Source organism: Nostoc sp. (assembly GCF_036917415.1).
Classification (GTDB): Bacteria; Cyanobacteriota; Cyanobacteriia; order Cyanobacteriales; family Nostocaceae; genus Nostoc.
The window spans coordinates 1-57,459 of the sequence record NZ_JBALDJ010000128.1 but is presented as its reverse complement, the minus strand read 5'-3'; the positions used below and the strand labels follow the sequence as shown (position 1 = coordinate 57,459).

Genomic DNA, 57,459 nt, shown 5'->3' with positions numbered 1-57,459 from the left:
AACTCAAGCGGCAAAAGCAACGTTTGGATCGTGAACTAACGGTGCTTGATTATCGCATCCACAAAGGTTATACGAAACTGAGTACTTGGCAAAGAACTGTAATTCAGTTTTGTGTGTTTACAATTCTAGGTTTGACTCTAGCAGCAACAGTAAATGGGAGAATTTCTCTCGGTCACTTTGTCATGACTTTAACTCTTTCTAGCATGGCTTATGCCGAATTAGAACCTATTAGTAGCTTGGCAGAAGTTTTTGCCCGTCGTTATTCTTCTATGCTGCGGTTTCATGAATTTCTGCAAGAGCCAACTGCATCTGATTCAGCTAGTCTTTTAGAAGAGAACACCCAGACAGAATCACCTTATAAATTTACCGGAAAAGTTGAGTTGTCACACGTCAGTTTTGGATATGATGCCAACCGTCAAGTTTTGCAAGATATCAGCTTGTTGATTGAGCCATATCAAACAGTCGCATTAGTGGGGCGTTCTGGTTCTGGTAAGTCTACTTTAGTAAAATTACTGCTGCGATATTTTGAACCTCAAGCAGGTCAAATTCTGATTGATGGTCAAGATATTCGCACTTTGAATGTAGGTAAGTATAGACGAAGGCTAGCGATCGTTCACCAAGAAGTAGACGTTTTCAACGGTACTATATTGGATAACCTGACTTATGGTAGAACGAATGCCAGTTTGGAGCAGGTTCAGGAAGCCTGTAGAATTGCCAGAGTCGATGAAGTAGTGCAGCACTTACCCCAAGGTTATTACACCGTGGTGGGGGAACGAGGTGTCAGGCTATCTGGAGGACAAAGACAACGTTTGGGAATTGCGAGGGCGTTGTTAGTGGAACCAGACGTCCTGGTTTTTGACGAAGCCACCTCTAGCTTAGATTATGAGTCTGAGCGTTCAATTCAGCTAGCGATGCGATCGATTCAGGGCACTTGCACCACCATCGTTATTGCCCACCGTTTAAGCACAGTAAGGGAAGCTGATAAAATTGTCGTTCTAGAGCAAGGAAAGATTGTAGAAGTGGGTAGCCACAATGAACTCTTGCGTCACGAGGGTATTTACCGCCGCTTGCACTCCCTGCAAGAAACAGGAGAACTCCTGAGTTAGGGGATATAGACCTTTTAGATTTTAAATTTTAGATTGACCACAGGATGAATCCGCTTGATTCAATCGACTTTATTCACAATAAGGTCGATTTTTTTATAGACATATCCACAAATTAAATATGTGTTATCTAAAACCCTTTCGCGCCTATTCGGTAGTACAACTAATATTATCAAGTGGGGAATTTGCTCCTATTCCCCAAGAAAAACCTTAGCTATTAAAATTCGTTTTATGCGCTTGGATCAAGCGTGATAAGTAAAGTAAATAATCCATTGCCTACTGCTGGAATACTAATCACTAATCGAAATCTTCCAATCAGAAAAAACTAAGATTTGCTCTTATCGGCTTCTTTCTGTGCCGCCTCACTGTATTTTTTATAAAGTTGAGTACGAATCTTAGCTTCTTGATAACGGCTGTGGGTTTGTGGTACAGTACTCATTAAATCTGAGGCCCGTTGCCACTTAGCAGCGATCTCTAACCACTGAGTTGAGGTTGTGGCTGTTTTACCAGATGCAGAAGCTTGGTTGGCAATTCGCACAGATATTTGAAATGGATCGTCAGATGGCTCAGAAAAGCTATTGTTAGGAGAGCGAGATGGTGTTTGGGCTTTGCTGTGGTTAGTATTTTCTGTAGTTAAAGATTTGGAAGTTTCTGGTTGTATTAGATTTTTCAGTTTATTACCTAGCTGGGCATAAACAACCCAACTAAGCAACAACAGCGAGCATAAACCAGCTGCTGCTAATATCTTTGTTTGAGGTTTATTTTTGTATTTTTCTTTGTTAATGAGTACTAAAGGACGAGAGACTTGAGTTTTAGGATAATTTGGTTTTCCTAGTTCAGCTTGAGCTTCTGTGAAATCTTTAATTAATTGCTTTACAATATTGGGCTGAATTAATGCAATTTCCTGCGACCAAAGCAATTGATTCTCGCGATCGCTATCTATTTCTTTTAACCACAGCAATTGTTGTTCTCGAACAATCCGACTGTTGATCTTGACGCGGCGAATGTGACGCGGGGCGATAGACTCAAGAATTTGCTGGATTTGTTCTACTAGGGGAGATTGCTCTAGTTGTTCTACTCTAGCTGCCTCGCACAGAATTTGTAAGACACCATCAGAAAAAATGGCTCTAGTTCTGACACAAGACTGGGCTAGCTTTTCGTTCAATAGCTGAATAATCGCTGCAACGCTGCCTTGGTGAGCTTGCCAAGCGATATCGTTTATCCGGTCTACCACCTGAAATTTAGTGATAGCTCTTCCACCCTGACTGATTAACGTATTCATTAATTTAGGGACTCTTTTTTACTGACCTCGATCTTGTCTTCGATTTTACGAGTAAAAAGATGAGTTGCCAAATAATATCATAAATATGGAAATATGAAGCCTCCTTTTTGGTTTGGTAAAGACACTCGCTGACGCTCAGGTAATTTGTGCGCTTCCACGCCTTAAAAACGCGAAATTCTTGGGCTGAAACTGCGCTTTCAAGGTAACGCCCATGCTGACGGACGAGTTAGCTGTTTGACATAGTACACGATCGCGTCTTTTGGCGATCGCCTTTAGTCAGATTCAGGTAGGTGAATGCACTCTGTTCCCGATGTGAAGCATCGACGATGTGCGATCGCAACTTCATAAACTAAACAAAATAGTCGTATCGGCATACTTTGTGCGATCGCAACTTCATAAACTAAACAAAATAGTCGTATCGGCATACTTTTGTGAGGAATTATCGTTTTTTTTACCTTTTTGCCACAATGGCAATACTAAATAGCACAGCGATCGTTACATTAGAAGATATATAAATAAAAATCAACAATGATTTTTTTTCGTTCGCAGTTCACACAAAACCATGAGTGCAAGTACCATTATTTCCGATAATCCCTTACTCCAAGGCACTGGTTTACCTCCCTTTGGAGAGATTAAACCAGAACGAGTAGTACCAGCCTTCAATCAGTTGCTAGCAGAACTCGATCGGCAACTTGCCACCTTAGAGACTAGCGTACAGCCGACTTGGAGTGGTTTAGTAGAACCCTTAGAAAAGCTGACAGAACGGCTTACCTGGAGTTGGGGAGCGGTAAATCATTTAATGGGTGTTAAAAATAGCCCGGAACTGCGCGAAGCTCATGAAATCGTACAGCCACTAGTTGTACAATTTATCAACAAACTCGGTCAAAGCCAACCCATCTACAACGCTTTTAAGGCACTCCGTAGCAGTGATAGTTGGGCAACTTTAGAATTAGCCCAACAGCGCATTGTAGAAGCCGCCATTCGAGATGCAGAACTTTCTGGTGTTGGCTTAAAAGGTGAGACAAGAGAGCGTTTCAACGCCATTCAGATGGAGTTGGCAGAACTTTCTACTAAATTCTCTAACCATGTACTTGATGCCACGAAAACCTTTAGCTTAACCCTAACAACAAAAGCCGAAATTGACGGTTTACCACCAAGTTTGGTGAGTTTAGCCGCCCAAGCTGCACGGGCGGCTGGAGAAGAGAACGCCACACCAGAAAATGGACCTTGGCGCATTACTTTAGACTTCCCCAGTTACGGCCCTTTTATGCAGCACAGCACCCGTCGAGATTTGCGTGAAAAGCTCTACAAAGCTCATATCACCCGTGCTTCTAGTGGCGATTTAGATAATAACCCGTTAATTGTGCGTATTTTGGAGTTACGGCAAGAACTCGCAGATATACTTGGCTTTAAAAGTTTTGCCGAGTTGAGCCTTGCAAGTAAGATGGCTCCTAATGTTGAGGCAGTCGAAGCACTATTAGAAGAACTACGCCAGGCCAGTTATGATGCTGCTGTCAAAGACTTAAAAGAACTCCAAGCTTTTGCTGCATCTTATGGAGAAGAATATCAAGATTTAAAACATTGGGACATCAGTTTTTGGGCAGAACGCCAACGAGAAGCAAAATTTGCCTTTACCGCTGAAGAATTACGTCCCTACTTTCCCCTTCCCCAAGTGCTAGATGGCTTGTTTGGGCTTGTTAAACGGCTATTTGGTGTTACTGTTACTCCTGCCGATGGTCAATCCCCAGTATGGCATGAGGATGTCCGTTATTTCCAAATAGCTGATGAAACTGGTTCTCCCATCGCTTACTTCTACTTAGACCCCTATAGCCGTCCAGCAGAAAAACGCGGTGGTGCTTGGATGGATGTATGCATCAATCGTGGCAAAACTGAAAATGGTGCAACTGCCATCCGGTTGCCTGTGGCCTATTTGATATGTAACCAAACTCCTCCAGTAGATGGCAAGCCGAGTTTGATGACTTTCTATGAAGTAGAGACTTTGTTCCACGAGTTTGGTCATGGATTGCACCACATGCTCACCAAGGTTGACTATGCTGGAGCCGCAGGCATCAATAATGTGGAATGGGATGCAGTGGAACTACCCAGTCAGTTTATGGAAAACTGGTGTTATGAGCGACCCACTTTGTTTGGCATGGCTAAACATTACGAAACTGGAGAAGCCCTACCAGAGCATTATTATCAAAAGCTGCTAGCGGCGCGTAATTATATGAGTGGTACTGGTATGTTACGGCAAATTCACCTTAGCAGTATTGATTTAGAACTACACTACCGCTATCGTTCCGGTAGCAATGAAACTCCAGCAGATGTGCGTCATCGCATAGCCAAGACTACTACTGTTTTACCACCACTTCCAGAAGATTCAATTCTATGTTCTTTTGGGCACATTTTTGAGGGTGGTTATGCAGCAGGTTACTACAGTTATAAATGGGCTGAAGTGCTTAGTGCTGATGCTTTTGCCGCTTTTGAAGAAGCTGGGCTTGAAAATGAGGAAGCTATAAAAGCTACAGGTAAGCGTTATCGGGATACGGTGCTAGCACTCGGTGGTAGCAAGCATCCAATGGAGGTGTTTAAAACTTTCCGGGGTCGCGAACCAAGTACGATCGCTTTGCTCAGGCACAATGGTTTAGTAAGTGTTGCTGCAAACTAAACAACACCTATGTAGAGATGTTGTATTGCAACCTCTCTACATCAAAATTTTTGCTTAACTAAACCAGGACTTACGCACAGGTCACGGAAAATCAAACCACAGAGAACGCAGAGAACACAGAGGAATAAGAGTTAGAGAGATTTTTTGCGTAAGTCCTATAAACATTATTTTCCTAGTTTAAGGTGTTCCTGGAAGAATGGGTTCTTCGGCAACATCATCTAAGCGGATGCTGCTTAACAAATTTCGCCACTCTGCTTTCAGTGTTGGATCTTGAGGATTTTTTTCGCGCAGTTCAGCCAACGTCGTCAGTGCCTCGTACCATATCCCATTTTGGGCATAGATGGCGTAGCGCTTTAGAGGTTCTGCCGTTTCTATTTCTTTGAGTGTTGGTTGACTCAGATTAACTCGTTTTATTACCCCTTCAACAAAACTTGGAGGCGAGTTCTTTTGCTTGTCACAGTTAATGGTGAAAAACCAACGGTATTGTTTATCTACTGCCAAACCGGGAGTAGTGCTAGGCAAAGAAACACGGATGACTCCTGGCTTATCCGATAAAGCGATCGCTTTTTTGTATACCTCGTTAGCGTCTGGATCTTGCAGCACAAATTCAACTGTATATGGTGAATCTTTAGTATATGGCACATAGAAAAACCAACTTGGATGTTCTACTGTTGTTTGTCCCCAGACATTAATCACTGAGTTAGCTTCCTGAGTAAAGGGCACTAAAGCAGTCAAGTCAATTTTAGGTGTAGGACATGCAGGTTCCCCACGCTTCGCTCCACCACGAACGCGACCTCCAGGAGGTGAGCCAGCTGGAATTGGAGGTTGATTAAAGGCTCGTTTACCTCCGCCACGAAGGCGAATTTTAGGAGGGGAGCCAGATGGAATTGGAGGTTGATTAAAGGTTTTGGCTTGAGCAAGGATCGTTTTAGCATCAAAGCGATTAGGGGTTGGTTTCGCCAGTACTGGAGTCAGACTAGCTAATAAACTTGTACAGCTAAAAGCTACTACTAAAAACAGTTTTATCGCTTGTGAATTTGAATTCATAGAAACCTGACCTCATAGGATTTTAGATTTTAGATTTTAAGTAAGTTGGTGCAATAAAACCAAACTGTGTAAATAAAAGTAAATAAGGCTTAAACTCTTTCTCCCCCTGCTCCCTGCTCCCTGCTCCCTGCTCCCTGCTCCCTGCTCCCTGCCCCCTGCCCCCTGCCTTATCCCAACAATAATTATTTACGCCGACCTATTTAGATTGGGCATTGAAAAGAGGTACAGGGGCGGGGTGCAAAGGGGAGAGGGGAAAAACTTACTGCAACTTCTCCCCTGCTCCCCTGCGCCCTGCTCCCTGCACCCTTGCTTCCTCCCGATTCCCCACCCGCACTTTTATTTTTGAATTATTATAAATTGACATCAAACTCGCCATCGCTACTAGTGATAAAGCCGACGGTACGAAAGGCACCCAAGCACCCGAAATTAACAGACCAAAGCAAACTATATACAAAACGCTAGAAGTAACACCGATTACCAATGCCAACCAGGGTAAGGAAAGCCTGCGCCAAGCCAGGACTCCTCCAATTAAAGACCAGCCCCAAATCCAGGCGACCTCCGCCCACCATGACCAAGCCCGCAGCAACGGCCGCCCATCCTGAACTGCACCAAGGATCTGGCTGACCATGTGAGCTTGTACCAGTACTCCTGGCATTTGCTCATCTAAAGGAATTCCATAAGGTGTCGGCCAGGTGTCTGGAGAATCCCCCTTTGCAGTCACACCAATGAGAACAATCCGGTCTTTGATGGCGCTGGGGTTAACCGGACTAGATAAAAATTGCGTTAGCTTTACCTGTTCGGCTATTTCTTTTGAAGAACGATAGTTAAGTAAAATTTGACCGCCATTAGCATCAATATTTTGATAGCCGCCAGTGCGAGATTTCAGATTCGGAAAAATAGTTTTACCCAGCTGCAAATTTCCTTCAGGGGTGAACTTTGTTTGAATTCCTGAAGAGCGCAGATAGAGGGATGCTAGTTGTAAACTAAAGGAATATGAAGCAGAACACAATGATGTCGTCTCCTGCTTCATGAACAAAAGATGCCGACGAATAACTCCATCGCGATCGTGAATAAAGTCACTGAATCCCAGATTTCCTGGAGGGATTTCTGGTGGCGGCTTAATACCTTTGATATTTTCTGTGCTATCACTCCCCTTGCATACGCCAACCAAGTTCTGAGTTTGCTGGAGACGAGTAATTAAATCTGGCTCTTTAGCCTTAAAATCACGGTAGATATCTAAGCCGATCGCGCTGGGTTGGTACTGATTCAGTTTTGCTAAGAGTTTATTGAGAGATTTTTCAGAAATGGAAGCTCCGATCAAGGACTCGCCATTTTGTCTTTGAATTGCCAGATCGTCATCGTCAATTGTGACGATCAACACTCGGGGGTCGAGTCCTTCTGCGGGGCGCGATCGCATCATTAGGTCAAAGGCTTGAATCTCTGGATTTTCTAGCAATCCCACCAATCTCACGCCAAAAACTAAAGCTGTAACTGCCAAGCTGGATAACACAGTTCTCTTAAATCTGCGTCTGTTAGACAAAGGTAAATTTGCTTTATCTTCTTCAGATTTTGTAGACCTTAATTCATCCCAAGTCGGTGGTATCTGTGCCGGATTTTGGCAAATCACTGGTAGCCAAGTTGCACAAGGAAATCTATCCTCAAGTCCTTGCAAGCGTTCTCGCGCTTGGCGTACCGCTTGATATAAAGACTCGCCACCGGCAAAGCCTTGGAGAAAATACTTTAAAAACTCCTTCGCAACCTGATCTGGGACAGGTTCGCGCATGACAATCATTTGAGGAATTTGCAAATCAGCTAATTCTCGCGCCAATCCCAATCCATCACAGGAGTTAAATATAGCTAATTGTAAACCGTTTTCAATGGCTTTTTTGAGAGCGTACTTTAACTCGCCAATGGTAAGACTATCGGTTCTATTCAGGTAAATTCGTCCGCTTTCTCCATTTCCTTGACTGGAACTGTGTCCGGCAAAGAAGAGAATATCCCAGTTTTTTCCCCAGAGATGCTCAGTCAATTCCTTACGTTGTGGTTCTACCAAAAAGCTCACCTCTGCATTACTACACTGTTGCAGTAAAGCCCGATCGGCTTGGGTGTCAATCCCTTTACTATTGCCCACAATTGCCAAAATATTGACTAATTGATTGAGAGTGTATGGCTTGTGAATGCGATCGTAGGATGGTGAAGAAAGGCCAATTTCAGCTTTGGGATAGCGTTCTAATAAGTCCCACAGATGCCAGGGTAATAGCTGCAATTGGCTATTTTCTGTTTGCAGAATCACCCTTACTTCGTCGCTGGACGATAATCTTTCTAACCATTTTTCCCTCAAAGGGCGAAACTCCTCTGCTCGCAGCCAGGTATTAAAGCGTGCCCGCAAAATATGAGAAGCGTTTTCGCAGTCTTGAACCATCGATACATTCGTCACCTGCATTTGGTCAGCATGGAGACGATAACGATTGCCTATCTGCCGATAACTAGACTGCCAATGACTATAATATAGCGGCATTTCCGGGAATGAAGGTAGCCTCCCGCTGATTTCTGTGGCAGCACGCTCGTGTTCTTCACCAATTTGGAGGGTGACAGCAAACCCCTGCTCAAAACTACCCTCTCCGAATTTGATCGCCACTAATTTACTCATAACCGTCGCTATCTCCCTGTACAAGATCGTGCCCTGTTCTAATGTCCGATCGCAAGTCCCACATGCGTCTACAGATTTTTTTCAAAATCCCTAAAAGCTGGCTTGGATTTTTAATTTTTAATTTTTAGTTAATGAGTTATCACTTAATAAATTACCGACAAAGAGGGAAGATAGCTACATATTTCAAATTCGGAAATATTCGGTGATACTGGTATTATCCAAGGCTACCCTAACACTAAATTGCTCTGTGGGTTCACCACGAAACTGCAACTGAATGTAGTTGTCTGATTTTCTAGATTGAGCATCGAGAAATATTGCTCCTGAACTATCTATAACAGTGAGATGAACTCCTGGTGGCAAGTAGATTTGATTTCCAGTGGCGTGCAATTGGAGGTGAATACTAGTTTGTCGATCCTTTTCGGGACTAATTTCCACAATCAACATCACAGGTTGGTTGTGGATTTGGATACCTAAATCAATTACTTTTGCCCGTTTAGTAATTGATTCTGGTTGTTTGAGGGCATCTAATTCCAAAGTTTCAATACCACGAAAGGCATAAGTTGCCCTGAGTTCCGGTACGTTCCACAGCGATTCAATAGTCTGCCAGCCAGTCTCAAATATACCAGCAAACCACTGATTCAAATTCACTAATGAATTAACTGGGGATTGGCGCAGTTGCCAGATGTGGTCAATAAACGCTTCCAATGGTTGCAGTTGCCCTAAAGGAACTGTTTCAGTTGCCACACTAGGGATAAAACCAAGCAGCCTTGCTTCTTCGAGCGATTCATCAAATTGAACTATTAAATAACCCACCCGTTCTTCCCAAGTTTCTGGAGGAATAGAACATATCTGCTGATGCAAATGCACGGGGCGACACTCCAGACGGCCAATTGAGGGCACTTCTAAATCAGCTACATCCCCACAAAGGCGCACGATCGGGTTCCAACTGTCACTAGCTTGAAGATCGGTAGGAATATCCATCATCTGCAAGTAGTCATTCACCACCCATACAGCTAAAGTATTCAGCCGAACTTGCTCTGCTTTTTCAGGATTTGGCTGCTGGTTAGCAAATTGCTGGGCAGTTATGCGAGCTGTTTGGGAAATCGGCAATGTTAAAGCGAAATCGTCTAGCTGATAGGTGGAGTTATTCATAAGTCAATTTCTAGGGTTCAATGCTGCTATGTATATATCACCCGAATGCAATAAATTTATGCCACAAAATTGAATACTGTAAAAAGAAAATTGGGACTGGCGATTAGGTAAAAATATCCCCTAAAATTAAAAGATTGTATATTAAGATGATATAGGAAATAAAGGTTTTGAGTATTTATTCTTTTATCAAAATAGCTTCAAGCTGCTAAAAGCGGCTTATCAACTAGCAGATAGGTTGCAAAATTTTGAGCGTACAATTTGAGCGATCGATTACGAAGATTAGCTCCTCAAATCACAACCAATTACCAATCAATACATAGGCAGACCAAAAGCTTGGTGCTCTGTAGTTGGGATGTTTCAGCAGCTGTAGCTGGGCACGATGGACTGCTTCGGCTTTGGTAATTTTGCCACTTTTGAGTTCTCGATAGAAGGCACTAACAAACATCGCTGTTGATTCATCATCAATCTGCCACAGGGAAGCTATAGTACTACGTGCCCCAGCTCGGACAGCTGCTCCTGCTAGACCGAGTGCTGCACGGTTGTCTCCTGTTGCTGTCTGGCAAGCACTCAAAACTAATAATTCTACTACGGTTTTACCCTGACTGCGGAAGAGAGTATCAAAATCTTTGACATTGATCTGACCATCGAAATCTAAAATAAAAGTTTCTTCAATGCGGGAACTAAACTGACCGTGGGTTGCCAAATGCACTATGTTGAATGAAGCAGCACCAATTTCACTTTCCAAATTCTTTTTCTTAAAATCTCCATCAAGTAGGCTGGTTGTCGAAACTCCTGCTTTAGCAATACCGTCAAATTCAGATTTGATCGCCAGCAATGGTGCAAACTTGGGAAATCCTGGCGGCGGCTGAGTCAGTCCTGCGGTTAGCGCTCTAAGCTGCTGTTTTACCAGCGGTTTCGGGTCGAGGAGTTGTAGACCGACGCTCAGGGCGATCGCATATTTCTCTACCAAGTATTGTTTACCATCGTAGAGAGCTGCCATTGGTAAATTGCGTAATGGGACATCTAGGACGAAGACTAAGGTATCGACGCCACTTTTTTGCAGTTGTAATTCAATGGGTTTAAGCAGCCAGTTGTAAACTTCTTGCGATTGGGTTTGGACGATCTTAGTAGCAGTTGGATCGACAAGATTTCTTCGCAGTTCTATTAAGAGTTTCTCTACTTCTTTTTGGGAAATCTTGGTACTGTAGCTTTGCAGAGGTTGTTTAGGAATTTTGACAATTACCTGGAGTTCGTCACGAAGAATAATTGGATAAAGGATGGCAGCCTTGGAATTATCTTTGTCTACTACTCGATCTAGGGCTACTTTCTGACCTTGCAGACAAGCTTCCTGAAAGAAGTCGTCTAATTCTGCTAGTTGGAGTGCTTCAATCCGCTGGCGTGCTTTCTCCAATATTTTTTCATTTGGTTTTCCTTTTTGAGATTGCAGCAGTAACTCTACTGACTGGCGGTAGACGGGTTCTACACTGTCGCGAAAGTCAAATTGTACATCTTGGTTGACTACATCTTTATTGACTACTAAATCTTTGCGGAGAGACTCAAGAGTGTCTACAGCAGCATCATAAGCGGCGATCGCACCATTAATATCTTTTTTTGCCCAGAGCAATCTACCTAACTGCCATTCCAAGCTATAGGTAATTTCTGGTGCATTGCTACTCTGTGCCAAAGCTAATCCTTGCCTGGTCAGGTTTTGCGCTTCTGACCACTGTCTGGTTTCTTCGTACAAGCCGCCTAAACTCTTGAGAGCATAAGCCTCTGCCCGCTTGTCTTCTAAACTGCGGGATTGCTGGATGGCACTAGCGAGTAATTTTGCTGAGTCTTTTGTACTTAATTTTGAGTCAAAACTCTGATTGGATGCTTGCAATATCCCACTCTTGACTTTTACCAAACTTTCTGAAAAGTTAACCTGAGCGTAAATACTCGCACGGCTGAGGGGGAGTTGGTTGAGTTGAGACTCAATTGATGGCAAAAAAGTTTGAACCTTTGCCCATTCTTTATCTTTAATCAGTAGTCCCAGGTGATTGAGTTGTGCTTGAACTTTTGTTAGAGGTGAGGGAGATACTGCGACTGTTTGTTGATAATAGGCGATCGCCTGTTCCTTTTGGTTTTGTTTACGGGCATTATTCCCCAAGCTGAACAGACTAGCCCCAATATCAGCCCTTGATTCTAGATTTTGAGCAATTATCAGACTTTCTTCTAATGCTTGGCGTGACTTTTTCAAATCGCCCAATACCAAAAGAGTATCACCAAGCGATCGCAAACTCACTGTCTTTTCTATAGAATCGGGTTGAGATTTTAGCGTCTGACTTATTCGATCGAGTGTTTTGATCGCCCGTGGGTAAAATCCTTGGGTGCGCCACGCTTGTGCTTGATTGATTAGCGATCGCACCACGCCACTTTGATTATCTGCTTGTTTGTAAATTTCTTCTGTCCGCTGCCAAGTTGTCAAAGCCGCCTCAGAGTGTCCCATTGCCAATTGCAGACGACCTTGAATATCTAGTGATTGGGCAAATATTTGCAGATTTTGGTTTTTACCTTGTCCTTGGAGTAAATTTAAGCTTTCTGTAATTGCCTGCTGCGCCTGACTCCATGCACCGAGTTGCTGGTAAGCTAGGGAAAGATTACTCAGTGTCACTGCTAGTGTCAAGTTCTCCCCTTGCTGCTTATATATTTGGACAGCCTGTTGTAACACTTCTACAGCTTTGGCAAAGTTGCCATTACTGTATAAAATTTTGCCCTGCTGTAGGAGTGAGGCGGCATCAGTGGGCACAGCGAGCGATGTCAGACTGTTTATTGGCAGTTGGGATAAAGAATTGATTGAGCTAGGAACTTTTGCTAGCACTGGTGAACCGACAATGCATAGCAAAGCGACCAAGAAGTACAAAGGCAAACGTAAAAAGCGAGCTAGTGGGGTGAGAGAGCGCGTCCTTGCCGTTTCCCGACCCCTGTTTTTAAACTTTAGAGAATTCGCACCAAAAATCCTAGTTGTTTTAGCCATAAGCATGACGAGAGGAAGGTGATAACCAGAAACACATAGGATTAACTATTAGGCTAACAGGGTAATGTTACCATTCCCATCCCTCACCAATGTTTGAGTTTCCACAATCTTCTTATTTGTTGCGATCGCAGTGAAACTTGATTAGCAAAGTATAGTTAAAAGGTGATCGTAAACCTTAAACAAAAACCCACCGAAATAGTGCTGAGTAAAAAGTAAAATTAACTAGGCTTAGGCATAAAATTAATTCCGAGGAATGAATACCTTGGCTGAAAGTGAGAAGATTCATCAGTACTACTTCTGACTCAGTATTGGCTCAACCCTAACTATCCCCTTAGCTCGACTTTATCCATTTTTCCCTACGGGTCATCACAAATGTAGGCGATCGCTAAAAGATATGGGTTTTGCTGCACTTGAACTTTTGGCAGCAGTTAGCCAAGCTGTTATGCCAGTACATATATAGGACTTACGCACAAGTTACGGAATAACGAACCGCAGAGGCACAGAGAAGCCAGTGCGTTGGGCGGGTTCCCCGACTTGTAGCAACTGGCGCGGCACGGAGAAATCAGAGTTTGAGAGATATTTTGCGTAAGTCCTAATATAATTACTCGGTTGCGTTTGGACGCAGCTTTATATGAACCTGCACCGGAAAGAACCTCTCATATTAAGTCCGGTTAATCACTTATGATTACCGCATCTGTGCAAAAATCCCAAAAGCCTCTTTCCCCCTGCCCCCTGCCCCCTGCTCCCTGCTCCCTGCCCCCTGCCCCCTGCCCCCTGCGCTCTTAATGATAAGTCTTTCACCGGACACGATATTATTTGAATCCCTTCGATTTACGAAACTCCTGGACAACATCTTTAACATCACGTAATTCTCCCTCAACTAAATAGTTTAAATGTCGCATTTCATCTGCTGAAATCTTTCCAGCAAGTGATGCGATCGCTGTTCTTACTTCAGGATATTTTTTTAAAATTTCTTGCCGAACAATTGGCGCAGCCTCGTAAGGAGGAAAATATTTTTTATCATCCTTTAGTACCACTACATCCAAGCGGTAAATCTGCCCATCTGTGGAACTACCCGCCACCATATCTACTTGTTTTTGAATCAGAGCACGATACACTAAACCCAAGTCCATAATTTGGGGAGGTTTGGCAAAAAGCAACCCGTAGGTTTTAGCTAATCCAGGAAAACCATCTTCCCTTTCCAAAAATTCATAGCCAAAACCGCCGCGCCACTGAGGTGTATATTGAGAAGCTTGGGAGAGAGTTTGAATATTGTTACGTTTGGCATCTTCACCCCGAATAATCATTGCAAAAGTGTTTTCAAAACCCAAGCTTGGCATCACTTCCAAATTAAATTGCTGGGCATAAAGTTGTTTTAACTTCTGATAAACTTCTTTAGGATCGTTAATTGCTTTTTGCTTTAAAATCCCAGTAAAAGATGTGCCTGTGTACTCAATATATGCATCAATTTTCCCAGAAGTAATAGCACTATGACAAACAAAAGAACCACCCAAACGGAAACGGCGATCCACTTTTAAATTAGTTGTTGCCTCAATTTGCTGTGCTAATAGTTCACCTAAAATATCTTGTTCAGTAAAATCTTTGGAAGCAATAATAATATTACCACCGCTACTACTATTTAAATTTGGCGTGCAGCCAATGATTACCAATAACAAGGCAAAACTTAAAAAGCAAAGTCTGAAAAATCTTTTCATTAATTTTTAATTTTTAATTTATTTTCCATCCAGCCAATTGCAAAGTCAGCCAGTAATGCAATTACCGCCGCCGGAACTGCACCAGCCAAAATTAACTGATCGTTCACTACTGATATGCCGCGAAAAATAAATACTCCCAAACCACCAGCCCCAATCGCTGCGGCAATGGTTGCAATACCTATAGCAATTACTGTTGCTACTCGCACACCTGCCAAAATTACTCCCATTGCCAAGGGAATCTCAACTTGTAATAATAATTGTCTATCTGTCATCCCCATGCCTCTCCCAGCTTCTCTAATCGCTGGATCGACGCTAGTAATACCTGTGTAAGTATTACGAATTATCGGCAGCAAGGAATATACAGTCAGGGCAACAATTGCTGGTACTGCACCAATTCCGCCAATTATGGGAACAGGAATGAGTAAGCCAAACAGGGCCAAACTAGGAATAGTTTGCAGAATATTCGCTATGCCGAGAATTGGTTGGCGGAGATAGGTTTTACGTGTAATTAAAATACCTAATGGAATGCCTACAAGTATGGCGATTCCAATGGCAATGCCTACTAAAAATAGGTGTTCTAGAGTATGCTGAAGAATTTCTGGGGCATACTTAACCAGGAAGAAATTTTTCATAAAGTATCTTGCAGGGAACGCAGACATTGGAGAAAGGCGAGGCTTTCTGGATGTTGCGATCGCATAAATTCATCTCTCGTCCCCAATACTACCAATTCTCCACCATACATTAAACCAATTCTCGATGCCAACACAAAGGCTTCTTGAATATCGTGGGTGACAAACACAACAGTTTTGCCTAACTCCTGCTGCAAATGCCGAAACTCTTGTTGCAGTTCTAGCCGCGTAATTGGATCGAGTGCGCCAAAGGGTTCATCCATCAACAATACTGGCGGATCTGCTGCTAAAGCCCTGGCGACACCAACTCTTTGCCTTTGTCCTCCCGAAAGTTCGTGCGGGTAACGTCCGGCGAACTGTGCTGGTTCTAAGCCTACCAATTGCAACAGTTCATAAACCCGCGTTTTAATTTGTTTGGGTTGCCAACCTTCTAAAGATGGGACTAAACCGACATTGCGTTCGACAGTGAAATGGGGAAATAAACCAATTTCTTGAATTACGTAACCAATTTTTCGCCGCAGTTTAATTTCATCCCATTGAGTTGTGGCAATACTATCAAATAAAACTTCGCCTTGTGTAGGTGTAAATAGGCGATTAATTAACTTCATTGTCGTGGTTTTGCCGCTACCACTGCGCCCAAGTAATACCAGTGCTTCTCCTTGGCGAATGGTGAAATTGAGATTTGACACCAATGGGCGATGGTTGCGGCTAAAAGTGACATCACGGAATTCAACGGCGGTTTGGTTATTTTGCGACATGAGTGGCTTTTGATATAGGCATATATCACATTATTTGTTGATTTTGCTATTATGCTAACGCCCGCGTTGACCTATTCAGATTTTGTGGATACTGCTAAAAATTGCCTTAAGGCTTTACAGTAAGGAAAAGATCAGAAAGTACGGACAGTAGAAAGCAATAGGTACAACAGTTGCTAATAACTATATTATGAACTTGTTTGAAAGTATAACAATTGAAGGATATCGTCGCTTGTATAATGTACAAGTCGATATGCATGAGCGACCCCTGACGGTGATGATTGGTGCTAATGGTGTAGGTAAAACCTCTCTGTTAGAAATTTTTTCACTTTTAGCAGCATCAGCAAATGCTCAACTAGGAACCAAAATTTCCGAATTGGGTGGACTGGGTGATATTATGACGCGCGATCAGGCTAAAAGTATAACAATTTCTTTGTCCATGAGTGTGCCTGGTTATGCACCGCTCGACTACTCGCTAGAAGTCGCTCCTAAAGGGTTAGCATATGAAATTGCTCTAGAAACACTTACTCAACAAAATGATCGTCATGCATCGGAACCCTTTAAACACATTGACTCTCGTGGTTTAGATGTTAAATATTTTAATACAGAAGATCAAAAGTTATTACGCCCAAATTGGGATCATAATCCCTTAGAAACTTCTCTTGCTCAAGTTCCCAAAATGTACCAAGAGCCAGAGAATCTGCGAAAGGTAAAAAACGCAGTTATAGTAAAACTCGCGATGCAGCCAAGATTTTAAAAAACAATAATTTAATGGATGCAGTCAATCTGTGTCCTGAATTAAAGGAATTGTTGAATACTATTCTGTCTCTTTGTGAGATTGATTTGATTCCATGACTGAACTGCCTCAATTAAACGGCGTTTCGGTTCAGCAGAACTCGCAATTTTGTCTCATAAAATTTTCAGGTTATATCGGGAATTTTTCGGTATCTAATCAGTAATCTAAGAAGGCAAAAGTTAAACCACTCACGTTAAATTAGTCTGAGTGGCGATTTTCTCCAAAGTAGGGAGTACCTAAAGCTTTCGGGGGTGTAGATTTCCCTAATTTACCCACTAATGCTAATAAAGCGATCGCATAAGGTAACATTACTAAAAATTGGTAAGGGATATTTGCCCCTAATGCCTGAATTCGCAGTTGTAAAGCTTCTGTAGCCCCAAACAGCAAACAAGCCAAAGCAGTACCTACAGGATGCCATCTGCCAAAAATTAATGCTGCGATCGCAATAAATCCTTTACCAGCACTCATCCCTTCGGCAAAAAATCTTACCTGTACCAATGTTAAATAAGCGCCTCCTAAACTCGCAAGAGTGCCACTAATCACCACAGCGATATAACGGACAAATGGTACGGAAATTCCAGCCGTGTCAGCAGCTTTCGGAGATTCTCCCACTGCCCGCAATGTCAGTCCAAAGCTAGTTTTAAATAAAATATATGTAGTTAAAATCACTAAGATAAATAATAAATATACTAAAATATCTGACTGAAATAGTAGCGGTCCAATCAGGGGAATATTGGCTAAACCAGGAATCATAATTGCCCCGATTCCAGGTAACTGCTGTGTACTACTGCCCCTAAACACTAACCGGGCCAAAAACGATGTTAATCCAGCTGCGACAAGATTAATTGCTAGCCCAGATACTAATTGATCCACACGCAAAGTTATACATAAAATAGCATGGAGTAGTCCAACTAATCCCCCAGCAATTAAAGATACAAGGATACCAAGCCAGGGACTACCAGTGTAGAAAGTAGCCGCAGCACTAGTAAAAGCACCAGTAAGCAACATTCCTTCTAAGGCGATATTTAACACCCCCGATCGTTCCGAGTATAATCCTCCAAGGGCTGCAAATGCCAAGGGGACGGCTAGACGCAAAGTAGCTACTAAGTAATCAGAGAAGAAGTTGAGATTATTCATAGAGTTATTTTTAAACGCAGAGGAACGCATGAGGGAAGCGCAAAGTTTCGCAAAGTTTCGCAAAGTTTTCTTTGTGTTCCTCTGCGTTAAACCTTCGCGTTCCTTTGCGTTTTTACTCTTATCTCTCTTTCGACTGCAAAACTGATAGCAATAAACAACACCATAAACCCTTGAATCGCGTAAACTACAGTTACCGGCACACCTGCACTACGCTGCATGACATTCGCACCACTGCGAAGCGCCGCAAAAAACAAAGAAGTCAATACTACACCGACAACACTACCACGACTTAAAAAAGCGATCGCAATGGCATCAAATCCATAACCTGGTGAAACTTGTTCAAATAACCGATATTTCAACCCCATCACCTCACAACTCCCAGCTAACCCAGCTAAACCACCCGCAGCAGCCATTACCAGCATAATGGTACGTTCAACCGATATGTGGGCATAACGGGCGGCAATCGGGTTAAATCCCACTGCCGTAATTTGATAACCTAGAGGCGATCGCACTAACAATACCCATAAAATACCTGCGGCAATTAAACCAAATAAAATACCAGCATGGGCGAGGCTTTGGGGTAATATAATTGGCAAACGGGATGTTTTAGCAATTAATGGCGAATAAGGACTAGGCGCACCTGTTGCCATTAATGGATTTTGTACGAGGTAGCTAACTAAATTTACAGCGATATAGTTGAGCAACAATGTAGTAATTACCTCATTCACTCCGCGCATCGCTTTGAGATAACCAGGAATCCAACCCCAAACTGCACCAAAGAAAAATCCTGCCAAAAGTGCTAAGGGGATATGAATCACCGCAGGTAATCCTTGCACGTATAACCCAATTAAAGTACTTCCCAACGCACCCAGATAAATTTGTCCTTCTCCACCGATATTAAATTGCCCAGCCCGCAATGCTACTAACACGCCTAAACTAGCGAACAGTAAGGGTGTCATTTTGGTGAGGGTGTTACCAAATCCAAAGTAGGTAGAGAGAGATTCTTGAAATAAAATGCTGTATGCAGTTATGGGATTTGCCCCAGCAATTAGTATCAGGATAGCACCGACGATGAGAGCGGAGGCGATCGCAATTAGCGGTGATAATATGGGTAGCAATCTAGGATGAATCCGATTAATTAGTGCCAGCACGAGCCTAACCCAATAGAACGCTTGTACTGGGGCATAACTGGGAACATAGAAAATCGCATTTTGAAACTTTCCTAAAGCGATCGCCTTCTCTGCATTTCTCAATAAACCTCATCATGAGTACCAATATAGATTAGCACGATCGTATCTTCATCCTCATCAGGATTGGACTGAAACGTGTAAATAATACGGCAATTATACTCGACCCAACAAGCCCACAAACCCTCTAAATCACCTTTTAACTTATGTGATTTTAAGGTAGGTGCAAATGGATTCAGTTACAAGTAATTCCACAACTTCAAAAATTGCTTCTTCTAAGCGAGGATTTTTACGAATAACTCGTTTAAAAGCACGCTTAAAGCTACTATCCCAAACAAGAACTCTCATCCTTCACTTAGCAAATCAGCCCGCAGATCCTCAAGAGTACCATGCTTGGCTGTACCTGTTCTAATTGCTTTCAGGGTTTGTGCAGCGTTTGTTGCAATTGCTTTACGCCGTTGATCAATCCGTCTTTTAGAAATTAGTTCGAGTAGTAAATCTTGCTCTTCGGTTGAAAGAGACTCTACATATTCAATGGCTGTCTGAAAAGATACAGGTTTGCTCATCGACAGTGTTAATATCTTTGAAAAATTCTAAAATTATAGATTTTGTCATTCTATACCATTTCTCTATAACAATGGGCTTAATCGCTTAGAGATTACGGCAATGGGATACTTCAATTAGACTTTGCTTTCACTGTGGTATTGATTTTGAATCACTGCAATCTTATCAGCAGTTATAGTCACAATCTTACCATTTTGCATAATACTAATCGATTGACCAAGCCGGCGATGTCTTTCAATGGCTGCTGCAATTGCTGCTTTGACTCCAACATCAATTTTGCTATGTAGCTTTTTCATCTCTTCTTCAGTCATTTTATACCTCGACAATATTGAAACAGTCGTTTTTCCTGAACCATTTGCACCACCAATGATGTCAAGACTCGGCATACAAATTTTGTATAGGACTTACGCACAGGTAATGGAAAACGAACCACAGAGGACGCAGAGGTCACGGAGAAATGAGAGTTTGAGAGGGTTTTTGCGTAAGTCCTAGTATAATTAAATTTATCCTCTTTGTGTCATTTTATCTCCCCGTCACTTTATCCCCACCAGCCATCAACAAACCAATCTCTTCCACTGTCGCTGTCTGTGCATCCAAAATAGCCCCAAACTCACCTCTGTAGATTACGGCAATGCGATCGCTCATTGTCATCACTTCTTCTAACTCTGTAGAAATATACAAAATTGCGGCACCGCGATCGCGTTCTGTTAATATTCGAGACTGGACGGCTACTGTCGCCCCAACATCTAACCCCCTTGTAGGTTGCATGGCGATAATTAAAGCTGGTGTTTGCGCCAGTTCTCGCGCTAACACCACTTTTTGTTGATTTCCTCCCGAAAGCTGACTTACCTTGATATCAATCCCATTCGCCCGAATGTCAAACTCTTGCATTGCAGCTTGGGCACGATTTGTGATCGCTTCTTGTTGTAACAAAAAACGGCGACAAAATGGCAGATATTTAAAAGCTTTTAAAATCAAGTTTTGGGCAATGCTAAATTGCAACACTAATCCCATTGTCTGCCTATCTTCTGGGATGTAGCCCACTGAGGAATGCTTGGGCGTAAACTCAATTTTACCCTGCTTAATAGTCCGTAAAAGAGCGATGGCATCAGCTAATTCTCGCTGTCCATTGCCATCGACACCAGCAATTCCTAAAATTTCTCCCGCCCGCAGTTCAAAAGAGACATTATTTACAGCAGGAATATTTCTTTCATCAGCAACTTGCAAATTTTGCACCGACAGGATAATTTCTCCTGGTAATGTAGAATTTTTATTTAACTGTAAAGCTACTTCCCGTCCTACCATCAATGTTGCTAACTGCTGAGGTGTCGCCGCTTCAGTTGATGTTGTTCCTACTACCTTTCCCTGGCGCAAAACTGTTACTGAATCACAGAGATTTATTACCTCTTCTAATTTATGACTGATAAAAATAATTGTGTTACCTGCGGCTGCCAATTGGTGCAAGATAACAATTAATGATTCGACTTCTGGCGGTGTCAAAACTGCTGTAGGTTCATCAAGAATCAACAACCTTGCTCGACGGTAGAGAACTTTGAGAATTTCTACCCGTTGTTGTGCTCCAACAGATAAATTTTCAACTTTGGCAGTAGGGTCAATTTCTAACTTATAAGCTTGGGATAATGCGGCGATTTCTTGCTGTTTATATTGTAAATTGAGCCGCCATGTTTTTTCCATCCCTAAGATGATATTTTCTGTGACAGTTAATTGAGGTACAAGCATAAAGTGTTGGTGAATCATACCAATACCTAATTTAATTGCTTCATTTGGTGAGGTAATTTTTATTGGTTGCTCTTGGAGATAAATCTCACCCCTATCAGGTTGATAGAGTCCACTAATAATATTCATTAAAGTACTCTTCCCTGCACCATTTTCACCTAGTATTCCATGAATAGTTCCAGATGCAACAGAGAGATTGATATTGTCGTTAGCAATAAAAGACCCAAAGCGTTTGGTAATATTGTTTAAGCGTAAATAGTTCATGTTCACAAAACTGATAGCTCGTAGTGAAGATTCGCGTCAGTTTTACCCCACCCTAACCCTCCCCTTTCTAAGGGGAGGGAATTAGATTAAAGAATTTCTCCCCTTTACAAGGGGGGTAATGTACTTCATTTAGATGCAAAATACTGTATCTGTATATTAAACTTATGTTGTTGCTTTCTTCACGCAGCGCGTATCCTTACCAGCCTCTTTGCAGTCTTCAAAAACGATTTTTTTATTAACAATTTCTTGGTTTGCATTCAATACTTTTTGCTTTACTGCTTCCGGTATGATTGCCCCAAATTTTCCTAAAAATAAGATATCTGTTCTTTCTAGCCCAATTGTATATATTTGTCCTTTGATTTTTTTTTGTTTGGCTAATTCTGCTATATAAGCTATGGCTAAATCTAAGCGTTTGACAGCGCTAGTTAAAACAGCTTTTGGTGCAACATCTAATTGATCCTTGGTGTTACCAAAAGCATATACTCCTTTTTCACCTGCTGTTTGTAAGACTGCGGCTGAGGCATTATCTAACCATTGATAGATGACATCAGCACCAGAAGAAATTATTGCCAGAGTCGCTTCCTTGGCTTTGGCAACATCATTCCAATCACCTGTAAAAGTAGAAGTAATTTGGATATTTGGTTTAACAGACTTTGCTCCTAATTCAAATCCCCGCAATTCTCCTTCGGTTGCGGGAAACTTCTCTCCAGCAATATAAGCTAATTTATTAGATTTAGTGACAGAAGCACCGATAATGCCACACAAATAACTAGCTTGTAGGTGATCTATTCGTAAAGAAGCAATATTCTCAGCCTTGAGATTACCATTTACTCCCACAAAAAATGTGTTGGGGAACTGTGAGGCGACTTGTTCAATTGCGGCATCAAATTGTCCGCCATGCGCGAAGATAAGATTGTAGCCTTTACGAGCAAAATCTGTTAATACTTCTGTTTGATCTGCTTGTGCTACTTTTTCTACATAGGCGGTTTGGGCACTTAGCTTTTGTTTTGCTAGATTGATGCCTTCATAACCAGATTGATTCCAGCCTTTATCAGTAATCATTCCAGGGAGAGCGATCGCTATTTTAAACCCTTCAGCACCACCCGTTGTTGTCGCTGTTGGTGTCGTCGGCTTATTACTGCAAGCTTGCAGCAGTAAACTAGTACCAAACCCTGCTGAACCAAGCAAGATAAATTTACGCCGACTAAAGTTTGTTGTCATACCTCGCCTTCAGATAGATAAGTATTTGAGTTATTTCAACACTCTAAAGTCGTAGGTGGTACTTTGGAAACAGTTTCTCCCGGATTTCTCAAAAACGCGATAAATCGCCGTCTCTACAATAATCAGTCTTTTGTAGAGATGACGATTCATTGCGTCTCTTACCTTATCCTGCATTTTATGCAGTTTTAGCATTTTCATCAGATGCTTGTTCTGCGACATTTTTCAAGCGACTCGATCTGATTTTGCGGATGCGATCGCTATAGCGAACACCACCCGCCATCTCATATTCCCGGCTATCTTTGCCGTACTTGATACCAACCACCATCAGCATTTTTTCAGAAAGCTGACTCAAGTTTTTTTCCATCTCTTCAATTTCACTTTTAGAAGAGTCAACTACAGACAGAGTAGTATTATAAACATCAATTTTGTTGCGTAACTGGTCGATTGACTCAACTAATTTTTCTAGACTATAATCTTCATCAAATTTGATGTTTGGAACAATCGACTTCAGTCCAGCCGATCTTAACTGAGCTTTTTCTAAAATCCGGGATGTGCGTTTTTTACGAGACATAAAATTACTCCTTTAAGATGCTGTTAGAGCTAGCTTGTCTCAATTAAGCTGCATTCCGGTTCAGTAAAACTCGCAATTTTTTTTACTAAAATTTTTGATTAATAACAGTAATTTTTCGTAACTTAATTACTAGATGTTGGTATTTATAAGCTCCCATAAGTTCTGAACCTGCTCCCATAAGTTCTGTAGCTGCTCCCATAAGTTCTGTAGCTGCTCCCGTAAGTTCTGTAGCTGCTCCTGTGAGTTTTGTAGCTGCTCCCGTAAGTCCTGTAGCTGTTCCCATAAGTTCTGTAGCTGCTCCCATAAGTTCTGTAGCTGCTCCCGTAAGTTCTGTAGCTGCTCCCATAAGTTCTGTAGCTGCTCCCGTAAGTTGGGGAGTGCGTAGATGCAAAGCGGCTTGTTGATGGATATTGGTGCGTAGGCAAAGCTTTTGTTGGCGATGCCTACGGCGGTAAACTACGCAGTTTATAGAAAGGCGATCGCCATCACCATATAGTTTGAACAAGATACTGTGTAATTTGCCGATCAATTGTCACAATTGGCAAATTCTCTACTTGGCTTTGGGCAATCAAAATCCGATCAAATGGATCTCGGTGGATACTTGGTAAACTAGCAACTTGCAAAACATGGCTCATTTGAATAGGTAAACTTTCAAAGCGATTAATCGCCAGACGACTTGGAATATACTGTTCTACAGATTCAGGTAAAGTCAGTTTCCCTAATTTATTTTTGATGACAATCTCCCAGGCACTTACCACGCTCAAAAATAGGATGTTACCTGAATCAGCGATCGCATTACGAGCGTTGGCAGATAATTGAGGGTCATTTGTTACCCACCAAATGAATGCATGGGTATCCAGTAAAGCTCTCATTACTAAACAAAGTTAGAACTTTCAAAATCACTCAAGATTTCTTCTGGTAAAGGCTCATTGAAATCTGGTGCAATAAACACTTTACCTTTATCTAAGCCTGGAATGCGAGGAGAACTGGTATTTGTGAGGGCGACTAGACGTGCAACTGGAATCCCCTGTTCAGCAATTACGACTTCTTCACCAAGCAATACCTGATTGAGAAGTTCACTAAATTTGGCGGTTGCTTCAGTAACGTTGACAGTGATAGTCATCTGCCTTGGTAATTAATTCCTAATATTTTTTAGGATAACACTGCATGGGTGGGCGATGCCTACGGCGGTAAACTACGCAGTTTATAGAAGAGCGATCGCACTAATTATCAGTTAGGCAAATCCAATTACTGCGCCGCACCCCACAAGCGTGAAATTGATATAGGTTTGCTCTGAAATACAACCCAAAGACTTTGGGCTTGACGAAAATATAATTGTTAAAATCAGCATAATGATGTCAAAATGCGAATAAAACACATCCAAAAGGAGAAAAATGCCAGCCATTGTTAAACTACAACTCTCCTTAGAAACTTTAGCAGAAGCAATATCTTCTCTTGATTTAACAGAAAAACGTCAACTTCAAGAGCTAATTGAGCAACAAATTTTTGAAGCCGAAGAAGTGTTGTACGAAGACGATGCAGAAACACTGGCGGAAATTCAAGCAGTTCGCGCTGAGTATAGCAATGGTGAGTCAGTGACTATAGATGAATATCTTGCTAACCGCTTAGAGCAGAGATAATGAGTTATGCGATCGTTATTTCAAAGTCGGTACAAAAGCAGATTGACAACTTACCAAATGATGTTGTTGAGCGTGTTATTGAAAAAATCCAAAATCTTGCTTCCCAACCGCGTCCCGATGGAATTGTCAAGTTAAAAGGTTTTGATAACGAGTATCGTATCCGTATTGGTGATTATAGAGTTCGTTACGAGATTGATGATGAAAGTCAACTCATACAAATTTTGCAGTGCAAGCATCGGTAAAGATGTTTATAGAAAAAATTAGTAGACCGAAAAGTTTTCCAGAAGCCTTACCAAACTTTCATTTGAGCGAGTCTATACCATTCGCTGGAATCGCGTTAAAATCAGCTTTTTAAGTAACGAGCGTTATGGATGGACTTTCTGCGATCGCAGCTAATGCTCTCATCAGGTTCCAAAGCATCGCCTGAAACCCTTATTCTTTCGTTAACTTTCAAAAGTTTTCGATCTATTGAAAGTTAGTAAAGATATGCTCAACGTAACTGCGATCGCCTTGTGAATTGAACAAAATTCTTGTTTGTAATTAGCAGATAAAAGCAACGCGAAAAAGTGAGATCATCGTGAGATGAGCTTTCTTGAGCAGGGGGAGCAAAGAGAAATTTAACCAACAGAAGAACCTCTCCCCCTACCCCTCTCCTATGAGGAGAGGGGAGTTTAGCTCCCTCTTCCCTACAAGGGAAGCAGGGTGGTTTCATACAAGCAAAGAAAAATTAAAACTGGGTTTCAAAGCCTCTCCCCCCGTGGGGGAGAGGAATGGAAGTGAGGGAAAAAGCCATGCCACTTTCACGAGAAATCAAGACTTATGTATTTTTCTTTTTTCGTATGAAACCACCCTGTCCAACGCTAGTAGGGAAGGGCTGGGGGGTTAGGTTTTTGATTACTGAATCGATGTTCTAGCAAACTAGCCAATAAATACTCAATCTATGTATTTAGCTCTTAAGGCTTGGCTACACTAGTGACATTCTTGTTGAGAACCTCTAAAGCTGTGAGAATTTTTTGTTTATTTGGTGTAGAAGCTTTAAGTCCTGCCTCGATCTCATCGGCTTTATCTTCAATTGTTTTGTAGCCACTGGGAGATTTAGCTTTGACTCCATCCTCAACCTTTGACCATGAATCCTCAAATTTATCAAATTCCCCTTTAGCTTTGGTAAAATTTCCCCCCTGAACTGCGGTCTTAGTATTGGTAACAACACCTTGTAGACTTTGAAATCCGGTTGTTGTAGTGGGAGTGGCTGCTGCATTAGGGCTGGTTGTCGCAGCGGGTGTAGCTGTGGTATTGGAGATAGAACTCCCAGCAGGTGATGTCTGTGCAGTAGGTTCTTCACCCTTATTGCATCCAACCAAAGTCATTAGGCTAATTGCAGCAACTATCAGTACTGGATTAAAACGATTCATTTTAAACTCCTCATCAAAACTCGTTTGTGTAGAATAGTACCGCAAGGCGGAAATCAAAAGTCAAAAAGCTTTAATTAATTTTGGACTTTTTAGCTGTTTTGAATGGTAGGTTTATTTCCACCTACCTGTACTAGGTTCATATTTGGCGCTGACTATGAACAAAAATATTAGGTAATATTTTTATCATTCAAATATTAAAGCTATCAAGGTAAAAAACTCGGAAAGAACTAATATTTTCTCTTTCCGAGTTTTTTACTGGCTGTGCTTTACGTTAAAAACAGAGTCTATCAAGACTCTTTACACCAATTACTGAGTTCGATTTTTCTCATCTAATTTGCATTTCAGGTGATATTGAGCCTACAGTGTAAAAAGTTTCTACCGACCGGAGAACTACCATGAAACGTTCATTTCGTAAGTATCATCGTATCCTTGGCATCATCCTATCTGTGCCACTTATGTTAACCGTGCTGACTGGGATATTAACAACCTTTGTCCGCGAGTGGTCTTTGAGTATAGGAGTTCCAGCTAGCTTCCTCCTAAGTATCCATACAGGCGAAATCTTTCATCTGGAAGGAATCTACCCAGTTTTAAACGGATTAGGACTTCTGGGATTGTTGTTGACAGGATTAAATATGTCTGGTTTATTTGGTAAAAGGACTCGGCAAAACCCTAATAATTAAACTAAAAAGCTAATGGCAAACGTACCTGAAAGCAGCTACCAACACCAACTTCACTGGTGATAGTAATATCTCCTCGATGAGTTCTAGCGATCGCTGATACAATAGCTAATCCTAAACTTAAGCCTCCTTTTCAGCTAATTCTAACCAGCGTTCAGTCGCCACATCGATCGCTTGCTTAAGATTTTCCACCTGTTCATACAATTTCTGCACTTGGCTATAATTCCCCGATGAGACATTCGCCAGTGTTTTCTCGGTTTCTGCCTTCTCAGCCTCTAACTCGGCAATCTTACCTTCCAACTGCTCAAATTCTTTTTTTTCCCAATTGGATAACCTACGTCGCTTGGTATTTTCTCCATCCTTGGGTGAAGCCGCACCATTTTGGACTTCGGCATTTTTGGGCTTCTCTTTAGTAGTAGCAGCTTGTTGCTGTGCTTCTTCAGCCTTCTTATAGTCCAGATAAACTGAGTAATTACCTGGATATTGCCGGAGATTACCGCCTTCCTCAAAGGAAAATACTGTGTCGATGGTGCGATCGAGAAAGTAGCGATCGTGAGAAACTACAATTACACACCCGACAAAATCTTCTAAATAATCCTCTAGTACTGCCAATGTCTGAACATCTAAATCGTTTGTCGGTTCATCTAAAATTAAAACATTAGGCGCACTCATCAAAACCCGTAACAGAAATAAACGGCGTTTTTCCCCACCAGAAAGTTTATGAATTGGGGCATACTGCTGATTACCAGGAAACAAAAACCGCTCCAACATTTGCGAAGCAGTAATTTGAGTACCATCGGTAATTTTGACAAATTCTCCTTCTTCTTTGATGTAGTCAATCACGCGCTGATTTTCGTTTAAGGCTGTCAGCAATTCTTCAGAATGCTGGTCAAAATAACCGATGTGAACTGTAGTACCAATTTCCGCAATGCCCGAATCTGGCTTAACCTGTCCAGTAATAATATCCATTAAAGTCGATTTACCAGCACCGTTAGCGCCAATAATGCCGATGCGGTCTTCTGGACTAAATTCGTAGGTGAAATTATTAATCAGAGTGCGTCCATTGTATGCCTTAGAAATGTTATCTAATTCAATAACTTTTTTGCCAATGCGACGACCAACTGTTGAAATATCAACTTTTCCCTGAACTTGTTTAAATTCAGTATCCCGCAGAGCATGAGCGCGGTCAATTCTAGCTTTTTGCTTGGTACTTCTGGCTTTTGGGCCTTTTTTGAGCCATTCTAACTCGCGTCGCAACAAGCCTTGGTGTTTACGTTGACTACTTACAGCAGATTCTTCAGCTAAAGCCTTCTTTTCGAGGTAATATGAATAGTTACCTGTATAGGTGTAAATGTCGCCTCGGTCGATTTCAATAATCCGATTGGTAACGCGATCTAAAAAGTAGCGATCGTGAGTGATCAGAAAAAGTGCGCCGCGATAGCGATTTAAATAACTTTGTAACCATTCTACAGAAAGAGCATCAAGATGGTTTGTCGGTTCATCCATGAGCAAAACATCTGGTTCTGATAGCAAAGCTGATGCTAAAGCAATGCGCTTGCGATAGCCTCCAGATAAAGTACTTATCTTGGCATCAAAGTCAGAAATTCCTAATTTTGTGAGGATGATTTTGGCATTAGTTTCTAGTTCCCAAGCACCAGTCGTATCCATCCGTTGCATCACCACAGAAAGGCGAGACATTAATTGACTATCATCTGGATAGTGAACCAATTTATCAGAAAGTTCTTCATACTCGCGTACTAAAGCCGTATGTTCGCCACTGTCGGCGAAAACTTGCTCTAAAACTGTGTGATTCTCATCTAAATCTGGCTGTTGGGGTAAGTAGATAATTTTAGAACCAGAGTTGATTAAAATTTGACCGCTATCAATGGATTCTAACCCGGCAATCATTTTTAATACGGTTGATTTACCAGAACCATTAGTACCAATTAATCCAACTTTATCGGTAGCATCAAGGCTAAAGCTAGCATCTTTTAAAATTTCCTTGATGCCAAAGTCCTTTTTTACTGATTGTAGTGTAATAATACTCATAAGATTGAAGTCATTAATTATTTTTTGTTAGTGAGTAGGCAAGGTTCAAACCTTACCTACATTCCCCGAATTCTATACAAATAAGTCCAAGGGAAGGTGTCCATACATTTCGTTGATTCCATCTTCGTTATAAGACTGGCAAGATACTAATACACCACGATGATGTCCAGGATATGAATCAAGATAACACAAGCCATTTTTACCATTTAGTTTGATATAAACTGGGCCTTCGGGTGTAAGTAAATTATTTGGCGGTTCATAACCCAAAGCCAGAGAATAGGTTTTCATCGCCAATATTCCTTCTTCTGCTGTATCAGCACAAATTCCTAAAATTTGGTAATCAGCAAGCTTGGTGAGCAAAATTAAGGCATTACGAATTACTGCTTTTTCTGATGGCTTGAGGATAGGGGCAATGTCTAGACAGTTGAATTTGTTCAGTAATTTTTTCGCTTCTTCAACGGTGAGATTCTGAGGATTGGGGGTTGACATAAACTTCGACTATTATTTTGTTGGTTTTTCTGTTGTGTTTGATTTGGAACTAGTACAGCACGGCGTAAATAAACAGACCATTCAAAATGGCACAAGAGCTTGGAATACAATTCTTTTGACTTTTGACTTTTGACTTTTGACTTCCGCCTTGCGGTACTAGCCCAACTTATACAACATTTGAAATTTTAGATTTTGAATTGGGAATCGTCCAATGTATTGTAAAATTTGTCTGAGTTCAGAGCAAATTCCATAACTTTAGACTTTGTTATCTTATGCCCGCTTGCCTTTTACGGTTGATTTTGGACATTCCCAAGGTTAAATATGAAAGGAACGCCGCTTTTGGAGTCACCACCCATAACCAGGACTTTCGGCATCTGAGCGCCGCCAGTCTTCCAAGCTTCAATTGCTTCTTTTTGCAGAACCAACTGCCCTCCTTGGGCTTTGAGTGTTTCTGCTAAGAGTCTTTGAGCTTCTGCTCTACCTTTGGCGCGATTCACATCTGCTTGTGCTTCTTGTTCAGCTTCACGTGCTACATAAACGGCTCTTTGCGCCCGTTGTTCAGCAATTTGTTTTTCTTCAACTGCTCTGGCAAATTCTGGTGAGAATGCTAAATCAACTACGCTAGTATCTAACACAATTATCCCATATTTATCTAAGCGATCGCCTAAGGCATTATCAAAGTCTTCTTTCAATTCACTTCTTTTGGTAATCGCTTCTTCTACTGTTCTTCTAGCTGCGGCAATTTTAAATGCTTCTTGTGTTTGGGGGGCAATGATTTTTGATACAATATTCGCTAATGTTCCTTGTTTCCTTCTAACTTCAACTACCTTTATCGGATCGAGGCGAAAGTTAATTGCAAATCTCGCAGATAAATTTTGCAAATCTTTAGTGGAACTCTCTGCTGGTACTTCAAATTTTTGCACCGTCAAATCATACACATCTATCACGGTGATAAAAGGCGGTTTTAAATGAATACCTTCCAATAAAGCGCCATCTCTCGCTTTACCCAAGATGCTGATTACTCCTGCTTGTCCTGGGTTAATAATGATATAGGAATTTAGCCCGATAATCACTAGTATTGCTAACACAATTCCCAAAACTGTGGTTTGCCAATTACCCAATTGCTGATTTTTCAAATTCCTCTCTCCAATATGAGTTTGTCATTTGTCATTGGTCATTTGTCATTAGGCATTGGGTATGGTTATTCACCTTGTCCCCTTGTCTCCCAGTGCCCAACAATGCACTGAGCTTGTCGTTAGCGTAGTTTTTCCAAAAGTTGTGTTCCCAGTTCTTGAATAAACTCAGTTACTAGTTTAAGTTTCAGGGTAACTGAAAGTTTGAGAGATTTCAAAATCCTTCATTTGGATGAAGGGTTAATAGCATCAGGTCAGAGGAATTATTTTACACAATTCTTGGAACAGTAAGTTTACTACTTTTGTCATGTCATGGTTCTGCGATACCTAAAGGTGGTTTTCAATAACTGATATCATTTCGGTCAAAAAGTAGTCAAAAATGAAAAGCGATCGCGCCAATAAGATTAAGTGCGATCGCTGCATTACCCAGTTTACTCTCTGGGGATTCTATTCAATATCTTTAATGCGGGTTTTTCGTTCTAGAATCTCCTTCAGCACCAAGGTTACTACTGCTAGCAACGCTAACAGTACAGCCGCAGAGAAAGCCGCTTCAGTTTCGTATTGTTTGTAAGCGTCTTCTACAAACAGTGGTAAGCTCTGGGTTTGGTCAGCAATGTTGCCAGACACGACTGAAACTGCTCCGAATTCACCCATTGCTCTGGCATTGGTCAAAATTAAACCGTAGAGTAAGCCCCAACGGATACTGGGTAAGGTGACGCGCCAAAATATCTGCCAATCTTTCGCACCTAAAGTTCTAGCAGCTTCTTCTTGATCCTTACCAAACTCTTCTAAAACCGGAATCACTTCTCGCGCCACAAAGGGCATACTCACGAAGGCTGTAGCCAGCACCATACCTGGAAAGGCAAAGACAATCTTGATATCATGAGCCTGGAGCCAAGGGCCAAACCAGCCATTGCGTCCGTAAAGTAGCACAATCATTAATCCTGCAACTACGGGCGAAATTGAAAAGGGCAGGTCAATAATGCTCAAAACTACGGCGCGTCCAGGAAATTTATGACGAGCGATCGCCCAAGCTGCACATAGTCCAAACACTGTATTCACAGGCAAAGCAATCAAAGCCAACAACAGTGTCAGCCAAGCTGCATGTAAAAAAGCTGGTCGCGTCAGGTTGGATAGAAATGGCCCAACACCCTTACTAAAGGCTTGGACAAAAACGTTAATTGCCGGGATGTATTGAACTAGGACTAAATAGGCGATCGCTATCCCAATTAAAACTATTGGTACCCAACTCTTCTGCTCTTTAGGCTTGGCTATTTCTGTATCAGACCCAGAAGATGAGTGAAAACTTGGCTTATCTACTGTCATATCGCCTTGCCCATGCTTGTAAGAAATTAATTGCCAATAGCAGTACCAATGAAATTGATAGTAAAACTATGCCAATTACTGTTGCACCAGAATAGTCATACTGCTCTAATCGCTGGAAAATCAGCACAGGTGCAATCAAATCTTTGAATGGCGTATTGGAAGAGATAATCACAGTTGACCCATATTCCCCAACTGCACGGGAGAAACCCAAGGCAACACCAGTTAAAATTGTTGGAAATAAAGGTGGCAAAATCACTTTCCAGAAGGTCTGCCATTGAGAAGCACCCAGACACCAGGCGGCTTCTTCAATTTCATGTTCCATTTCCTGAAGTACGGGTTGCACAGTTCTCACAATAAAAGGTAGTGAGATAAATATCATTGCTACCGCTACTCCCGTGCGGGTAAAAGACACCTTAATTCCCAGTGGTGCTAGTAGCGAACCTAGCCAGCCATTATCGCTGTAAACTGTTGCCAGGGTTAGCCCTGCTACGGCAGTTGGTAGTGCAAAGGGTAAATCCACTGTGGCGTCAATCAAGCGCTTTAAGGGAAAGTCGTAGCGAACCAGAACCCAAGCAATCAAAGTTCCAAATACGCCATTGAGTAAGGCAGCAAATATTGCCGTCACAAAAGTTACGTTGTATGTTGCTAATGCGATATCACTGGTTGCGATCGCCCAAAATCTCGCCGGAGGTTCCGTACTTGCTTTCAGGAACATAGCAGCAATAGGGATAAACAACATCACCGTCAGGTATGCAATGGTGATTCGCCAAGTCCACGGAACCCGCCCCAATCTTTTCCAGAATGGCGTTTCGCGTTCAACTTCCACAGAAGGAGATACAGTCGTCATAGTCAAAAATTCAAAATCTAAAATTGAAGAATAATTCAGAATTCAGAAGTCAGAAGTCATAATAATTAATTGGAAGGGAATTCTAACCTCTCGCAATTAAAGACTACAAAAGCGAATATTTTGTTGGGGGATTTTACCCTTGACTCATCCGGTTTTTCGTACACTCGCGATTCTGAATCCTGACTCCTGACTCCTGAGTTCTTTTTAATTACCGTTTAACTTGGGCTTGAATCTTATCAAACACGCCCCCATCTGCGAAGAACTTCCGATCGATTGCTCCCCAACCGCCCAAGTCTGCAACTGTACCCAGAGTTTTCAGCTTGGGAAATTTGTCTGTGACTTCCTTGGTTTGAGCTAAAGTCTCATCCACAGGACGGAATCCCAATTTGACAAACTCTTGCTGTGCTTCTGGGCTATAGAGGTATTTTACAAAACCTTCAGCAACTTCGCGGGTTCCGTGCTTATCGACGTTTTTATCTACCACAGCGATCGGATTGTCGATGGATATATTCACATCAGGAACGATATACTCAACCTTCTCGCCCTTTTGCTGTGCCAAAATAACTTCGTTTTCGTAGTTGATTAAGACATCTCCCTGCCCTTGCTTGGCAAATGTATCAGTAGCTTCCCGCGCATCTTTAGGCAAGATTGGCACATTTTGGTAAACTTTAGTTACAAATTCAGTAGCTTTAGCCTCATCGCCACCTGTTTTAATTATAGAATCCCATAGTGCTAAGAAATTCCACTTAGCACTGCCGGAAGTTTTAGGGTTAGCAGTAATCAATTTCACATCGTCTTTGACTAAATCTTGCCAGTTCTTGATGCCTTTAGGATTGCCGGAACGAGTGACTAATGCTGCAACAGATTTAGAGACAATACCATTGTTGGGAACTTCTTTCTCCCATCCTGGCTGAATCAATCCAGCCTTCTCAATCTTTGTGGTGTCTCCAGCTAGTGCCAAGTGAACAACATCTGCTTCCAAACCATCGATAACAGCACGAGTTTGAGAACCAGATCCGCCATAGCTTTGCTTAAAGGTGACAGTTTGGTTACGATCTTTCTTCCACTGTTCTACAAACTTAGGAATAATTGCTTCGTGAGCTGCTTTGGTGACAGCAAAGGAAACTAGAGTTAATTCAACATTATCTTTGGTTGCAGCCACAGGAGTAGCACTAGCACTAGGAGTTTCAGAGGAAGAATTATTCCCAGTTCCTCCACCTGAGCAGGCGGCAAGGGCTACACTCAATACAGTACCTACTAAAAAGAGTGATACAAAGCCTTTGAGCGAATTTAATCTGAACCGATACGTTCTATTGAACGCGATCGCTTGTAATCTTTTCAGTGGGCGTTGCCACAAACTCATTCTATTTCCTCCACGGATTCTACAGATAATTGATGGGAATACAGTTATATACTGTTTATAATACTGGATGATTGCATATATCTAGTTGTAAACACCAAAAAACCTCACATTCTTTATCAAGAACATGGTGATTTTACCAGTTTTGTGAAAAATTTAGGACTTACGCACAAGTTACGGAATAACGAACCGCAGAGGCACAGAGAAGCCAGTGCGTTGGGCGGGTTCCCCGACTTGTAGCAACTGGCGCGGCACGGAGAAATCAGAGTTTGAGAGATATTTTGCGTAAGTCCTAAAATTAAAAATGCTTTTACTTTCAACTATCAAATTGCGTAGGCGCAGCCCGCCGTAGGCATCGCAATTAGCCTGTGCTGTTGCATCAAGCAACTTGCTAGGGAATAGCTCATTTTTGAGGAGAGTCTATTCTAGGGATTGGCTTCGCTCAACGTAGGGCAACAAAATCAAGTAGATCCTGAGCATCAAAAACAAAACCCATCTAGAAATTATCTAAATGGGAAAAATCGAACAACCAGTTATTATTAACTGAATGCATATTTCAGGGGTAGCCCGTCCTGAAAAACTAGTAATTCCCCTGGTTGGATTTGTGTCCAAACTTCGTTGTCAGTCAGGGGTGTGGTAGCAATGACAGCGACGCGATCGCGTTCAGTAGTCACTTCCCGAAAATCTACGGTCATGTCTTGGTCAATTAAATGGGCAGCAGCAAAGGGCGCTTGACGAATAATGTAGCTGAGATTAGTTGAGCAATAAGCAAAAAAGTGTTCTCCATCTGACAATAAGTAATTAAATATACCTACTTTCGCAATTACAGCAGTAATTTCTTGCAGCACAGAGTACAGTTCCTTTATATCAGGCTTACCTTTAGGAAAGCGCGATCGCAATGTTTCTAGGATCGTACAGAATGCTTTTTCACTATCGGTATCACCTACGGCTTGATAAAAGCCCAAATTTTCTGGATCAAAATCTGGCAGATTACCGTTGTGGGCAAATACCCAATACTGACCCCACAATTCTCTGCGGAAAGGATGGCAGTTGTGTAGGGCAACTTCACCCTGAGTAGCTTTGCGGATATGGGCTATGACATGGGTTGAGTGGATGGGATAACTCCGCACAAACTCCGCTACCGGAGAAGCAACAGAAGGTTGAGCATCTAAAAACATTCGACATCCCTTTCCTTCAAAGAAAGCAATGCCCCAACCATCGCTATGGTCATCTGTTTTTCCTCCCCGTGCAGAAAACCCTTCAAAAGAAAAGCAAATATCCGTTGGAACATTGCAATTCATTCCGAGCAGTTGGCACATGGATGTTGCAGCTCTCAATTTTTGACTAAGGCCTCAGAATCAAGATACTTCAGAATGCTGCCTTGATTCTGGAGCGATCGCTTCAATCTTAGAATTTAAGGCTGAGATATTCCAAACGATCCCCAAAAATAAACAGTTGTCATTTGTCATTGGTCATTTGTCATTTGTCATTGGTCATTAAGTCAAGAGTTAGGAATTCTTTCGCTGCTCCTGTGCTGCTCTGCTGCTCTGGTATTAATATTTATTAAAACATCTGCTGTAAATATTGCTCATAGCCTAGTTGTTCTAGTTTTGCTTGCTTTGCAATTACTGATTCACATAAGGTTTGGCGATATTGTTGCACTTTTTCTAGCAATTCTGGTTGATGAGTTGCGAGGATTTGTACTGCTAAAAGTCCGGCATTTTTGGCATTACCGATCGCTACTGTTGCCACAGGAATACCACCAGGCATCTGTAAAATAGAATACAAAGAATCTACACCTTGTAAGTTCCGAGTGGGTACAGGAACACCGATCACAGGAAGGGGAGTTAAAGACGCTACCATTCCAGGTAGATGGGCAGCACCACCGGCACCAGCAATAATTACCTTAATACCGCGTTGGTGTGCAAGTTGAGCATATTGCACCATACGTTCTGGGGTGCGGTGAGCGGAAACGATCGCCACTTCGCTCTCAATGCCAAATTCTTCACAAACTGCGATCGCATCTTTCATAGTGGGCAAATCGGAATCGCTGCCCATGATAATACCAACTAGGCGAGTCATAATAATTCAAAATTCAAAATTTAAAATTCAAAATTATTTGAGCTAGCTTATGGAAGCTAGGTGATGTGGATCATCATCTCATCTATTGGCGTTGTTTGAATTGATTCATTGATGTTGGTTGCATCTAAAATCAGATTTAGTTCTTTTCTCGTCAGTGTGATGACCCAAGCAACACAAAATCCTGTAGATATTATCAATGCTAGAGTACCTGGTTACAAAAATTTGCAGATGCTCTTGGTTAATCAAGAGGGCATAATTGAGCAAATCTTGCCAATGGGTACAGTAGGGAAGGACATCTGTGCATCCGTGATAGATGTTGCAGGTGACTGGATTTCATTGGGTGGAGTTGATTTGCAAATTAATGGTGCGTTGGGTTTGGCATTTCCTGATTTGACGGCTGAAAATGCTCATGTACTTCAGAAAATAACGCAATTTTTGTGGGATGTCGGAGTAGATGGATTTTTACCGACACTTGTGACAACTTCAGTAGAAAAAATTCAGCGATCGCTTGCAGTCATTGCTAATTTTACTCCCCTCTCTGTCAACGGAGAGGAATTAGGGGTAAGGTCAGCTGCCAAGATTCTCGGAGTACATTTAGAAGGCCCATTTTTGAATTACCAAAAGCGCGGCGCACACTCAGCAGAGTACTTGTTACCCTTAACAATTGACGAGGTAAAGCGGGTTTTGGGTGATTATGCCCATGTTGTAAAAGTCATCACCCTAGCACCGGAGTTAGATCCCACAGGCGAAGTAATTCCATATTTGCGTTCTTTGGGAATTACCGTTAGTTTAGGACATTCTCAGGCAACATCAGCTCAAGCGCAACTTGCTTTTAAACTCGGTACAACGATGGTAACTCATGCTTTCAATGCCATGCCACCATTGCATCACCGCGAACCAGGATTATTAGGGGCAGCAATTACTCATCCTGATGTGATGTGTGGTTTTATTGCTGATGGTGAACACGTTTCGCCCACAATGCTGCAAATATTACTTCGCGCTAGCTATCAAGAAAAAGGGCTGTTCCTAGTTAGCGATGCCCTTTCACCTCTGGGACTACCCGATGGTATCTATCCTTGGGACAGTCGGCAAATTGGAGTTCAAAACGGTACAGCACGACTAGCCGATGGCACTTTATCGGGGACGACTTTACCCTTATTAGTGGGAGTGCAGAATTTGGTAAAGTGGGGCATTTGTGATGTGGAGACTGCTATTTTACTAGCTACAGATGCACCTAGACAAGCGATTGGTTTGCCTGGAATTGCCAAGAGTCATCCCGCTAATTTATTGCGCTGGCATTGGGATGAAGCGACAAAAGAACTAGCTTGGCAGCGATTATTGAGCAAATTTCGCATCCAGGTAAAAGAATCAAGGTGAAAGGGGAAGAAGCGTTAATATACTCAGTAAAAAGGAAAGAGGTTTGTACAGGCTTTTTGTACCAGTCCTATGGCTTTTGGCTTGCATTGGGATGCTCCCAACCACTGTAGTTTATTTACCTGAAAATTGGTGTAAGATGCAGACATAAAAGTTTATTTACGATCTATTAAGAACCTTGTAAAAAGTCATTAATTGAACTTATACTCTGTTTTATTTGTTCTGTCAAAGAAGTTCTTAATAAATCCAGGTTTACTGTTGAAAAATTGAGTACTCCTAAAGCATATAATAGGATCGAAATACCAATAATTAAAGCCAAAGTTCTCCCAAAACAACCAGGATTGATTTCAATAAAAGCTAATTTAGATTGCCCAATGACAGCAATCGTTATAAAAACAATTCCGACTATTAAAAAGGTGCTGTTTGGAGTTAAATCTGTCATTTTTCGATTAAGATACCTCAGCACTTTTATTGTAGCTATTATTAGTTCAAATTTCTGCCCCTGCTATATGCAAAAACATAAAATTTTTGCAACTTAACATTCGCCCCAACCTAATAAAGCTTTGGCTATTGCAGTATCGGTGTTGCAACTCATTGTGTGCTATTATTTAGGAAGATATATATTTATTTTGAAACTTATTTAGCAATAAATAGCGTTGATTGTCTCAATTGTGTATAAATTGTTCTATCTAACTCAGATATTCAAGGAAAAACCTAGATTCTGCAAGAAGCAAACTAACTGATGTGTCTCTAGCAGAAATTCAGATATCGGGAAGTTGCAGTTGATTTAAACTCAATTTTGCTTTTTACAATTTTGCTGAGACTATCTAATGGTAAAACTTTCAGCATTAAAAAGCCAAAATATCATCACTCGTGTACTAGACGTTAATTTAGTTTATATATTAAACTACACTAAGACGATAGAAATAGTGGTTATTTTATGGAAAGCGTCCAAAACGTTAGTCAAGAGTTGAATGTAACAAGAGACACAGCACTACAGCAATTACAACAGTCTACTCCAGTAGAGTTCAAAAAAGACATTCTTAAAAAACTCAGAGGTGGATTTTTTCTAGTACTAGGATATTTATTATCACCACTGTGTTGGTGGAATGACTTACTATTCAATTTGCCAATAGCTTATGGTTTTGGGTATGGATGTAGTTTACTTTCTCCAAAATTGCTTCTCCCTTGTTCAATTATCGGATACTGGCTCTCTAATATTGTGGGAATTCTCTTGATGCAGTTCGGTTCCAAGGACATTTTTCAAAAAGAGCCACAAGAGCATAACTTCAAAAAAGAATTGTTCACAGGTTTAATTTCTTCGACAGTTTATACTCTGTTGATTATGCTGTTGATCCAGTTTAAAATTCTTGATTCTCCTATTTTATTTTCTAACAGTTAATTTAGTTTATTACCTTTCTGGAATCTATAGTATAGGTGCATATCTATACACCCATACTATGTATATATAGCAATAAGTGGAGGATTTACGAACAAAAAAACTGACTTATTCAATAAATCTGGGTTCTAAGTCTCTGGATGAAGATCAATTTTCGTCAAATTTGAAAAAGTCACTTAAATTCAACAATTTTGGAGGCTCCTTACTTACAATTAATGGCAACTTACCATTCCATTTTTCTATTGCTTGCCTTTGCAGAATTTCTGGAGTTAAACCATCACGTAATAATCTGTGCGCCTCAGCCTCTCCTTTGGCTAAATTAACTTTTGCCTCAGCTTCTTTTGTTGCTTTCAGTGCAATAAACTCTGCTCGTTTTGCTTCTTGTTCAGCAATCTGCTTTGCCTCCACCGCCTCACCAAATCGTTCTGAAAAATGCACATGAACTAGAGAAATATCATCAACAGCAACGTGATAGCTACCCAGTCGTGTGGACAATGCATCATCTACTCCACTTTTGACTTCTCCTCGTTTAGTAATAATTTCTTCAGCAGTATACTTTGCCATTACTGCTTTTAGCACTTCTTCAACTGCTGGGTTAATAATCCGAATAACTACATTTTGTTCATCTCCGATTTCTTGAAAAATGGCATTTGCTTCCTGGGGAATAATATGCCAATTGAGAGCTACGTCGGCAAAAACATTTTGTAAATCTTTGGAAGAAGCCTCAGCAGAAATTTCCTGTTTTTGGACTCGGATACTCAACTTTTTCACAGTATTGACTACAGGAATAATTAAGTGAAGTCCTTCTTTTAATATCTGGTTTTGTACTTCGCCAAATTTCATTAATACACCACGTTCCCCTGCATTTACAATCACACAAGGTGTGAGGAAGAGAGTTATCAGGAACAAAAGAGCGGTCAGTTTACCGGCACTATTGAAATTTGTAATTTTTCTCATTTGTGTGTACTATGTATGCATCTAGCATGGAGACACATATTTAGGAGTTATGGGCTTATTTCCGTCATAATTTTAGCTCGACTTTATCCAAAATTAAGAACATTTTCGACTTAATAGTAACTGCCCATTATTCAGCCGATATACACCAGTAGGTTCGATAATCGGATCGCTTTTCTTCCAAGGACAGGATGTAGTTTCGACACCTCTCGCCTCAAATCTGATACTAAATCTGTTATTAATCGACGCTTATACAAAATTGCGGCAAAAATTTTTTCCGTGTAAAGGTTTATTAATTATCTTCGATAATTTGGATCGGGTTCCTCCTGCCGTAGCAGAACATTTATTCTTTAATTATGCGGCTCAGATGCAGGAATTAAATTGTACAATCATTTATACAGTACCAATTTCAATTATTTGTTCGCCGAAAAATCCCCTAAATCAATTTGATGGTAATCCTCATATTGTGCCGATGATTAATATCTATGAATTTGAGCGGCATAAATGTGATTTAAATTATAATCAGACGGCGTTAGATGCGATGGCAAGTGTAATTGAAAAGCGGGTTGATATTGATGCAATTTTCGAGAGTCGTCATAAATTATTATAACTAGCACAAGCAAGTGGTGGCCATGTGCGTCAGTTAATGCAAATGATGCGCTCTGTATGTCAAACAGCGAGTACCCGAAAACATGAAAAAATTATATCCGAAGATATAGAGTATGCAGTTAAACAGCAACAATTTAGTTTTGAGCGGTTTATTCCTGAAGAACATTACGCTCATTTGTACCCCATCCGCTTCTATTTATCTTGCCAAATTATGCAATTTCGCGGTTAGCAAAATTTGCACCTGATTTTTGGGCTTGGAAATCAGGTTTATTTCGCTTTAAAATTACAGAATTGGCTAGAGATAGGGCAATTGCTAGTACTCTGAATGCAGATACAAATATAGAACGTTTACCAACACCAGAACAACAAGAACGTATCAATTTATTACATAGCTTGTTGATGGAATATAGCCCAACTGGAGAAATACCAGCCCAGAACATCTCCGCAATTGCGGTAATATTTTAAATGAATTGGGCAAAGCATATTTAAGTCAGCACCAATCAATCCAAGCCAGAGAATATTTAGAAAAAGCTGGGGAAATTACCAAGAAACTTCCTGATTATTCCTTAGAAATCGAAGTTATCAATCAGTTAGGTAAAAGCTATCAGCAGCAACGACAGTTTAAAAGTGCAAACAGCTATCATCAACAAGCTTTAAATATTGCCAAAAAGCAGAAAAATCGTCGTGCTGTCACCAATTTATTGCATTATTTAGGTAATGTTTCTCTAGATATGCGACAGTTCCACCAGGCACGGGATTATTATCAACAAGCCCTGGAAATATATATCGAATTTGGCGATCGCTATTTGAGTGCTAGCACTTACGGACAATTAGGATTGCTTGCACAACCAGAGGAAAGCTACGCGGAAGCTAGGACTAATTTGCAGACAGCGTTGGAGATATATGTTGAGTATCAGGATGAATATATGGTTACGGTGACGCGAGAGAATTTAGAGGGTTTACCGGAGTAGGGGGATATGAGCGATGTGCGATGTCTAACGACAAGCCGCGTTGTGTCTACGCATTTGGGTTTTGTGGGCAAGGGCGATCGCATCCTTGATGATATGCGAACTGACAAGCTATAGCCCGTGGTTGATTACAAGTGGAGTGCGATCGCATCTGTATTTTATTTCCCCGGTGGTAAAGTTCCCCGTCACCTCTATCGGTATACTTACAATAGACATTCAAACAGATTTTGAGGATGTAGAGAATAACAATAGTAGCGATCAATGGATCGAGAAGAATTGCGGTTAAAGACTTATCATTAAGACTGCAAGGGGACAGGGAGCAGGGAGAGAAAGAGTTTTCAGGTTTTTGACAGATGCAGGAATCATAACTAATCAGCCGGACAAGATACAACACGTCGTTTGTATCTTCAAGTCATTAGTCAAGATGTTAATTCATTCTAGGGTTTGCAAACGGTTAGCACTAATATAAAACTCATATAGGAATCCGATTTGATTTATGAAAAAATCTAAGTATCTGTAGGGGAGCCAGCCGCGTGGGCGGGTTTCCCGACTTGAGCGGACTGGCGTTGTGTTATGGCGTAGCCTAACGCACCTAAATCGTTAACTGGTGCGTTAGCCTTTGGCGTAACGCACCCTACGTGTATTTCAGAAATCAAATATGAGTCCTATATTCAATTATCTGTTCGTTAGTCCAATCCTTGCCCAACAAACAGTAACTTTTAACTGATTACTCCTGAAAGCGGGTGTAATATTGTTAAATGAAAACTATGTCTGGTTTCAGTTTTCAGATACCGTTCTTGCAAAGGTTGCCACTGCTGCCACGACTGGTAACGATTTTCAGTTAACAAATTAGCAAAGGTGGGTAACTGAGTCTGAATTTCTGACTTGTATACATCTGTAAGCCAGTCAGTTAAAACAGCACTATCTTGCATCGTACCCAAAATTTCTTGGATATTTTTCACTTCTGTAATATAAGCTTCGTAAGAATCACCATATAAGTCAGTAAATAACTCCATTTGATAGCGTATACGTTTAGCTTCCTTTCGCAAACTATGAAGATTTTCACCTTCTGTTGTCAATTGTTTTTCTATCTTTTTTGGTTTCCAGTTTTTCTGGATCTTCACTTCTGATTCTACAAATTCAGTACCAACTAGCCAACCTGGATGCAGTAAAAAGTTACTTACTTCTGGTAAAAGTAAGTCTGGTAGCACTTGCTGAATCGAAACAGATGCCAAAGGTTGATAACTGGGTTTCTCTAACCACTTATCCAATGCATCTTTTAAAGACTTGTAAGATTCATCGTTTAATGTTTTCTGCACACTCGATTGTACATCTTCACGTTGTTTCGCTAAAGCTGTAAAAGCTGTTTGTAGAGATTCCTGTTCTTTGCGGGGTAAGTTTGGTTTGTAATTGTTTTCCAAACTTTCTTTGAGTACGTCTAAATCTCGCAGATTACCAAGACGACGGGCGATTTTACCAATATTTTTATCGCTGACTGGTTTCGACACATCTACCGCTAGCCCAAACCGAGTTACCGCTGTCCGTAGGCGGCGCATTCCTACTCGCATTTGGTGTAGCGCTTCTGGATCTTCATCTTTCTTCACTGATTTTTCCCACTTGAAGGTTTTCTTACAGTGTTTTTCAATCGCTTGGTAGGCGTAGTCACCGAGAGTTTTTACTGTGGGTTGTGTGGCTAATTTCATAATTGGTTTGAATGATTACCTCATGAAGTTATTGCATAATAACAACATTATTTAAAAATTTGCATCTACTTTTGATATTTTTTTTAGCTAAAAGTATTGTCAGGTATGCTTATGACTATTGATAGTTGCATACTCTCCTATAAATATACAATATCTATCAAAAGGTTTAAATAGCAGATGCACCCTGTCAATTTGATATGAGCTATAGTTTTGAGATAAATCTTGGAAATTGAATCATATCTTATAATAGCATGGCTAGCATTTTGTAACTATCAACATGATTTAAAATGCAAAACTTAAATTTTTTAAATAAAGTTTTATTGACTTTTGTAGCTTCTTTTCAAAAACATAGAGAAGACTTATCAGCAGTCCTGTTAACACATCAGAAGTATTTATGGTTGGGGTCAGATGAAACCTCAACTATTGAGCGTTTATTATTGGTTGATACTGATAGATTTACAGATCATCAACAATTTCGAGTAGCAGAATTTATCAGTTTACCTGCATCAGAAGAAAAAGAAATTGATATAGAAGGACTGGCTTACGCTGATTATTACTTATGGTTTGTTGGTTCTCACAGCTACAAACGCAAAAAATCCAAACCTGAAAATACAGATGCTAAAAACTTTAAAAGGCTAGCAAAAGTTGAATCGGAACCGAACCGTTACATTTTAGGACGAATTCCTTTGATAGAGGGTAAGCTATGCTCATCTTGCCCACACCCCGAAAAGCCAGATGTGCAATTGAATGCCAGTAAATTAGAGGTGACGAATCAGGGTAATTTGCTGATGACAGCTTTAGCAGATGATGCCCATTTAGGCTTGTTTATTCAGGCAGGAATTCCCGGAAAGGATAATGGCTTTGATATTGAAGGAATAGGCATTTATCAAAACCGTGTCTTTCTGGGTTTGCGGGGCCCTGTATTGCGAGGTTGGGCTGTAGTACTGGAAATAGAGTTAGAAGATTCTACTCCTGGACTAATGAAATTAAAGCAAATTGGGGAATTGAAGGAGTTATATAAAAAGCATTTTATCTGGTTGAATGGTTTGGGAATTCGGGATTTGTATGTAGATGATAAAGATTTGTTGATTTTAGCCGGCCCAACGATGGATTTAGATGGGCCCGTGCAAGTTTATCGCTGGTTAAATGGTGTGAATTTGGGAGAAAATGTCTTCAGCAATCCCGATTTTGTGCAAGATATTCCTTATGGAAATCGAGAAGAACACGCTGAGGGAATGACGATGTTTCAGGATGTAGCTGGCATACCTTCGCTATTGGTAGTTTATGACTCTCCAGCAAAAAGTAGGCTGGTGGGTGATAGTGGTGTAATCGCGGATGTGTTTAAGTTGGGCTAACTTCAATTTTGGATTTTCGATTGCTGAGAAAGTTGGATGGGCAATCCTCTATGGTGTGTGCGTTAATCTTAAATGTTAGTAGAGATTGCTTGTACGGGACAGGTGGGGATACACTGTTCGCAGACGATACAGCGCGATCGCGTGAATGTTAACTTGTACGTCTCTGGGTGGAGGGTGAGGGCTTCGGTAGGACAAACCCCAGTACACAAGCCACAGTGGACACACACATCCTCGTCGATCGCAATTTCGCCTAATGTAGAAGAAACATTAACATTACGCGATCGCATCCACTCGATCGCCGCATCTAATTGATCGATGTCTCCCGATAATTCCACTACCAGTTTGCCAATTTGATTTGGGGCAACTTGGGCGCGGATAATATTAGCGGCGACGTTAAACTCTTTGGCCAGTACGTAAGTGACTGGCATTTGCACGGCGCGTTTCGGGAAGGTGAGTGTTACTCGTTTTTTCACAGATTTAGCAGAGGGTTTTTTCTGTTGTAGCGTATTGAGAGTTTTATCAGTCCTTTCCTACGGTAAGTTGCACGAACGAGCAAGGCAAGAGAAGGACACTCCTCCTACCTCAACATACATAGCACCATTTCCAAAAATCTTTGCAATATATAAATCGGCTGTAGAGGCGTACAGCTAGCTGTAGCAGTTTACAGCTATTTTCAGGTAAATAGACCACGCGCTTTGGGCACAGCAATGCTCATTGGTGTCAACTTAACGCTAAACCCGCTTGGTGAAAACATTTTGCCCTCACCCCCACCCCCTCTCCCAAGAGAGAGGGGAGCTAGACATTCAATTCCCCTTCTCCCTTGGGAGAAGGGGTTAGGGGATGAGGGCGTGAGGGATTTACAAAACGCCTGTCTGATATAGTTTTCGGCTGAAGTTGACACGTATGAGCAATGCTGTGCCCTTACGACAGATGTGGTTCAAATACATGAAAACTGCTGTAAATACAGATTTGCGATCGCTTGCAGTCAAAGATGCGCATACCTTGGCGGGATATTTAGGTACTTTTGGCTTGCCTCTTGGATCAAAATTGGCACGCAATATCGAACTTTTATTGAGTTCTGGTCAAACCCTGAGTCAATCTGAGATTAGCAACCTCGAAAGTTGGGTAAAATTATTGCGTCGGGAAATTGATGGAAACGAAGCAGCAACAATATCTCCATCACCAACCCCACAGGTATTTAGAACAGTCACGCAATCGCTGCAAAATGACCCACATACAGAAACTAAAATATTGGTTGTGGATGACGATCCGCAAATTCAGGCATTTTTACAAACCTTACTTAGTCCTTGGGGACTAAAGGCGATCGCTCTTAAAGATCCGTGTCAGTTCTGGAAAATTTTGGAAATTGTTAAAGAGCACAATGGGTAAAAATCAATTCAATTGTTGTTGAAATACATAATATAAACGAACGGCTTAAATAAATTGTAACTTAGTTGCAAAATTAGCTATTTACTACAATTTAAGTTGACCAAGAACCTTTTTTTATAAATAGTAATAACTTATATTTATATATACACTAAAATTAGTTTGAATTTTATTAATAAAAATTAATATATATTTGCTGAACTACTTGATGTTGTAAAATAAGCAGTGGATTTTGTCAATTAACAAATTAAATCGTAATTTGCTTATTTTTGGTAATGAAGACCAAAACAATTGGACAAAATCAGCATTTTCATTTCACCGAATTAATATTACGGATGGGTCTAATTGACGAACCACTCATTTTGGTATTATTGCTTTTTCTTCTTCGGTATCACTCTTGCCCGATACTTTCTGATTGCTGGTGGAGCATACTTGCTCTTTTATTTAGTTCTGGGGAAGTCTCTCGCCAACAAGAGTTTGCGTTTGAAACCGTTGATGAATTGTTCCATTAAAAAGGATATTGAATTATCAGTAATCTCCACAGTAGTTTTTGCTATTTCTGGAGCGTTTATGATCTCAGAGTATAATTTGGGAGCAACGCTGTTATATGCTGACATCTGGAAATACGGACTGTGGTATTTAATAGTTAGCTTTATTGCAGTGCTAATTCTTCAGGATACTTACTTTTATTTTATCCATCGGATGTTTCACCAGCCTCTAATTTTTAGATGGATGCATTATGGACACCACCGTTCAGGCGAGCCAACACCCTGGAGTTCCTCTGCCTTCGACTTGCCGGAAGCGATCGTACAAGCACTTTTCTTTGTAGGTGTAAGCTTCATAGTTCCGCTGCATTTTGTCACCTTAGTTGCCGCACTTATAACTATGACAGTATGGGCAGTGTTTACCCATCTCGGATTTGAGCTATTTCCCTCCTCATCTAAAAGTTACTGGATTGGAAGGTGGCTTATTGGTTCTATGCATCATTCCATACATCATCGCAAGTATAAAGTACACTACGGTTTGTATTTTACGTTCTGGGACAAACTGCTTGGTACTGAAGATGATAATTATGAAAACGAAACCCACACAAGGGAGTTTTAACTATATTAGCAGAAATCCCACGTCTCACTCTTAGGAGCATGGGATTAATGTGCGTGAGTTTCTGAAATATTCAACAAGGTTAATCTATGCTAAAAAAGTAACGCTGTTTTATAGAACAAGTGAGAACATCCTACCAACACCGATTAAACTAGCGAAACTCTAGAGTACTGACTATTTAATTTTTGTGGAATTCTCAAGCTTGTTTGGATTCACCCAACGATTGACAAATTCGTTGTTATGTTTGTAAACCTTGATTTGCACTTGCTTGGAACTTAACTTGACTATTTCGGCAGGAATTCTTTGGACATCGCTAGAATCTGTGCGGGGCTTGTAAAGCCAAATCACTTTTTGCCCAACTTGAAAGTTGTTAGGATTGCTAGTTAAAGAAGACGTACTTTCTGCCCAAGAGGGGAAAGCAACTGTTAAGTCGATCAAAAGTACTAAGACCACTAGAGTGATTTGAAAAAGTTTCATAATCATTGCACTTGTCTTAGGTTTGATAGGGCAATCAATCTGCTGCTCTAGCATTTAGTTATTGTCCTTCTTTGGGTTCTTAAAGTTGAAAAATCGGTATACTAAAACTTCTTTAGGCAATTTAGTAAAAGTTAAAATATCTACTGATTTCAGGATAAAACGACTTGTAGAATAAAATCAAATAGTCTTATTTGTTAAAACGATAATTTAGATTTATATATAGAAGATTGTGTTGCAAAAATACGTTTGAGAACAAATGGAATAGCTGAAATAACAACTTGATTTTACGAAAGCGATCGCTGTTTGTCCTTAAGCTAAAAGAAATATTTTGACTAAGACATTCAAGCGATCGCTCTTTGCTGAAATTTAAGCAGCCCAAAAAATTGGGGCAGGTGACAAACCCGCCCCAATATCTGATATAATACGCCCAACGGCTGTTGCTACAGGCTTTAAACTATTAACTAAATGCACCATATCTTCTAAAGAAAGTGCTTGACGGGCATCAGAAACGGATTTTTCTGGTTCTGGGTGACATTCAATAATTAATCCATCTGCACCGCAAGCGATCGCAGCCCTAGCCACGGGTGCTACCAACTCCCGTTTCCCGACGGCATGAGAAGGATCTACAATTACAGGCAAGTGAGTTATTTGCTTGAGTGCTGCCACTGCCCCTAAATCTAGGACGTTACGGGTGTAATCATCGAAACTGCGAATACCTCTTTCGCACAACACCACATCAGAATTCCCGTGGCTGAGGATATATTCAGCAGCCATGACAAATTCTTCAATAGTCGCTGCTAAACCACGTTTGAGCAGTATTGGTTTACCAGCTTGTCCCAAAGCTTTGAGCAAATCAAAGTTTTGCATATTGCGGCTACCAACTTGAAGCATATCAGCGTGGGCGGCGACTACTTCAATTTGGGAAATTGACATCACCTCCGTGACAACTGGCATATTGTAATGCGATCGCACTCTGGCTAAAATCTCTAACCCTGACTCTCCCATACCCTGGAAAGCGTAAGGAGATGTACGGGGTTTGTAGACACCGCCACGCAACCCCTGTACTGATGCAGTAGATAACTTTTGGGCGACTATCTCCATTTGTTCTAAGCTTTCAACAGTGCAGGGCCCGCCGATAATTACCAGTTCTTTACCGCCGAAAGCGACTTCTTTCGAGATTTTAACGATTGTCTGGTGGTTTAAATGGGATTGTACAGCAAGTTTGGCATTAATCATGATTACATTCTCCAGAGAAATTAAGTATTGGGCATTGGGCATTGGGCATTGAAAAAGAAGAGGCAGGAGGCAGAAGTTCTTTAATTTTGAATTTTGAATTTTGAATTTTGAATTGATTTGTTCCCCTGTCCCCCTGCTTTTCCACTCCCCAATCTCCGGTAACAACAAAAAAGCCCGAAACCTTTAAAAGTTCCGGGCGCGTTCTGATTCATTAGCATGACGCTATTTACCCGGAATTTATTCTGGGCCAAAAGTAAAAGCCATAAAACCAGCTACTGAAATAAGTCATGACAATGAAATTCTCCTTAAAAAAACAAAAACCGCAGAGTTTGCTCTGCGGTTCACCGGGCGGTTTCCATTAGGAAACTTAATTCACTCCCGGTGAACCACCCTAAACCAAAAATAAAAGTAGGAATTTGTGTTAAGCATTTGCGGGGTTTTTGCTGGAAAACTGATGAAATATACTTATATAATGTCACCCTAGCAGGAAGAGTGGGCTTTGTCAAGACCTGCACAAACTATAAAAAAACGATAGACTCAGTACAACTCTGGGGATTAAGACTAATAACGCTTTGCACAATTCAAAATCACACCCTGTTCTGATTGTAGTAGTTGCTTATTTGCGTAGCGAAAAAAGCGGCTTGTCATTAGACATTACGATAGTTATATAACCTCAGAAGAAAAAGCCAGGATTGAGAAGTTAAAATATATAATTCTCCTGACTTATGATTTCATCTTACGAAAGCTGATTGCAGGGGATTGACAACCGCCATACATTATTACCCAAGTCCTCATTGACCAGATCAATTTTTTAGGATCATCAGTCTCATTATGCCCAGTTCCAAAATCTTAACCCAATCTTTCGACTATTATGGAGCTTATCCCTGCCCAGTCTGTCGAATAGGTAAGATTTCTCACATGCCATTGATGGAAGCTATGGCTTGTGACTTTTGCCAAGAGATTTTTACAGTCAACTTAGAACAACAGCAAATCAAGATGCCTTCTAGGCAACCACCTTTAACTTGGCGTTGGAATGGGTTTAGTTGGACAGAAGGCCAATTGGAAGGTGTGGAATTAGGTTGGGGTTATGGACTAGCAGCAGCAATTTTTATAATTTTTCCCACTACTCTAATTGGCATAGTAGCTTACTATTTTCCTGCTAATCTGAAAGAACCCATTACCTGGATGCCATATATTTGGACAATATTAACCTTTTTATCACATTTATCAATTATTGTTTGGATTTATATTGAAGTCTATCAGATTCCAATTGCAGCATATTTTAGAGCGATCGCTCGATGGAGAAATGGAGAAATGGGAAGATGAGGGAGTGGAAAAGCAGGGGGGCAGGGGGACAAGGGGGAATTATTGAACAAATCTCTCCCTTTCCCCCCTCTTCCTTGTCTACCTTGTCTCTTCTTCATGCCCAATGCCCAATGCCCCATGCCCCATAATCCATAATAAATAATGCAGCGTATAGATGGCTCCATCACTCATAATTAAGTTGATTGTCCACCAAAATATCGTATGAGCGATCTGGAGCGGTACTATAGAGTTTTGGAATTAGAGCCTGGAGCAACACTTGAAGAAGTGAACCAGGCTTACAAAGATTTAGTCTTTGTTTGGCATCCCGATCGCATTCCCAAAGACAATCTCCGTTTACAGCAGAAAGCACAAGATAAGCTGAAAGCCATAAATGAAGCTCGTGAAAAGTTGCGCTCTCTAAAAACCAAACATCAAACCACACATCAAACTACATATCAAACCACACATCACTCACCGTCACCTCAACAAGAAAAACCATCTCAACCAACCCAGAAACCACCAAAGCAAAACTCAGACTTAAGTGGCAAAGACTACAGTCGGGCAAATTTGAGCAATAAAGACTTATCTGGCAGAAATCTGAGTTATGCCAATTTGAGTGGTGCTAATCTCAGTGATACTTTTATGCACAAAGTCAACCTCAGAGGTGCAAATTTATCTGAAGCAAATTTATTTCGGGCAAACCTACTTTTAGCCGATCTCAGGGAGGCGAATTTACGCGCGGCTAATTTGATTGGAGCCGATCTCAGCGGGGCCGACTTGCGAGGAGCCGACTTGACGGGAGCGCGGATTCGCTCTGGTGAGCGTCTTCTGGTTAAACTAGTTGGTACTAACCTAGCAGGGGCAATTATGCCTGATGGTTCAATTTATCAATAACTAGTGCATAAATGACTCACATGAACAAGCATTCAAGCATATTGCTTTATCAATCTGCTTAAATGCTTGCCAAAACACCAAAATGAATACGCGATTTACTGAAATGAGAAAGCATTTAGACCAAATGAGTAAGCAATCAAGCATTTTGAGAAAGCAATCTGCAATTTTAACGATTAGCAGTATCCTTCAAAAAGTTGGGAATTTGAGCTAGCCTCATCCATCCCTACAACCTGCCTGTAAAATTGAATATGATACATCTAGGCTTTTAGGCACTGTGAACTTTTTTATTGGTTGTGCTGTTTGGGCATATAAAGGTTGGGTAGGCGAACTCTATCCCCAAGGTACTCGCACTGCCGATTTTCTCCATCTCTACAGTCGTCGCTTCACCACTGTAGAAGGTAACACCACCTTTTATGCCGTGCCTAACCAAGAAACTGTAACCCGTTGGGCTGCCGAAACACCAGCAGGTTTTGAATTTTGTCTAAAATTACCGCGAGATATTACTCATCAAGGGTTGCTACAACCTTATATTCCGACTGCTTTAAAATTTTTGGAAGGGATGTGCCCTTTAGGTAAACATCTTGGCCCAATGTTTGCCCAGTTACCACCCAGCTATGCACCTGCATTACTTGACGATTTGTCCAACTTTCTGGAAGCTTGGCCGCGTACAGAAGCACCCCTAGCAGTGGAAGTTCGGCATCCCGACTGGTTCAAGGAACCCCATGCTAGTAATTTAACAGCGCTTTTAGAAAAGTTAGGTGTCGGACGAGTACTGTTAGACTCACGCCCCATTTACACTGGAGATGATGACCCCCAATTACAATCGGAACGGCGCAAACCGAAATTACCGTTGCAATTCAGTGTAACAGCACCTTTTACTCTGATTCGGTTTATTTCTCATCCGAATTTATCAGTGAATCAGCCATTTATGGAAGAGTGGGTAAGGCAGATTCAGCAATGGTTACAGATGGGAGTGCGAATTTATTTCTTTGTCCATTGTCCGAGAGAAGCGCGATGTCTAGCGACAAGCCGCTTCGCGTCTACGCCCAGCACAGCCCGTCACTTCCAACAGCTATTAGAACAGAGTAGTACACCAGTTCCACCCCTACCTTGGAATAATCTTGAGCATCCCCCTAATCAACTCAGTTTATGGTGAGCGTATTTAGTAGATAATTGGTGTTGTCATACTTTTTTGTTAGGGACTTCCAAATAAAAAAATATTCCAAAACTGACGCAAAAATCCTCTTAATCTCTCCTCTCTCTGTGTTCTCTGCGTCTCTGTGGTTCGTTTTTTGGGATAATTTATTTCTTGGAAATCCCTTAAAGCAAAATTTTTTCAGAGTAGTTCCACCAAAGGAGGTTGATATGAGTCGTCTTCTTTATGAAAATTCAGTCTCATATAAAGGATATCTCATTATTCCATTTGTTTTTGGCAAGGCGGATAATTACGAAATTTATTCGTATAAAATGCTATCTGAAATTGGGCACAGAAGCAAATTTCATAAAGCAGAAAATCCAGCACAAATCTATGGAAGTGACGTTAGTAACATCATTGATATTGCTAAAGAGCATATCGATCAAAATTCCGAGTTTGTTCATTTGGGGGATAGTTTTAAGTCTCGCTATATTTATCAGAACAATTTAATTATCATTTTCCAAGAAGGAGATAAATATTTTTATGACCATTACCCACCAGAGTTATTGAATAATATTGCAGCTCCAAAGTTATTCAAATCTGAATATGAATGTCTGAATTGGATTAAGCAAGGGTTTGATGGGCGACATCTGCGGCAAAGAGCTATTTGAAGAAGATAGGAGTATTTGCATTTGTGTATTACAGATATAGCGGTTCCAATTCAGATGCAATATGACGTTGTACTACATCTGAATAGGAACTGCTATCATTTCTCAAACATTATTGCATTTTCAACCTTGATTTATTGCGCTTGGCTCCATGTAGATAATTTCCCAAATGTGGCCATCTAAGTCAGCAAATCCATGTCCATACATAAAACCATGATCTTGCGGTTCATTGTAGGTTGTTCCACCAGCAGCGACAGCCTTGCGAACTATTTCATCGACTTGTTCTCGGCTATCAGAAGATAAACACACAAGCACTTCTGTGCTTTTTGTCGCATCACAAATTTCTTTGGGAGTAAACGTCTTAAACTTCTCATGGGTCAAGAGCATGACGAAAATGTTTTCGGACACAATCATACAGGTGGAAGTTTCGTCAGTGAATTGAGAATTAAACTCAAAGCCGAGTTGAGTAAAAAACTCGATCGATTGATTGAGGTTTTTAACTGGCAGATTAACGAAAATTTGAGTACTCATGGGTTCTTCTTTTGAATTATTACACGGCGAAGGAGCGGTGAAAAAGCGCTGAGATTTTACTTTAGGGAAGACGCCCATAAGCGCTTTGCCACAAGTCATACCATTTCACAAAAAATATGATATGAATGTAGGTTGGGTTGAGGGACGAAACCCAACACCTCAAAGTCTTGTAATTGTTGGGTTTTACTCCGTTCAACCCAACCTACGCATCTGTTTAATTTTTTTCTGGAATTGGTATCAAGCAGTTTTCTGGCAATTGACCATCCACGGAATACCGAATCGATCGACCAACATGCCAAAGCGGACAGACCAAAAGGTTTGATCGATCGGCATCTTCACTTTTCCGTTTTCTGCTAGGGTATGAAAGATACGTTCTGCCTCCGCTGGCTCGTCAACGCTGATTTGCACGTAAAAGCCTTGGGGTGTATCAAAATACCCAGGCGGGCTGTCAGAACCCATCAAGAGGCGATCGCCCAGATCGAGGCAGACGTGCATGATTTTGTCATGCCATCCGGCAGGTATATGCTCGGCTGAGGGTGCATCTTTGTGGGTTATCATCATGACAATTTTGCCGCCAAGACAGTGTTCGTAGAACTTGAACGCTGCTTCACAGTTGCCGTTGAACATGAGATAAGGATTGAGTTTCATGGCGTTGGCTCAGTAGATTAGCCTATGGGTTGAGCGTGAATACAGCTTGAGAAGTCTCTGGATCGAATGGAACCGAGAGATGTTCGTGTAATATCTGCCATTCGCCTTGATTTTTCTGGCAGACAGCGGTGACGCGCATCCACGTCTGCATTGCTGGATGGTCTTGAGTTCCTGTGAAGCGAAATAGCCAATGTGCAACCGCTAAGTCTTCATTGACGGTAATCTTGAGGTCTCGTGTTTCAATCTCAAAGGTGTCGGGGAAGTAAGGCAAACATTCTGACCACACTTGACCCCAAGCATCTTTTCCTTGGGTTTGGAAAGGAGGTTTAACATCGAAGACGATGACCTCGGTGGCATAGTGGGACATGATTTGCTCAACATCCTTGGTGCAGATGGCACGTTGTTGCTCGGCAATTAGTTGGCGAATCTGAACTTCGTTAGTTGCGATCGTGCTTTTGGTTGTCATCGTTATCTCTCCTTTTGGGTTCAGGTTGAGTGCAGTTACGAATTATCTGGCAAGCCTGCAACTTCAATCACAGGTCGAATTTCAACGGTGCCGACACGCGCGCCTGGAATCTGCGCGGCGATCGCGATCGCTTCGTCGAGATCCTGAGCATTAATTAGAAAAAAACCGCCCAATTGTTCGCGAGTTTCTGCAAACGGCCCGTCAGTTACTAGCGGTTTGCCGTCGCGCACCCGAACGCTGGTTGCAGTTGCGACAGCGTGGAGCGGGGCGGTTGCGAGATACTGCCCCTTCGAGTTGAGTTGTTGTGCCAGTTGTGCGGATTCTACATAACAATGTTCCCGTTCAGTTTGGCTCAGGGCATTTTCCTCCAGGTAAATCAGCAGCAAATATTTCATCGGGTTGCCTCCTTTATTTCCCGTTGTTACTTCCCTTCTTTAGTTAGTCGAACGGTGCTGCCTCAAATCGACACTCCGCCAAAAATTTTTATCAAAGAAGGCAGGAGGCTCCAGCGCTGGAGGCAGGAGGAAAACTGCCCGACGCTCGCGGACTCGCTAACGCTGCGCTATCTACCTCCTGCCGCGACGCCTTGGGAGCAGGGGTTTAAGACCTCACCGTTTATACGGCGCAAACAAAAAGGGAGGGGTCTGAATCCTCTCCCAATTGTTCCTTCAGCATAGCTGCCTCCTGCCTCCTGCCTCCTTCAACGTTTAGTACGATCAAGGTATACCTCTGTTACTTCCCTTCTTTAGTTAATCGAACGGTACTGCCTCAAATCGACACCTCGCCAAAATTTTTTATGTCAAGTATAATCCCAAACGCAAAAACAGACGTAAACCAAGCGATCGCCTCCCTTTACCGGGCTGAATGGGGACGGATCGTCGCCATCCTCATCCGGTTGGTGGGGGATTTCGATGTGGCTGAAGAAGCAGTACAGGAAGCCTTTATAGCCGCCGTGAATCAATGGCAGTCTAGCGGCGTGCCCGATCTCCCACGTGCGTGGATCGTCAAAACAGCCCGATACAAAGCCATCGATCGCCTCCGACGGCGGACACGGCTGACGGAAAAATTGGAATGGTACGCCGCCTCCAGGTTAATCCCAACCCGCGAGGAACCAACTTACGACACAGACGAAATTCCAGACGATCGGCTGCGGCTGATCTTTACTTGCTGCCACCCAGCACTGGCGATCGAGGCACAGGTGGCTTTGACGCTGCGGCTGCTGGGCGGACTTGAAACAGATGAAATTGCACGGGCGTTTCTCGTGCCCACGGCAACGATGGCGCAACGGCTGGTGCGTGCCAAGCGCAAGATTCGGGATGCAGGTATTCCCTATAAAGTGCCGGACACAACCGATCTGTCTGTGCGGGTAGACGCAGTGCTGACGGCGATCTATCTGATTTTCAATGAGGGCTACGCGACAACTAGGGGCGAGACGATGGTGAGGGCTGACCTCTGCACAGAAGCGATTCGCCTGGGTCGCCTCGTAAGGACGTTGATGGCACCGCAACCGCCCTCAGAAGTGACTGCACTGGTGGCGTTGATGTTGCTGCACGACTCCCGGCGCGATGCCCGTTTGGATGAGGTAGGCGATCTGGTGTTGCTCGAAGATCAGGATCGTAGTCGCTGGAACCAACAGCAGATTGCTGAGGCACTGCCGCTCGTTGAAGAGGCACTGCGGGGTGAGATTGGTTCGTTTGCAGTGCAAGCCGCGATCGCAGCACTACATTGTCAAGCAGCACAAGCAGAAGAAACGGACTGGTTACAAATTGTCCGCCTCTACGATTTGCTCGAACGCTTGCAGCCCTCGCCGATTGTGTCACTGAACCGGGCGGTGGCGATTTCAATGATAGAGAGTCCTCAGACGACCCTCAAACTCATTGATGGGCTTGCCCCCCAACTTAACGACTACCATCTATTTCACGCCACCCGTGCCGAGATGCTGCGCCGCATCGGAGCCTCAGCCTCAGCCGCACAAAGCTACGCGATCGCGCTCATGCTAGTCACTAATGACAGCGAACGTCGCTTTCTGGAGCGTCGGCTGCGCGAAGTTCAGCCTTAAAAACAGGGGAATTTTACCAACAAGCGATCGCACAGTGGAGATATACAGCAGATTGTAGGTAGATAGAGTACACTAAACGCGCTTTGCAGCAACCAGGACTATGAAAGCTTACTGCATCGACTTTCGAGAAAAAATAATTAACGCTTACTCTCAAGGCGATCACCAGTTCTGACTATCAATGATGTAGAGCGACGAGTTATTTGACCGCAGAGACATAACAAAAATGTACGAGGTGGAGTATGGATACTCGTATCCCAGAATGTATTCGTCCAGTATTAAATGATTATTTGTTGTCATTACAAATCGAACTTCCGGGTCTGATAGATGGCTGCTATATTCATGGATCTATTGCGCTTAATGCCTTTAATATCATGTCCGGGTAAAGACTTATCATTTATAGGACTTACGCGAAAACCCTCCCAAACTCTCATTTCTCCGTGACCTCTGCGTCCTCTGTGGTTCGTTTTCCGTTACCTGTGCGTAAGTCCTAATTTAGACCGCAGTTCTTGCTGGGAGCAGGGGGCAGGGGGAAAGAGGCTTTTGGGATTTTTGCACAGATGCGGTAATCATAAGTGATTAACCGGACTTGATATAGCAACCGCCAAGATGGTTAGGACAAGCAGTATAATCTCTAATGAAAGTAAGATTAGATACTGATTATATATTCAGTATAAAAACAGAT

The 57,459-nt window shown here is 41.7% G+C and carries 62 protein-coding genes (1 of these 62 only partly in view); 22 read left to right on the top strand and 40 right to left on the bottom strand.

What is annotated here, in order from left to right:
* Positions 1-1,106, top strand: the 3' portion of a protein-coding gene (locus tag V7K41_RS31875; protein ID WP_334854500.1) for an ABC transporter ATP-binding protein. It extends 715 nt beyond the left edge of the window; 1,106 of the gene's 1,821 nt are visible here — the last part of the coding sequence; the start codon falls outside the window, past its left edge; its stop codon occupies positions 1,104-1,106.
* Between the two features lie 322 nt (positions 1,107-1,428).
* On the opposite strand, the gene V7K41_RS31870 is transcribed toward V7K41_RS31875, so the two are convergent.
* Both V7K41_RS31870 and V7K41_RS31865 read right to left on the bottom strand, forming a co-directional pair.
* Positions 1,429-2,385, bottom strand: coding sequence for a hypothetical protein (locus V7K41_RS31870; RefSeq protein WP_334854499.1), 957 nt, complete (start codon positions 2,383-2,385; stop codon positions 1,429-1,431).
* Positions 2,386-2,657: 272 nt separating this feature from the next.
* On the bottom strand, positions 2,658-2,810 hold the full coding sequence (locus tag V7K41_RS31865) for a hypothetical protein (protein ID WP_334854498.1): 153 nt from the start codon (positions 2,808-2,810) through the stop codon (positions 2,658-2,660).
* A gap of 137 nt (positions 2,811-2,947) precedes the next feature.
* Here V7K41_RS31865 and V7K41_RS31860 point away from each other — a divergent pair, with 137 nt between their 5' ends.
* Complete coding sequence (locus V7K41_RS31860) at positions 2,948-5,053, top strand: M3 family metallopeptidase (RefSeq protein ID WP_334854497.1); 2,106 nt, start codon at positions 2,948-2,950, stop codon at positions 5,051-5,053.
* Positions 5,054-5,230: 177 nt separating this feature from the next.
* Here the strand turns inward: V7K41_RS31860 and V7K41_RS31855 are convergent, their stop codons facing one another.
* The 7 genes from V7K41_RS31855 to V7K41_RS31825 all read right to left on the bottom strand — a co-directional run bounded on the left by V7K41_RS31855 (position 5,231) and on the right by V7K41_RS31825 (position 16,020).
* Complete coding sequence (locus V7K41_RS31855; protein WP_334854496.1) at positions 5,231-6,100, bottom strand: DUF928 domain-containing protein; 870 nt, start codon at positions 6,098-6,100, stop codon at positions 5,231-5,233.
* A 259-nt stretch (positions 6,101-6,359) separates the two neighbouring features.
* Entirely contained in the window at positions 6,360-8,750 is a 2,391-nt protein-coding gene (locus V7K41_RS31850) for a CHASE2 domain-containing protein (protein ID WP_334854495.1), read from the bottom strand.
* A gap of 183 nt (positions 8,751-8,933) precedes the next feature.
* Positions 8,934-9,902, bottom strand: coding sequence for a DUF1822 family protein (locus V7K41_RS31845; RefSeq protein WP_334854494.1), 969 nt, complete (start codon positions 9,900-9,902; stop codon positions 8,934-8,936).
* 292 nt (positions 9,903-10,194) lie between these two features.
* The gene (locus V7K41_RS31840) at positions 10,195-12,918 is read right to left on the bottom strand and encodes a CHAT domain-containing protein (RefSeq protein ID WP_442943322.1); all 2,724 of its coding nucleotides are present in this window, start codon (positions 12,916-12,918) and stop codon (positions 10,195-10,197) included.
* Between the two features lie 812 nt (positions 12,919-13,730).
* Positions 13,731-14,633: a glycine betaine ABC transporter substrate-binding protein gene (locus tag V7K41_RS31835; protein WP_334854492.1), complete on the bottom strand. Its 903-nt coding sequence runs from the start codon at positions 14,631-14,633 to the stop codon at positions 13,731-13,733.
* Positions 14,633-15,265 (bottom strand): ABC transporter permease, encoded by a 633-nt coding sequence (locus V7K41_RS31830; protein ID WP_334823312.1) that lies wholly within the window; start codon positions 15,263-15,265, stop codon positions 14,633-14,635. Before V7K41_RS31830 ends, V7K41_RS31835 begins: the two co-directional genes overlap by 1 nt.
* Complete coding sequence (locus tag V7K41_RS31825; RefSeq protein WP_334854491.1) at positions 15,262-16,020, bottom strand: ATP-binding cassette domain-containing protein; 759 nt, start codon at positions 16,018-16,020, stop codon at positions 15,262-15,264. The genes V7K41_RS31830 and V7K41_RS31825 overlap by 4 nt, the downstream gene beginning before the upstream one ends.
* 187 nt (positions 16,021-16,207) lie before the next feature.
* Between V7K41_RS31825 and V7K41_RS31820 the strand changes: the two genes are divergently transcribed.
* Positions 16,208-16,774 (top strand): AAA family ATPase, encoded by a 567-nt coding sequence (locus V7K41_RS31820; protein WP_334854490.1) that lies wholly within the window; start codon positions 16,208-16,210, stop codon positions 16,772-16,774.
* A gap of 237 nt (positions 16,775-17,011) precedes the next feature.
* Here the strand turns inward: V7K41_RS31820 and V7K41_RS31815 are convergent, their stop codons facing one another.
* From V7K41_RS31815 to V7K41_RS31770, 10 genes are all read right to left on the bottom strand, one after another.
* A complete protein-coding gene (locus V7K41_RS31815) occupies positions 17,012-17,950 on the bottom strand; it encodes an ABC transporter permease (protein ID WP_334854489.1) in 939 nt (312 codons plus the stop codon).
* Positions 17,951-18,036: 86 nt separating this feature from the next.
* Positions 18,037-19,101, bottom strand: a complete 1,065-nt coding sequence (locus V7K41_RS31810; RefSeq protein ID WP_334854519.1) for an ABC transporter permease — start codon at positions 19,099-19,101, stop codon at positions 18,037-18,039.
* Positions 19,102-19,481: 380 nt separating this feature from the next.
* The gene (locus V7K41_RS31805) at positions 19,482-19,703 is read right to left on the bottom strand and encodes a hypothetical protein (RefSeq protein WP_334854488.1); all 222 of its coding nucleotides are present in this window, start codon (positions 19,701-19,703) and stop codon (positions 19,482-19,484) included.
* A 114-nt stretch (positions 19,704-19,817) separates the two neighbouring features.
* The gene (locus V7K41_RS31800; protein ID WP_334854487.1) at positions 19,818-20,087 is read right to left on the bottom strand and encodes a hypothetical protein; all 270 of its coding nucleotides are present in this window, start codon (positions 20,085-20,087) and stop codon (positions 19,818-19,820) included.
* A gap of 136 nt (positions 20,088-20,223) precedes the next feature.
* Positions 20,224-21,702, bottom strand: coding sequence for an ABC transporter ATP-binding protein (locus V7K41_RS31795; RefSeq protein WP_334854486.1), 1,479 nt, complete (start codon positions 21,700-21,702; stop codon positions 20,224-20,226).
* A gap of 162 nt (positions 21,703-21,864) precedes the next feature.
* Positions 21,865-22,923 carry a BMP family protein gene (locus V7K41_RS31790; protein WP_334854485.1) on the bottom strand — a complete coding sequence of 353 codons (1,059 nt, stop codon included), beginning with the start codon at positions 22,921-22,923 and terminating at the stop codon, positions 21,865-21,867.
* 175 nt (positions 22,924-23,098) lie between these two features.
* The gene (locus V7K41_RS31785) at positions 23,099-23,494 is read right to left on the bottom strand and encodes a hypothetical protein (RefSeq protein ID WP_334854484.1); all 396 of its coding nucleotides are present in this window, start codon (positions 23,492-23,494) and stop codon (positions 23,099-23,101) included.
* Positions 23,495-23,579: 85 nt separating this feature from the next.
* Complete coding sequence (locus tag V7K41_RS31780) at positions 23,580-23,999, bottom strand: hypothetical protein (protein WP_334854483.1); 420 nt, start codon at positions 23,997-23,999, stop codon at positions 23,580-23,582.
* A complete protein-coding gene (locus V7K41_RS31775; RefSeq protein ID WP_334854482.1) occupies positions 23,980-24,366 on the bottom strand; it encodes a type II toxin-antitoxin system VapC family toxin in 387 nt (128 codons plus the stop codon). The genes V7K41_RS31780 and V7K41_RS31775 overlap by 20 nt, the downstream gene beginning before the upstream one ends.
* A 2-nt stretch (positions 24,367-24,368) precedes the next feature.
* The gene (locus V7K41_RS31770; RefSeq protein WP_334854481.1) at positions 24,369-24,617 is read right to left on the bottom strand and encodes a type II toxin-antitoxin system Phd/YefM family antitoxin; all 249 of its coding nucleotides are present in this window, start codon (positions 24,615-24,617) and stop codon (positions 24,369-24,371) included.
* Between the two features lie 271 nt (positions 24,618-24,888).
* Between V7K41_RS31770 and V7K41_RS31765 the strand changes: the two genes are divergently transcribed.
* Together V7K41_RS31765 and V7K41_RS31760 are read left to right on the top strand one after the other, a co-directional pair.
* A complete protein-coding gene (locus V7K41_RS31765; protein ID WP_334854480.1) occupies positions 24,889-25,134 on the top strand; it encodes a hypothetical protein in 246 nt (81 codons plus the stop codon).
* The gene (locus tag V7K41_RS31760; protein ID WP_334854479.1) at positions 25,134-25,376 is read left to right on the top strand and encodes a type II toxin-antitoxin system RelE family toxin; all 243 of its coding nucleotides are present in this window, start codon (positions 25,134-25,136) and stop codon (positions 25,374-25,376) included. The genes V7K41_RS31765 and V7K41_RS31760 overlap by 1 nt, the downstream gene beginning before the upstream one ends.
* Positions 25,377-26,087: 711 nt before the next feature.
* Here the strand turns inward: V7K41_RS31760 and V7K41_RS31755 are convergent.
* On the bottom strand, positions 26,088-26,546 hold the full coding sequence (locus V7K41_RS31755; protein WP_334854478.1) for a DUF4363 domain-containing protein: 459 nt from the start codon (positions 26,544-26,546) through the stop codon (positions 26,088-26,090).
* Between the two features lie 395 nt (positions 26,547-26,941).
* Between V7K41_RS31755 and V7K41_RS31750 the strand changes: the two genes are divergently transcribed.
* Positions 26,942-27,226 carry a peptidase gene (locus V7K41_RS31750; protein ID WP_334854477.1) on the top strand — a complete coding sequence of 95 codons (285 nt, stop codon included), beginning with the start codon at positions 26,942-26,944 and terminating at the stop codon, positions 27,224-27,226.
* A gap of 1 nt (position 27,227) precedes the next feature.
* Here the strand turns inward: V7K41_RS31750 and V7K41_RS31745 are convergent, their stop codons facing one another.
* From V7K41_RS31745 to purE, 9 genes are all read right to left on the bottom strand, one after another.
* Complete coding sequence (locus tag V7K41_RS31745; RefSeq protein ID WP_442943324.1) at positions 27,228-27,317, bottom strand: hypothetical protein; 90 nt, start codon at positions 27,315-27,317, stop codon at positions 27,228-27,230.
* 26 nt (positions 27,318-27,343) lie between these two features.
* Positions 27,344-29,272 carry an ABC-F family ATP-binding cassette domain-containing protein gene (locus V7K41_RS31740; protein ID WP_334854476.1) on the bottom strand — a complete coding sequence of 643 codons (1,929 nt, stop codon included), beginning with the start codon at positions 29,270-29,272 and terminating at the stop codon, positions 27,344-27,346.
* Between the two features lie 72 nt (positions 29,273-29,344).
* Positions 29,345-29,761 carry a DUF1824 family protein gene (locus V7K41_RS31735; RefSeq protein ID WP_334854475.1) on the bottom strand — a complete coding sequence of 139 codons (417 nt, stop codon included), beginning with the start codon at positions 29,759-29,761 and terminating at the stop codon, positions 29,345-29,347.
* Between the two features lie 287 nt (positions 29,762-30,048).
* On the bottom strand, positions 30,049-30,897 hold the full coding sequence (locus tag V7K41_RS31730) for a prohibitin family protein (RefSeq protein ID WP_334854474.1): 849 nt from the start codon (positions 30,895-30,897) through the stop codon (positions 30,049-30,051).
* Between the two features lie 444 nt (positions 30,898-31,341).
* On the bottom strand, positions 31,342-32,220 hold the full coding sequence (gene cysW, locus V7K41_RS31725; protein WP_334854473.1) for a sulfate ABC transporter permease subunit CysW: 879 nt from the start codon (positions 32,218-32,220) through the stop codon (positions 31,342-31,344).
* Positions 32,207-33,067, bottom strand: coding sequence for a sulfate ABC transporter permease subunit CysT (gene cysT / locus V7K41_RS31720; protein WP_334854472.1), 861 nt, complete (start codon positions 33,065-33,067; stop codon positions 32,207-32,209). Before cysT ends, cysW begins: the two co-directional genes overlap by 14 nt.
* Positions 33,068-33,275: 208 nt before the next feature.
* Positions 33,276-34,430, bottom strand: a complete 1,155-nt coding sequence (locus V7K41_RS31715; protein ID WP_334854471.1) for a sulfate ABC transporter substrate-binding protein — start codon at positions 34,428-34,430, stop codon at positions 33,276-33,278.
* Positions 34,431-34,966: 536 nt separating this feature from the next.
* A complete protein-coding gene (locus V7K41_RS31710) occupies positions 34,967-35,746 on the bottom strand; it encodes a class II glutamine amidotransferase (RefSeq protein ID WP_334854470.1) in 780 nt (259 codons plus the stop codon).
* Positions 35,747-35,990: 244 nt separating this feature from the next.
* Positions 35,991-36,509, bottom strand: coding sequence for a 5-(carboxyamino)imidazole ribonucleotide mutase (gene purE, locus V7K41_RS31705; RefSeq protein WP_334854469.1), 519 nt, complete (start codon positions 36,507-36,509; stop codon positions 35,991-35,993).
* Between the two features lie 159 nt (positions 36,510-36,668).
* Between purE and nagA the strand changes: the two genes are divergently transcribed.
* Positions 36,669-37,886 (top strand): N-acetylglucosamine-6-phosphate deacetylase, encoded by a 1,218-nt coding sequence (nagA, locus tag V7K41_RS31700; protein ID WP_334854468.1) that lies wholly within the window; start codon positions 36,669-36,671, stop codon positions 37,884-37,886.
* Between the two features lie 166 nt (positions 37,887-38,052).
* Here nagA and V7K41_RS31695 read toward each other — a convergent pair whose 3' ends face one another.
* Positions 38,053-38,325: a hypothetical protein gene (locus V7K41_RS31695; protein WP_334854467.1), complete on the bottom strand. Its 273-nt coding sequence runs from the start codon at positions 38,323-38,325 to the stop codon at positions 38,053-38,055.
* A gap of 498 nt (positions 38,326-38,823) precedes the next feature.
* On the opposite strand from V7K41_RS31695, the gene V7K41_RS31690 reads away from it, so the two are divergent.
* Positions 38,824-39,285, top strand: coding sequence for a hypothetical protein (locus tag V7K41_RS31690; protein WP_334854466.1), 462 nt, complete (start codon positions 38,824-38,826; stop codon positions 39,283-39,285).
* A 144-nt stretch (positions 39,286-39,429) separates the two neighbouring features.
* Here the strand turns inward: V7K41_RS31690 and V7K41_RS31685 are convergent, their stop codons facing one another.
* The gene (locus tag V7K41_RS31685; protein ID WP_334854465.1) at positions 39,430-40,239 is read right to left on the bottom strand and encodes a prohibitin family protein; all 810 of its coding nucleotides are present in this window, start codon (positions 40,237-40,239) and stop codon (positions 39,430-39,432) included.
* A gap of 256 nt (positions 40,240-40,495) precedes the next feature.
* Here V7K41_RS31685 and V7K41_RS31680 point away from each other — a divergent pair, with 256 nt between their 5' ends.
* From V7K41_RS31680 to V7K41_RS31660, 5 genes are read left to right on the top strand one after another with little or no spacing between them, the layout of a single operon-like run.
* Positions 40,496-40,846 (top strand): hypothetical protein, encoded by a 351-nt coding sequence (locus tag V7K41_RS31680; protein ID WP_334854464.1) that lies wholly within the window; start codon positions 40,496-40,498, stop codon positions 40,844-40,846.
* Between the two features lie 42 nt (positions 40,847-40,888).
* Positions 40,889-41,074 (top strand): hypothetical protein, encoded by a 186-nt coding sequence (locus V7K41_RS31675; RefSeq protein WP_334854463.1) that lies wholly within the window; start codon positions 40,889-40,891, stop codon positions 41,072-41,074.
* Positions 41,047-41,310, top strand: a complete 264-nt coding sequence (locus V7K41_RS31670; protein WP_334854462.1) for a hypothetical protein — start codon at positions 41,047-41,049, stop codon at positions 41,308-41,310. Before V7K41_RS31675 ends, V7K41_RS31670 begins: the two co-directional genes overlap by 28 nt.
* 5 nt (positions 41,311-41,315) lie before the next feature.
* Positions 41,316-41,816, top strand: a complete 501-nt coding sequence (locus V7K41_RS31665) for a tetratricopeptide repeat protein (RefSeq protein ID WP_334854461.1) — start codon at positions 41,316-41,318, stop codon at positions 41,814-41,816.
* Between the two features lie 40 nt (positions 41,817-41,856).
* Positions 41,857-42,099: a hypothetical protein gene (locus tag V7K41_RS31660; protein WP_334854460.1), complete on the top strand. Its 243-nt coding sequence runs from the start codon at positions 41,857-41,859 to the stop codon at positions 42,097-42,099.
* A 220-nt stretch (positions 42,100-42,319) separates the two neighbouring features.
* Here V7K41_RS31660 and V7K41_RS31655 read toward each other — a convergent pair whose 3' ends face one another.
* Positions 42,320-42,469, bottom strand: coding sequence for a hypothetical protein (locus V7K41_RS31655; protein ID WP_334850074.1), 150 nt, complete (start codon positions 42,467-42,469; stop codon positions 42,320-42,322).
* A 63-nt stretch (positions 42,470-42,532) separates the two neighbouring features.
* Positions 42,533-43,516: a CHAD domain-containing protein gene (locus V7K41_RS31650; RefSeq protein WP_334854459.1), complete on the bottom strand. Its 984-nt coding sequence runs from the start codon at positions 43,514-43,516 to the stop codon at positions 42,533-42,535.
* A 287-nt stretch (positions 43,517-43,803) separates the two neighbouring features.
* On the opposite strand from V7K41_RS31650, the gene V7K41_RS31645 reads away from it, so the two are divergent.
* Positions 43,804-44,871 (top strand): DUF3616 domain-containing protein, encoded by a 1,068-nt coding sequence (locus V7K41_RS31645; RefSeq protein WP_334854458.1) that lies wholly within the window; start codon positions 43,804-43,806, stop codon positions 44,869-44,871.
* Between the two features lie 68 nt (positions 44,872-44,939).
* Here the strand turns inward: V7K41_RS31645 and V7K41_RS31640 are convergent, their stop codons facing one another.
* Positions 44,940-45,344: an NIL domain-containing protein gene (locus V7K41_RS31640; RefSeq protein WP_104905189.1), complete on the bottom strand. Its 405-nt coding sequence runs from the start codon at positions 45,342-45,344 to the stop codon at positions 44,940-44,942.
* 430 nt (positions 45,345-45,774) lie between these two features.
* Here V7K41_RS31640 and V7K41_RS31635 point away from each other — a divergent pair, with 430 nt between their 5' ends.
* The 3 genes from V7K41_RS31635 (at position 45,775) to V7K41_RS31625 (ending at position 47,361) form a co-directional block, all read left to right on the top strand.
* On the top strand, positions 45,775-46,260 hold the full coding sequence (locus V7K41_RS31635; RefSeq protein ID WP_334854457.1) for a hypothetical protein: 486 nt from the start codon (positions 45,775-45,777) through the stop codon (positions 46,258-46,260).
* A gap of 272 nt (positions 46,261-46,532) precedes the next feature.
* Complete coding sequence (locus V7K41_RS31630) at positions 46,533-46,769, top strand: hypothetical protein (protein WP_334854456.1); 237 nt, start codon at positions 46,533-46,535, stop codon at positions 46,767-46,769.
* 58 nt (positions 46,770-46,827) lie between these two features.
* The gene (locus V7K41_RS31625; RefSeq protein WP_334854455.1) at positions 46,828-47,361 is read left to right on the top strand and encodes a sterol desaturase family protein; all 534 of its coding nucleotides are present in this window, start codon (positions 46,828-46,830) and stop codon (positions 47,359-47,361) included.
* Between the two features lie 171 nt (positions 47,362-47,532).
* Here the strand turns inward: V7K41_RS31625 and V7K41_RS31620 are convergent, their stop codons facing one another.
* Positions 47,533-47,889, bottom strand: coding sequence for a hypothetical protein (locus V7K41_RS31620; protein ID WP_334854454.1), 357 nt, complete (start codon positions 47,887-47,889; stop codon positions 47,533-47,535).
* A gap of 312 nt (positions 47,890-48,201) precedes the next feature.
* On the bottom strand, positions 48,202-49,071 hold the full coding sequence (aroF, locus tag V7K41_RS31615) for a 3-deoxy-7-phosphoheptulonate synthase (RefSeq protein WP_442943320.1): 870 nt from the start codon (positions 49,069-49,071) through the stop codon (positions 48,202-48,204).
* 831 nt (positions 49,072-49,902) lie between these two features.
* Between aroF and V7K41_RS31610 the strand changes: the two genes are divergently transcribed.
* The 4 genes from V7K41_RS31610 (at position 49,903) to V7K41_RS31595 (ending at position 53,076) form a co-directional block, all read left to right on the top strand.
* Positions 49,903-50,397, top strand: a complete 495-nt coding sequence (locus V7K41_RS31610) for a hypothetical protein (RefSeq protein WP_292873686.1) — start codon at positions 49,903-49,905, stop codon at positions 50,395-50,397.
* A 201-nt stretch (positions 50,398-50,598) separates the two neighbouring features.
* Complete coding sequence (locus tag V7K41_RS31605; protein WP_322663773.1) at positions 50,599-51,270, top strand: pentapeptide repeat-containing protein; 672 nt, start codon at positions 50,599-50,601, stop codon at positions 51,268-51,270.
* Positions 51,271-51,544: 274 nt separating this feature from the next.
* Positions 51,545-52,426, top strand: a complete 882-nt coding sequence (locus tag V7K41_RS31600) for a DUF72 domain-containing protein (RefSeq protein ID WP_334854452.1) — start codon at positions 51,545-51,547, stop codon at positions 52,424-52,426.
* Positions 52,427-52,635: 209 nt separating this feature from the next.
* Positions 52,636-53,076: a hypothetical protein gene (locus V7K41_RS31595; RefSeq protein ID WP_334854451.1), complete on the top strand. Its 441-nt coding sequence runs from the start codon at positions 52,636-52,638 to the stop codon at positions 53,074-53,076.
* A gap of 120 nt (positions 53,077-53,196) precedes the next feature.
* On the opposite strand, the gene V7K41_RS31590 is transcribed toward V7K41_RS31595, so the two are convergent.
* The 4 genes from V7K41_RS31590 to V7K41_RS31575 all read right to left on the bottom strand — a co-directional run bounded on the left by V7K41_RS31590 (position 53,197) and on the right by V7K41_RS31575 (position 55,113).
* The gene (locus tag V7K41_RS31590) at positions 53,197-53,604 is read right to left on the bottom strand and encodes a VOC family protein (protein ID WP_334854450.1); all 408 of its coding nucleotides are present in this window, start codon (positions 53,602-53,604) and stop codon (positions 53,197-53,199) included.
* A gap of 237 nt (positions 53,605-53,841) precedes the next feature.
* A complete protein-coding gene (locus V7K41_RS31585) occupies positions 53,842-54,252 on the bottom strand; it encodes a VOC family protein (protein WP_334854449.1) in 411 nt (136 codons plus the stop codon).
* A gap of 22 nt (positions 54,253-54,274) precedes the next feature.
* Positions 54,275-54,718 carry a YybH family protein gene (locus tag V7K41_RS31580; RefSeq protein WP_334854448.1) on the bottom strand — a complete coding sequence of 148 codons (444 nt, stop codon included), beginning with the start codon at positions 54,716-54,718 and terminating at the stop codon, positions 54,275-54,277.
* Positions 54,719-54,753: 35 nt separating this feature from the next.
* Positions 54,754-55,113, bottom strand: coding sequence for a YciI family protein (locus tag V7K41_RS31575; protein WP_334854447.1), 360 nt, complete (start codon positions 55,111-55,113; stop codon positions 54,754-54,756).
* A 401-nt stretch (positions 55,114-55,514) separates the two neighbouring features.
* Here V7K41_RS31575 and V7K41_RS31570 point away from each other — a divergent pair, with 401 nt between their 5' ends.
* On the top strand, positions 55,515-56,777 hold the full coding sequence (locus tag V7K41_RS31570) for an RNA polymerase sigma factor (RefSeq protein WP_334854446.1): 1,263 nt from the start codon (positions 55,515-55,517) through the stop codon (positions 56,775-56,777).
* Positions 56,778-57,459: the final 682 nt, after the last annotated feature.

Coding starts and splice junctions, on each gene's coding strand:
- V7K41_RS31650 (WP_334854459.1), bottom strand. CDS start 43,516: ATGAAATTAGCCACACAACCCACAGTAAAAACTCTCGGTGACTACGCC.
- V7K41_RS31805 (WP_334854488.1), bottom strand. CDS start 19,703: ATGAGCAAACCTGTATCTTTTCAGACAGCCATTGAATATGTAGAGTCT.
- V7K41_RS31590 (WP_334854450.1), bottom strand. CDS start 53,604: ATGAGTACTCAAATTTTCGTTAATCTGCCAGTTAAAAACCTCAATCAA.
- V7K41_RS31715 (WP_334854471.1), bottom strand. CDS start 34,430: ATGAGTTTGTGGCAACGCCCACTGAAAAGATTACAAGCGATCGCGTTC.
- V7K41_RS31855 (WP_334854496.1), bottom strand. CDS start 6,100: ATGAATTCAAATTCACAAGCGATAAAACTGTTTTTAGTAGTAGCTTTT.
- V7K41_RS31610 (WP_292873686.1), top strand. CDS start 49,903: ATGCCCAGTTCCAAAATCTTAACCCAATCTTTCGACTATTATGGAGCT.
- V7K41_RS31585 (WP_334854449.1), bottom strand. CDS start 54,252: ATGAAACTCAATCCTTATCTCATGTTCAACGGCAACTGTGAAGCAGCG.
- V7K41_RS31645 (WP_334854458.1), top strand. CDS start 43,804: ATGCAAAACTTAAATTTTTTAAATAAAGTTTTATTGACTTTTGTAGCT.
- V7K41_RS31820 (WP_334854490.1), top strand. CDS start 16,208: ATGAACTTGTTTGAAAGTATAACAATTGAAGGATATCGTCGCTTGTAT.
- cysT (WP_334854472.1), bottom strand. CDS start 33,067: ATGACGACTGTATCTCCTTCTGTGGAAGTTGAACGCGAAACGCCATTC.
- V7K41_RS31625 (WP_334854455.1), top strand. CDS start 46,828: ATGATCTCAGAGTATAATTTGGGAGCAACGCTGTTATATGCTGACATC.
- V7K41_RS31605 (WP_322663773.1), top strand. CDS start 50,599: ATGAGCGATCTGGAGCGGTACTATAGAGTTTTGGAATTAGAGCCTGGA.
- nagA (WP_334854468.1), top strand. CDS start 36,669: ATGACCCAAGCAACACAAAATCCTGTAGATATTATCAATGCTAGAGTA.
- purE (WP_334854469.1), bottom strand. CDS start 36,509: ATGACTCGCCTAGTTGGTATTATCATGGGCAGCGATTCCGATTTGCCC.
- V7K41_RS31580 (WP_334854448.1), bottom strand. CDS start 54,718: ATGACAACCAAAAGCACGATCGCAACTAACGAAGTTCAGATTCGCCAA.
- V7K41_RS31865 (WP_334854498.1), bottom strand. CDS start 2,810: ATGCCGATACGACTATTTTGTTTAGTTTATGAAGTTGCGATCGCACAA.
- V7K41_RS31765 (WP_334854480.1), top strand. CDS start 24,889: ATGCCAGCCATTGTTAAACTACAACTCTCCTTAGAAACTTTAGCAGAA.
- V7K41_RS31840 (WP_442943322.1), bottom strand. CDS start 12,918: ATGGCTAAAACAACTAGGATTTTTGGTGCGAATTCTCTAAAGTTTAAA.
- V7K41_RS31795 (WP_334854486.1), bottom strand. CDS start 21,702: ATGAACTATTTACGCTTAAACAATATTACCAAACGCTTTGGGTCTTTT.
- cysW (WP_334854473.1), bottom strand. CDS start 32,220: ATGACAGTAGATAAGCCAAGTTTTCACTCATCTTCTGGGTCTGATACA.
- V7K41_RS31835 (WP_334854492.1), bottom strand. CDS start 14,633: ATGAAAAGATTTTTCAGACTTTGCTTTTTAAGTTTTGCCTTGTTATTG.
- V7K41_RS31760 (WP_334854479.1), top strand. CDS start 25,134: ATGAGTTATGCGATCGTTATTTCAAAGTCGGTACAAAAGCAGATTGAC.
- V7K41_RS31620 (WP_334854454.1), bottom strand. CDS start 47,889: ATGCTAGAGCAGCAGATTGATTGCCCTATCAAACCTAAGACAAGTGCA.
- V7K41_RS31800 (WP_334854487.1), bottom strand. CDS start 20,087: ATGCCGAGTCTTGACATCATTGGTGGTGCAAATGGTTCAGGAAAAACG.
- V7K41_RS31815 (WP_334854489.1), bottom strand. CDS start 17,950: ATGAATAATCTCAACTTCTTCTCTGATTACTTAGTAGCTACTTTGCGT.
- V7K41_RS31570 (WP_334854446.1), top strand. CDS start 55,515: ATGTCAAGTATAATCCCAAACGCAAAAACAGACGTAAACCAAGCGATC.
- V7K41_RS31685 (WP_334854465.1), bottom strand. CDS start 40,239: ATGAGAAAAATTACAAATTTCAATAGTGCCGGTAAACTGACCGCTCTT.
- V7K41_RS31755 (WP_334854478.1), bottom strand. CDS start 26,546: ATGAATCGTTTTAATCCAGTACTGATAGTTGCTGCAATTAGCCTAATG.
- V7K41_RS31770 (WP_334854481.1), bottom strand. CDS start 24,617: ATGACTATCACTGTCAACGTTACTGAAGCAACCGCCAAATTTAGTGAA.
- V7K41_RS31575 (WP_334854447.1), bottom strand. CDS start 55,113: ATGAAATATTTGCTGCTGATTTACCTGGAGGAAAATGCCCTGAGCCAA.
- V7K41_RS31785 (WP_334854484.1), bottom strand. CDS start 23,494: ATGTCTCGTAAAAAACGCACATCCCGGATTTTAGAAAAAGCTCAGTTA.
- V7K41_RS31710 (WP_334854470.1), bottom strand. CDS start 35,746: ATGTGCCAACTGCTCGGAATGAATTGCAATGTTCCAACGGATATTTGC.
- V7K41_RS31595 (WP_334854451.1), top strand. CDS start 52,636: ATGAGTCGTCTTCTTTATGAAAATTCAGTCTCATATAAAGGATATCTC.
- V7K41_RS31740 (WP_334854476.1), bottom strand. CDS start 29,272: ATGAGTATTATTACACTACAATCAGTAAAAAAGGACTTTGGCATCAAG.
- V7K41_RS31870 (WP_334854499.1), bottom strand. CDS start 2,385: ATGAATACGTTAATCAGTCAGGGTGGAAGAGCTATCACTAAATTTCAG.
- V7K41_RS31860 (WP_334854497.1), top strand. CDS start 2,948: ATGAGTGCAAGTACCATTATTTCCGATAATCCCTTACTCCAAGGCACT.
- V7K41_RS31850 (WP_334854495.1), bottom strand. CDS start 8,750: ATGAGTAAATTAGTGGCGATCAAATTCGGAGAGGGTAGTTTTGAGCAG.
- V7K41_RS31775 (WP_334854482.1), bottom strand. CDS start 24,366: ATGAGAGCTTTACTGGATACCCATGCATTCATTTGGTGGGTAACAAAT.
- V7K41_RS31695 (WP_334854467.1), bottom strand. CDS start 38,325: ATGACAGATTTAACTCCAAACAGCACCTTTTTAATAGTCGGAATTGTT.
- V7K41_RS31790 (WP_334854485.1), bottom strand. CDS start 22,923: ATGACAACAAACTTTAGTCGGCGTAAATTTATCTTGCTTGGTTCAGCA.
- aroF (WP_442943320.1), bottom strand. CDS start 49,071: ATGATTAATGCCAAACTTGCTGTACAATCCCATTTAAACCACCAGACA.
- V7K41_RS31675 (WP_334854463.1), top strand. CDS start 40,889: ATGATGCGCTCTGTATGTCAAACAGCGAGTACCCGAAAACATGAAAAA.
- V7K41_RS31735 (WP_334854475.1), bottom strand. CDS start 29,761: ATGTCAACCCCCAATCCTCAGAATCTCACCGTTGAAGAAGCGAAAAAA.
- V7K41_RS31635 (WP_334854457.1), top strand. CDS start 45,775: ATGAGCAATGCTGTGCCCTTACGACAGATGTGGTTCAAATACATGAAA.
- V7K41_RS31830 (WP_334823312.1), bottom strand. CDS start 15,265: ATGAAAAATTTCTTCCTGGTTAAGTATGCCCCAGAAATTCTTCAGCAT.
- V7K41_RS31825 (WP_334854491.1), bottom strand. CDS start 16,020: ATGTCGCAAAATAACCAAACCGCCGTTGAATTCCGTGATGTCACTTTT.
- V7K41_RS31845 (WP_334854494.1), bottom strand. CDS start 9,902: ATGAATAACTCCACCTATCAGCTAGACGATTTCGCTTTAACATTGCCG.
- V7K41_RS31690 (WP_334854466.1), top strand. CDS start 38,824: ATGGAAAGCGTCCAAAACGTTAGTCAAGAGTTGAATGTAACAAGAGAC.
- V7K41_RS31630 (WP_334854456.1), top strand. CDS start 46,533: ATGAAGACCAAAACAATTGGACAAAATCAGCATTTTCATTTCACCGAA.
- V7K41_RS31750 (WP_334854477.1), top strand. CDS start 26,942: ATGAAACGTTCATTTCGTAAGTATCATCGTATCCTTGGCATCATCCTA.